This is a genomic window from Bacillus sp. AFS041924, from assembly GCF_002577195.1.
Lineage (GTDB): Bacteria > Bacillota > Bacilli > Bacillales > Bacillaceae_G > Gottfriedia.
This window is the reverse complement of record NZ_NULG01000094.1, coordinates 1-57,671: the sequence shown is the minus strand read 5'-3', so window position 1 is coordinate 57,671 and position 57,671 is coordinate 1. Positions and strand designations below refer to the sequence as shown.

42 protein-coding genes are annotated in these 57,671 nt (G+C 31.9%); 37 read left to right on the top strand and 5 right to left on the bottom strand.

Annotated elements, in window-relative coordinates:
* Positions 1 to 87 precede the first annotated feature (87 nt).
* The 28 genes from COC46_RS16805 (at position 88) to recQ (ending at position 41,026) form a co-directional block, all read left to right on the top strand.
* Complete coding sequence (locus COC46_RS16805) at positions 88 to 951, top strand: AraC family transcriptional regulator (RefSeq protein WP_098811068.1); 864 nt, start codon at positions 88 to 90, stop codon at positions 949 to 951.
* Positions 952 to 1,027: 76 nt separating this feature from the next.
* Positions 1,028 to 2,104 (top strand): Gfo/Idh/MocA family protein, encoded by a 1,077-nt coding sequence (locus tag COC46_RS16800; protein ID WP_098811067.1) that lies wholly within the window; start codon positions 1,028 to 1,030, stop codon positions 2,102 to 2,104.
* A 21-nt stretch (positions 2,105 to 2,125) separates the two neighbouring features.
* A complete protein-coding gene (locus COC46_RS16795) occupies positions 2,126 to 2,872 on the top strand; it encodes a sugar phosphate isomerase/epimerase family protein (RefSeq protein WP_098811066.1) in 747 nt (248 codons plus the stop codon).
* 44 nt (positions 2,873 to 2,916) lie between these two features.
* Positions 2,917 to 3,639 (top strand): ThuA domain-containing protein, encoded by a 723-nt coding sequence (locus tag COC46_RS16790; protein ID WP_098811065.1) that lies wholly within the window; start codon positions 2,917 to 2,919, stop codon positions 3,637 to 3,639.
* A 17-nt stretch (positions 3,640 to 3,656) separates the two neighbouring features.
* Positions 3,657 to 4,625 (top strand): sugar phosphate isomerase/epimerase family protein, encoded by a 969-nt coding sequence (locus COC46_RS16785; RefSeq protein ID WP_098811064.1) that lies wholly within the window; start codon positions 3,657 to 3,659, stop codon positions 4,623 to 4,625.
* 40 nt (positions 4,626 to 4,665) lie between these two features.
* Positions 4,666 to 5,694 carry a Gfo/Idh/MocA family protein gene (locus COC46_RS16780; protein WP_098811090.1) on the top strand — a complete coding sequence of 343 codons (1,029 nt, stop codon included), beginning with the start codon at positions 4,666 to 4,668 and terminating at the stop codon, positions 5,692 to 5,694.
* A 279-nt stretch (positions 5,695 to 5,973) separates the two neighbouring features.
* Positions 5,974 to 8,124: a glycoside hydrolase family 3 N-terminal domain-containing protein gene (locus tag COC46_RS16775; protein WP_098811063.1), complete on the top strand. Its 2,151-nt coding sequence runs from the start codon at positions 5,974 to 5,976 to the stop codon at positions 8,122 to 8,124.
* A 61-nt stretch (positions 8,125 to 8,185) separates the two neighbouring features.
* Positions 8,186 to 11,527 carry a GH36-type glycosyl hydrolase domain-containing protein gene (locus COC46_RS16770; protein WP_098811062.1) on the top strand — a complete coding sequence of 1,114 codons (3,342 nt, stop codon included), beginning with the start codon at positions 8,186 to 8,188 and terminating at the stop codon, positions 11,525 to 11,527.
* Positions 11,528 to 12,470: 943 nt separating this feature from the next.
* Complete coding sequence (locus tag COC46_RS16765; RefSeq protein ID WP_098811061.1) at positions 12,471 to 13,022, top strand: NADPH-dependent FMN reductase; 552 nt, start codon at positions 12,471 to 12,473, stop codon at positions 13,020 to 13,022.
* Positions 13,023 to 13,408: 386 nt separating this feature from the next.
* Positions 13,409 to 14,773 carry an ABC transporter substrate-binding protein gene (locus tag COC46_RS16760; protein WP_176545199.1) on the top strand — a complete coding sequence of 455 codons (1,365 nt, stop codon included), beginning with the start codon at positions 13,409 to 13,411 and terminating at the stop codon, positions 14,771 to 14,773.
* Positions 14,774 to 14,892: 119 nt separating this feature from the next.
* Positions 14,893 to 17,304: a beta-galactosidase gene (locus COC46_RS16755; protein WP_098811059.1), complete on the top strand. Its 2,412-nt coding sequence runs from the start codon at positions 14,893 to 14,895 to the stop codon at positions 17,302 to 17,304.
* Between the two features lie 104 nt (positions 17,305 to 17,408).
* Positions 17,409 to 19,778, top strand: a complete 2,370-nt coding sequence (locus COC46_RS16750) for a beta-galactosidase (protein ID WP_098811058.1) — start codon at positions 17,409 to 17,411, stop codon at positions 19,776 to 19,778.
* 213 nt (positions 19,779 to 19,991) lie between these two features.
* Positions 19,992 to 21,347 carry an ABC transporter substrate-binding protein gene (locus COC46_RS16745; protein ID WP_098811057.1) on the top strand — a complete coding sequence of 452 codons (1,356 nt, stop codon included), beginning with the start codon at positions 19,992 to 19,994 and terminating at the stop codon, positions 21,345 to 21,347.
* 24 nt (positions 21,348 to 21,371) lie between these two features.
* Positions 21,372 to 24,350: an extracellular solute-binding protein gene (locus COC46_RS16740; protein WP_098811056.1), complete on the top strand. Its 2,979-nt coding sequence runs from the start codon at positions 21,372 to 21,374 to the stop codon at positions 24,348 to 24,350.
* The gene (locus COC46_RS16735) at positions 24,343 to 25,233 is read left to right on the top strand and encodes a carbohydrate ABC transporter permease (RefSeq protein ID WP_098811055.1); all 891 of its coding nucleotides are present in this window, start codon (positions 24,343 to 24,345) and stop codon (positions 25,231 to 25,233) included. The genes COC46_RS16740 and COC46_RS16735 overlap by 8 nt, the downstream gene beginning before the upstream one ends.
* Before the next feature lie 28 nt (positions 25,234 to 25,261).
* Complete coding sequence (locus COC46_RS16730; protein ID WP_098811054.1) at positions 25,262 to 26,137, top strand: carbohydrate ABC transporter permease; 876 nt, start codon at positions 25,262 to 25,264, stop codon at positions 26,135 to 26,137.
* Positions 26,138 to 26,158: 21 nt separating this feature from the next.
* On the top strand, positions 26,159 to 28,183 hold the full coding sequence (locus COC46_RS16725; protein ID WP_098811053.1) for a YIP1 family protein: 2,025 nt from the start codon (positions 26,159 to 26,161) through the stop codon (positions 28,181 to 28,183).
* Positions 28,176 to 30,440 (top strand): DUF5696 domain-containing protein, encoded by a 2,265-nt coding sequence (locus COC46_RS16720; protein WP_098811052.1) that lies wholly within the window; start codon positions 28,176 to 28,178, stop codon positions 30,438 to 30,440. The genes COC46_RS16725 and COC46_RS16720 overlap by 8 nt, the downstream gene beginning before the upstream one ends.
* Positions 30,433 to 31,293: a carbohydrate ABC transporter permease gene (locus COC46_RS16715; RefSeq protein ID WP_098811051.1), complete on the top strand. Its 861-nt coding sequence runs from the start codon at positions 30,433 to 30,435 to the stop codon at positions 31,291 to 31,293. Before COC46_RS16720 ends, COC46_RS16715 begins: the two co-directional genes overlap by 8 nt.
* Before the next feature lie 16 nt (positions 31,294 to 31,309).
* Positions 31,310 to 32,251, top strand: a complete 942-nt coding sequence (locus COC46_RS16710; protein ID WP_255294944.1) for a carbohydrate ABC transporter permease — start codon at positions 31,310 to 31,312, stop codon at positions 32,249 to 32,251.
* A 65-nt stretch (positions 32,252 to 32,316) separates the two neighbouring features.
* Positions 32,317 to 33,543, top strand: coding sequence for a glucoamylase family protein (locus COC46_RS16705; protein WP_098811050.1), 1,227 nt, complete (start codon positions 32,317 to 32,319; stop codon positions 33,541 to 33,543).
* Between the two features lie 283 nt (positions 33,544 to 33,826).
* Positions 33,827 to 34,783: a LacI family DNA-binding transcriptional regulator gene (locus COC46_RS16700; protein WP_098811049.1), complete on the top strand. Its 957-nt coding sequence runs from the start codon at positions 33,827 to 33,829 to the stop codon at positions 34,781 to 34,783.
* 201 nt (positions 34,784 to 34,984) lie between these two features.
* Complete coding sequence (locus COC46_RS16695; protein WP_098811048.1) at positions 34,985 to 35,821, top strand: protein-glutamine gamma-glutamyltransferase; 837 nt, start codon at positions 34,985 to 34,987, stop codon at positions 35,819 to 35,821.
* Between the two features lie 468 nt (positions 35,822 to 36,289).
* The gene (locus tag COC46_RS16690) at positions 36,290 to 36,901 is read left to right on the top strand and encodes a pyroglutamyl-peptidase I (protein WP_098811047.1); all 612 of its coding nucleotides are present in this window, start codon (positions 36,290 to 36,292) and stop codon (positions 36,899 to 36,901) included.
* Between the two features lie 242 nt (positions 36,902 to 37,143).
* Positions 37,144 to 37,647: an ankyrin repeat domain-containing protein gene (locus tag COC46_RS16685; protein ID WP_098811046.1), complete on the top strand. Its 504-nt coding sequence runs from the start codon at positions 37,144 to 37,146 to the stop codon at positions 37,645 to 37,647.
* A gap of 84 nt (positions 37,648 to 37,731) precedes the next feature.
* Complete coding sequence (locus COC46_RS16680) at positions 37,732 to 38,448, top strand: pseudouridine synthase (protein WP_098811045.1); 717 nt, start codon at positions 37,732 to 37,734, stop codon at positions 38,446 to 38,448.
* On the top strand, positions 38,432 to 38,872 hold the full coding sequence (locus COC46_RS16675) for a YaiI/YqxD family protein (protein ID WP_098811044.1): 441 nt from the start codon (positions 38,432 to 38,434) through the stop codon (positions 38,870 to 38,872). Before COC46_RS16680 ends, COC46_RS16675 begins: the two co-directional genes overlap by 17 nt.
* 42 nt (positions 38,873 to 38,914) lie before the next feature.
* Complete coding sequence (recQ, locus tag COC46_RS16670; RefSeq protein WP_098811043.1) at positions 38,915 to 41,026, top strand: DNA helicase RecQ; 2,112 nt, start codon at positions 38,915 to 38,917, stop codon at positions 41,024 to 41,026.
* 60 nt (positions 41,027 to 41,086) lie between these two features.
* Here the strand turns inward: recQ and COC46_RS16665 are convergent, their stop codons facing one another.
* Entirely contained in the window at positions 41,087 to 42,688 is a 1,602-nt protein-coding gene (locus COC46_RS16665; protein ID WP_098811042.1) for a glycoside hydrolase family 10-like protein, read from the bottom strand.
* A 316-nt stretch (positions 42,689 to 43,004) separates the two neighbouring features.
* Between COC46_RS16665 and COC46_RS16660 the strand changes: the two genes are divergently transcribed.
* Positions 43,005 to 46,181, top strand: a complete 3,177-nt coding sequence (locus COC46_RS16660) for an ATP-binding cassette domain-containing protein (RefSeq protein ID WP_098811041.1) — start codon at positions 43,005 to 43,007, stop codon at positions 46,179 to 46,181.
* Between the two features lie 867 nt (positions 46,182 to 47,048).
* On the opposite strand, the gene COC46_RS16655 is transcribed toward COC46_RS16660, so the two are convergent.
* Positions 47,049 to 47,963, bottom strand: coding sequence for a DMT family transporter (locus COC46_RS16655; protein ID WP_255294943.1), 915 nt, complete (start codon positions 47,961 to 47,963; stop codon positions 47,049 to 47,051).
* Positions 47,964 to 48,229: 266 nt separating this feature from the next.
* On the opposite strand from COC46_RS16655, the gene COC46_RS16650 reads away from it, so the two are divergent.
* Positions 48,230 to 48,781 carry an NADPH-dependent FMN reductase gene (locus COC46_RS16650; RefSeq protein ID WP_098811040.1) on the top strand — a complete coding sequence of 184 codons (552 nt, stop codon included), beginning with the start codon at positions 48,230 to 48,232 and terminating at the stop codon, positions 48,779 to 48,781.
* Between the two features lie 62 nt (positions 48,782 to 48,843).
* On the opposite strand, the gene COC46_RS16645 is transcribed toward COC46_RS16650, so the two are convergent.
* Positions 48,844 to 49,470 carry a trimeric intracellular cation channel family protein gene (locus COC46_RS16645; RefSeq protein WP_098811039.1) on the bottom strand — a complete coding sequence of 209 codons (627 nt, stop codon included), beginning with the start codon at positions 49,468 to 49,470 and terminating at the stop codon, positions 48,844 to 48,846.
* Between the two features lie 175 nt (positions 49,471 to 49,645).
* On the opposite strand from COC46_RS16645, the gene COC46_RS16640 reads away from it, so the two are divergent.
* The 3 genes from COC46_RS16640 (at position 49,646) to COC46_RS16630 (ending at position 52,832) form a co-directional block, all read left to right on the top strand.
* Positions 49,646 to 50,866, top strand: coding sequence for a serine hydrolase domain-containing protein (locus COC46_RS16640; RefSeq protein ID WP_098811038.1), 1,221 nt, complete (start codon positions 49,646 to 49,648; stop codon positions 50,864 to 50,866).
* An 894-nt stretch (positions 50,867 to 51,760) separates the two neighbouring features.
* Positions 51,761 to 52,348 carry an AAA family ATPase gene (locus COC46_RS16635; RefSeq protein WP_255294942.1) on the top strand — a complete coding sequence of 196 codons (588 nt, stop codon included), beginning with the start codon at positions 51,761 to 51,763 and terminating at the stop codon, positions 52,346 to 52,348.
* Between the two features lie 163 nt (positions 52,349 to 52,511).
* Entirely contained in the window at positions 52,512 to 52,832 is a 321-nt protein-coding gene (locus COC46_RS16630) for a YbjQ family protein (protein ID WP_098811037.1), read from the top strand.
* 323 nt (positions 52,833 to 53,155) lie between these two features.
* Here the strand turns inward: COC46_RS16630 and COC46_RS16620 are convergent, their stop codons facing one another.
* Complete coding sequence (locus tag COC46_RS16620; protein WP_098811035.1) at positions 53,156 to 54,223, bottom strand: pyruvate kinase; 1,068 nt, start codon at positions 54,221 to 54,223, stop codon at positions 53,156 to 53,158.
* A 121-nt stretch (positions 54,224 to 54,344) separates the two neighbouring features.
* On the opposite strand from COC46_RS16620, the gene COC46_RS16615 reads away from it, so the two are divergent.
* Positions 54,345 to 54,905 (top strand): GNAT family N-acetyltransferase, encoded by a 561-nt coding sequence (locus COC46_RS16615; RefSeq protein ID WP_098811034.1) that lies wholly within the window; start codon positions 54,345 to 54,347, stop codon positions 54,903 to 54,905.
* A 107-nt stretch (positions 54,906 to 55,012) separates the two neighbouring features.
* A complete protein-coding gene (locus COC46_RS16610) occupies positions 55,013 to 55,570 on the top strand; it encodes a class I SAM-dependent methyltransferase (RefSeq protein ID WP_369700063.1) in 558 nt (185 codons plus the stop codon).
* 94 nt (positions 55,571 to 55,664) lie between these two features.
* Here the strand turns inward: COC46_RS16610 and COC46_RS16605 are convergent, their stop codons facing one another.
* Positions 55,665 to 56,081: a hypothetical protein gene (locus COC46_RS16605; RefSeq protein ID WP_098811032.1), complete on the bottom strand. Its 417-nt coding sequence runs from the start codon at positions 56,079 to 56,081 to the stop codon at positions 55,665 to 55,667.
* 187 nt (positions 56,082 to 56,268) lie between these two features.
* Here COC46_RS16605 and COC46_RS16600 point away from each other — a divergent pair, with 187 nt between their 5' ends.
* Both COC46_RS16600 and COC46_RS16595 read left to right on the top strand, forming a co-directional pair.
* Positions 56,269 to 56,814 carry a GNAT family N-acetyltransferase gene (locus COC46_RS16600; protein ID WP_098811031.1) on the top strand — a complete coding sequence of 182 codons (546 nt, stop codon included), beginning with the start codon at positions 56,269 to 56,271 and terminating at the stop codon, positions 56,812 to 56,814.
* Between the two features lie 289 nt (positions 56,815 to 57,103).
* On the top strand, positions 57,104 to 57,541 hold the full coding sequence (locus tag COC46_RS16595; protein WP_218012471.1) for a VOC family protein: 438 nt from the start codon (positions 57,104 to 57,106) through the stop codon (positions 57,539 to 57,541).
* The last annotated feature ends 130 nt before the right edge of the window (positions 57,542 to 57,671 follow it).

The following is a 57,671-nucleotide window of genomic DNA, read 5'->3' as shown; positions in this document are numbered from 1 at the left end:
GTAATGATAAATCTATGAAAAAATCTTTGTTTAGTGTTAATGTAAAAGAAAATACAACGAATTAATAGTTTGTCAGGGGGAATTGGAATGGGCGCCACACTTGAAATTAGGAGATTAGATCGAAATTTTCCATTTTGTTTATTTTCAAATGACGGTGCTACTTTAGTAGGGCATCATTGGCATAAAGAGGTAGAAATCATTTACGTGCAGAAAGGTATTTTAAAGATTGGTGTGAATGATGAATTACTTCATTTAGAAGAAGGTGAATTTTATATCATTAATAGTGGTGATATTCATTACTTTTTATCTTCCCCAAATAGTATGAGAATGGTCGTGCAATTTGATTTTACTATTTTCGAAGACGTACAGTTTTTGAAGAAACATGATTTGGAGTTAATTGAATTATTTAATCGTATTCAAAAATATAGTGTACTTTGGAACGAAGAAGTTAAACAAAAAATGATTACATATCTTAAAGAACTTGAAAATGAATTTATCAATAAAAAAGAAGGCTTCGAATTGGCGATCAGAGCTAGATTATACGATATTTTACTATTAATTTTTCGGGATCTACCTCATACAGAAAACCATAAACTTAACTACCCGAATAGAAAGGCTAGTCTTCTAAAATTAGAAAAAATATTTCATTATATAGAAGAAAATTATATGAATGATATTACATTAAATGATGTTGCAAATTACATAGGATTTACAAACTCTTATTTTGCAAAGTTTTTTAAAAAATACACAGGTTCAACATTTTGTCATTTTGTAAACCAATATAGAATTACAAAGGCTCAATGGTATTTATTTAATGAGGATCTACCGATTACAGAAATTGCATATAATGTTGGGTTCATTAATGTGAAGACTTTTAATAGGTTATTTAAAAATGAAGTTGGTTTATCTCCAACCCAATATAAAAAAAAGACAATATTTGAGAAGTTTTAGGCAAGGTACAAGGAAGACTAGAAGGAAATGTTTCTATAAACTGGAGATGTAAATAACATTTCTGGAGGGTTTCATAATGAAATTAAAAGTAGGAATTATCGGTTGTGGCGGTATAGCAAATGGTAAACATATGCCAAGCTTAGCAGCATTAGATAATGTAGAAATGGTAGCATTTTGTGACATTATTGAAGAACGTGCGATTAAAGCGAAAAAACAATTTGGGGCTGAAGAAGCAAAGACATATACAGATTATAAGGAATTATTAGAAGATGCATCCATTGATGTCATACATGTTTGTACGCCAAATAAATCCCATTCATTTATTACAGTTGATTCTTTAGAAGCAGGTAAACACGTAATGTGTGAAAAGCCGATGGCAAAAACATCAGCGGAAGCAATGGAAATGGTAGAAGCTTCTAAACGTACTGGGAAAAAATTAACAATTGGTTATCAAAATCGTTTTCGAAACGATTCACAATATTTAAGTGAAGTTTGTAAAAATAATGAATTAGGTGAAGTTTATTTTGCGAAAGCTCATGCGATTAGAAGACGCGCAGTTCCAACTTGGGGAGTATTTTTAAATGAAGAAGAACAAGGTGGCGGTCCATTAATTGATATTGGTACGCATGCGTTAGATTTAACGTTATGGTTAATGGATAATTATAAACCTAAATTTGTTGTTGGAAACGTTTACCATGAATTATCGCATAAAGAAAATGCTTCAAACGCGTTTGGACCATGGGATCCGAATGAATTTAAAGTAGAAGACTCTGCTTTTGGATTTATTACGATGGAAAATGGTGCAACCGTTATCCTTGAATCAAGCTGGGCATTAAACACACTTGAAGTTGGTGAAGCACAAACTACACTTTGTGGTACTGAAGGTGGAGCTGATATGAGAGATGGGCTTCGAATTAATGGAGAAGCGTATGGACGACTATACGATAAAAAAGTTGATATTCATACGGGTGGCGTAGCCTTTTATGAGGGTGCATCAGATACTGCTGAAGTGCTTGAAGCTAGACAATGGATTGACAGTATTATTAATGATACTGAACCGTTAGTTAAACCAGAGCAAGCATTAGTTGTAACTCAAATTTTAGAAGCAATCTACGAATCTTCAAAATCAAAGAAACCAGTATTCTTTAACTAATTAGCATTGGAGTTGGAATAAATGTCACTACCAATTGCCCTTCAATTATGGAGTGTAAAAGAGGAAGCAGAAATAGACTTTTTCGGTACATTAGAAAAGGTAGCAAAAATGGGATATGACGGTGTTGAGTTCGCAGGTTACTACGGGAAAAGCGCTTCGGAAATCAAGGCTGTTTTAAATCAATTAGGATTAAAGTCTGCAGGAGCTCATGTAAGTGCAGATCAGATAATTCATCATATTGATGATGTAATTGCATTCGAAAAAGAATTAGGAAACAAATATATAGTCTGTCCATGGGCAAGTTTTAATAGTTTAGAAGAATGGAAGGAATTTACAGAACATTTACAACAATCTGGAAAGAAACTATCAGAAGCAGGATTATCTTTAGTGTATCACAATCACGCTCATGAACTAGTTCCTGTAGAGAATGAATATATTCTAGATCGTCTATTAAACGCAGTTCCAGCTAATCTATTAAAAGTAGAACTGGATACTTACTGGTTAGAATTTGCGGGTGTCGATGCCGTTGAATATATGAGTAAATATAAAGGAAGAACTCCATTAATTCATGTGAAGGATATGGCCCAATCCAAAGAGGAAAGTACTGAAGTAGGAAATGGGATTATGAATATTAAAGGCATTGTGAAACAAGCAAAACAAAATTCAATTGAATGGTTAATTGTTGAGCAAGAAGCCTTTACGAAACCGCAATTGGTAAGCGTTGAAATTGGATTGAATAACTTAAAGAAGATTTTAGCTGATACTTAAGTATCTAGTAAAATACTTAAAAATTATCGAGATGGGTGAGTCACATGGTAAAAGTAACGGTTTGGAATGAAAATAGACACGAACAAATTAATCCAGTTGTAAAAAGTGTTTATCCAAGCGGTATACACTCTACAATTGCGAGTTTTTTAGAAGAAGCAGGCTATGATACATTAACAGCTACATTGGAGCAACCTGAACATGGTTTGACAGACGAAGTGTTAGAAAATACCGATGTATTAATTTGGTGGGGGCATATCGCTCATAATGATGTAGAGGATCAAATCGTTCAAAAGGTTTATGAAAAAGTATTGCAAGGCATGGGATTAATTGTTCTTCATTCTGGGCATTTTTCAAAGGTTTTCAAAAAGTTAATGGGAACTAGCTGCGATTTAAAATGGCGTGAAGCAGCTGAAACTGAAAGACTATGGGTTGTTGATCCGTCTCATCCAATAGTAGTTGGTATTGGTGAATATATCGAGATTGATCAAGAAGAAATGTACGGTGAACATTTTGATATACCAACACCAGACGAGCTAGTACTAGTTAGTTGGTTTAAAGGTGGGGAAGTATTTAGAAGTGGATGTACATTTAAAAGAGGAAACGGGAAAATCTTTTATTTCAGACCTGGTCATGAAACCTATCCAACTTATCATCATAAGGATGTCCAAAAAATCATCATTAATGCAGTCAGTTGGGCGAATAAATCGAAAAGAAATTATCCTTCGTATGGACATAAAGAGCCAATTGAGGCATTAACAGATAAATAGATTGGAGCGAATAAACTATGAAATTAGGAGTATTCACCGTATTATTTGCAGAAAAATCGTTTGAAGAAATGCTTGATAAAGTTGCAGACTCCGGATTAAAGGCTATTGAAATTGGGACTGGTTGTTACCCTGGAAACGCTCATTGTCCGTTAGATGATTTACTAGAGAGTGAGCAACTGAGAAAAGAATATATTGAGAAAGTTGAAAAACGCGGATTAATGATTAGTGCGTTTAGTTGTCATGGAAATCCACTTTCACCTGATAAAGAGTTTGCGAAGGAATCTCATGATGTTCTTGCTAAAACAATTAAACTGGCTTCGCTATTAGAAGTTCCAGTTGTAAATTGCTTTTCTGGAACAAGTGGTGACCATGAAGAAGCGAAATTCCCTAGTTGGCCAGTAACTGCTTGGCCAAACGAATATAGAGATGTACTTAACTGGCAATGGGAAGAAAAGCTAATACCTTATTGGAAAGAAATGGGTAAATTTGCTGAAAACCATCAAGTAAAAATTGGGTTAGAGCTACATGGAGGATTTTTAGTTCATACACCATATACTTTATTAAAGCTACGAAAAGAAACAAGTGACGCGATCGGCGCAAACTTAGATCCAAGTCATCTTTGGTGGCAAGGGATTGACCCTGTAGCGGCTATTAAAATTCTAGGTAAAGAAAATGCGATCCATCATTTCCATGCAAAAGATACTTATATCGACCAGGATAATGTAAATATGTATGGATTAACTGATATGCAACCTTATGGTGATGTTCAAACTAGAGCATGGACATTCCGTTCTGTTGGCTGCGGACATGGTTTAAAAGAATGGTCAGATATGATGAGTGCACTACGCACCTTTGGATATGATTATGTCGTTAGTATTGAGCATGAAGATCCAATCATGTCAATTGAAGAAGGATTTTCACGTGCCGTTAAAAATTTGCAGACAGTTTTAATAAATGAAGAACCATCACAAATGTGGTGGACTTGAAAAAAGGTTGCGAACCAATCCAAATAAAGTTGGTGAAAAAATGAGGAAATTAAGAGTTGCGATTATTGGTTGTGGAAATATTTTCTTAATGCATGCCCAACCTGCGTATATAAGAGAAAATGTAGAATTGGTAGCGGTTTGTGATAGTAAGGAAGAACGAGCAAAAGAGAAAGCTGAACAATTCAACTGTGCATATTATACGAATTATCATGAACTGTTTGAGAAAGAAAACTTGGACGTAATTCATATTTGTTTACCCCATTATTTACATGCACCTGTTGCAATCGAAGCGGCGAAACTAAAAATACATGTTCTTACTGAAAAACCAATATCGATCCATTATTCTGATGCACAAGAAATGGTAGAGACGGCTAAAAATAATGGTGTAGCATTAGGTGTTATTTTTCAAAACAGGTATAATCCAGGATCAGTTTTGATTAAAGAAATGTTACGAAATGGTACTTTAGGTAAAATAAAATCCGGAAAACTTTCAGTTACATGGGATCGTTCTGATGATTACTATCTGACTAGTGATTGGAAAGGGACATGGGAAAAAGAAGGTGGCGGTGTAGTCATCGATCAAGCAATTCATACGATGGATTTAATGCGATGGTTTGTCGATGATGAAATTGAATATGTTGACGCAACAATTAGTAATAGAGCACATGAAATCATTGAAGTCGAGGACTGTGCAGAAGGTATTATTAAGTATAGAAGTGGTGTAGTTACTGCATTCCATACAATCAACTATTATTCTTATGATGCACCTGTTACAATTGAGCTTCATTGTGAAAATGGAATGGCTAAAATGATCGCTGACCGTGGAATTGTATCGTTAAATGATGGCAGGGAGTTTATTGCTGATAACAACCCGAATGAAACTTTTGATTACGGAAATGGTGCAAAAGGGTATTGGGGCGTGAGTCACGTTAAACAGATTAATAATTTCTATGAATCATTAGAAAATAAATGCGAGATTCATATTACTGGTGAAGAAGCTATGAAAACTCAAAAAATGATTTGTGCTGTATACGAGTCAGGTAAGAAAAAAGAAAGAATTTATTTATGAACAAACCGATTAAATTATCCCCAATAATTTAATAATTAAACTTTAAAAAAAGTAAATGACGTGGAGCGTAATGTTCCGCGTTGTTTACTTTTTTTATTTTATCTTAAAGTAATCAATGACTATTTTGAAATAGTAGAAGTATTTAATTTTATTAAATAAAATTGGTTGACCCTCATTATGAAAACGCATATAATTTTAAATATAATCAGGTGAAACGTTTCGATAAGTATTTTTATGCTATTTTAATTGACTAAATCGAATTATGGGGAGGAAAAAACAATGGACATTGGTCAGATGAACTCCATCATTGAAGAAATGACTTTAGATGAAAAAATATCACAATTAATGCAATTAGCAGGAAATTTCTATTATGGATTAGCAGGTGAAATTACTGGTCCATTCGCAGAGATGGGTATTAGTGAAAATGTAATTAATAATAGTGGCTCAGTATTAGGTGTATCTGGAGCAGAGGATGTAATTAAAATTCAGAAAGAGTACTTAAAAAACAATCGCCATGGTATTCCTTTAGTTTTTATGGCAGATGTTGTACACGGATATAAAACTATTTTTCCAATTCCATTAGCAATTGGATGCTCATGGGACACAGAATTGGCAGAAAAAAGTGCAGAGGTTGCTGCCAGGGAAGCTTCAGTATCAGGTGTTCATGTTACTTTTGCTCCAATGGTTGATTTAGTTCGCGATCCAAGATGGGGCCGCGTATTAGAAACTACTGGAGAAGATCCACATTTAAATAGTTTATTTGCAAAAGCTTTTGTACGTGGTTTCCAAGGAAAGGACTTAAAGAATGATTTGGAAAGAGTAGCAGCGTGCGTTAAGCATTTTGCAGCATATGGTGCTCCTGAAGGTGGACGTGATTATAACACGGTAAATATGTCTGAACGTCAACTTCGAGAATCTTATCTTCCAGCTTATAAAGCAGCGTTAGATGAAGGCTGTGAGATGGTGATGACGTCCTTTAATACAATTGACGGAATCCCAGCTACAGGGAATAAATGGTTGATGAGAGATGTACTCCGTAACGAATGGGGTTTTGACGGAGTACTAATCTCTGACTGGGGTTCTGTGAAAGAAATGATCCCTCATGGCATTGCTGAAGATGAAGCAGAAGCAGCTTTAAAGGCAATTAATGCTGGAGTAGATTTAGAAATGATGACTCCTTGTTATGTTCATGAATTAAAAAAATTAGTAGAAAATGGAGAAGTAAAGGAAGCTTTAATTGATGAGGCTGTACTTCGAATATTAAATCTAAAATCTAAGCTAGGATTATTTGAAAACCCTTACCGTGGTGCTGATGTTCAAAAAGAGAATGAAATAGTGCTTTCAGAAGAGCATAGGATGGTCTCTAGAAAACTAGCAGAAAAATCTTGCGTTTTACTAAAAAATGAAAATGTCCTACCTCTTGAGCCTAGTCAAAAAATTGCATTAATTGGTCCATTGGCTCAAAGTGGTGATTTGTTGGGTGCTTGGTCATGGAAGGGGCAAGTAGAAAATACAGTGCATTTATACGATGCAATGAAGGTAAAAGCTCCAAATCTAACTGTTGCAAAAGGTAGTGATATTGAAGAAATTACGAAAGAGCAAATTACAGAAGCGATAAAAGTCGCTGAAAACGCCAATGTAGTTGTGTTAGCAGTAGGTGAATACGCTTGGATGAGTGGAGAAGCTTGTTGCCGAGCTGACATTCAATTGCCAAAAGCTCAGTTAGAATTAATTTCGAATATTAAGAAATTAAATAAACCATTAGTAGTTGTTTTATTTAATGGTCGTCCACTAGATTTACATGGGGTGTTAGATGAAGCGGATGCTGTATTAGAAGCATGGTTTCCAGGAACTGAAGGGGCTGCTGCAGTTTCAAATATTCTTTTCGGTGAAGTCAACCCTTCTGGCAAACTGACAATGTCTTTCCCGTATTCAGTCGGTCAAATTCCAATCTATTACAATTCATTCAATACAGGACGCCCATTTAATGAATTTAGTCCTGACCATTATGTTTCAAAGTATTTGGATATTCCGAATGAACCGCTCTTACCTTTTGGCTTTGGTTTAAGCTATACAAATTTTTCCTATAGCGAGATGAACCTATCATCCGAAAGAATGACGACAACAAATCCAATAGAAATTTCTATCAATGTAAAGAACACAGGAAAATATACAGGTGATGAGACTGTACAACTATATGTTCGTGATCTTTCTGGTGATGTTGTTCGACCTGTCAAAGAATTAAAAGACTTCCAGAAAGTAAGCTTGGAACCAGGCGAAACAAAGAAAGTCACTTTTATTTTAAAGGAAGAACAATTACGTTATTATCATTCAAATTTAGAATTTGAAAGTGATAAAGGTATGTTCGAAATATATGTTGGAACAAACAGTGTAGATGTATCTAAAGCAAAATTTCAATTAATTAAATAAGAAACGACAATCTAAGTACTAATAATATGAGTGATAAGCTCTAAATAGAGGAGGATCCAGCATGCTTAATTTGAAAAATAAAGAAAAATATCATTTGAATTGTGGACAAACGACAGCGTCTTTTTTAAACTCAGGTGATTTGTATGAACTGACAAATGGCACAACGATGATTAATCAACTTCGAGCAAACCCAATTGATGGAGCAATTAGTAATTTATATTTGCGACTTTATACGCAAGAAGGTATAAAAGCATATCCATTATTAGGAATTCAATCGGAAAGTACAGTTAAATTTTCCAAAACCCAAGTTATTTGGGAAGGAAAAGTAGCAAATATTGACTATACAGTTACTTTCACATTAACAGATCAATCAATTTGGTTTTGGGATTTATCCTTTGAAGGACCACAAGTTGAGTTTGATGTTATTTATGGTCAAGATGTTGGCCTTGCTAATCGAGGAATGATTCAATCGAATGAAGCTTACGTCAGTCAGTATATAGACCACACAGTATTTGAGAATGAAGATAAGGGTTATGTTGTATGTTCAAGGCAAAACCAGCCACAAGATGGTCAGTTCCCATACTTGCAATTGGGCTCACTCTCTAAAGTTAGTAGTTTCTCTACTGATGGATATCAATTTTTTGGATTATCATATAAGGAAACTGACTTACCTGAAGTTTTATTTAAAGAAACACTTGCAAATGAAGTATATCAATATGAATTCGCTTATATTGCATTGCAATCTGAGAAAATGCTATTAAATAAAAAAGAGAATATAGTATTTTATGGATTATCAAAGGAAAATCATGAATCTTCTATTACAAAACTAGAATATGAGACTGAAATCAATAAGGCTTGGAATCAAGTTGAAAATTCGATTGAATTCGAAGAAGTTGAGAAATTAAGGAAGAATCCAAAGCTAGGTACTCCACTTCAAACATTATCAATGAAAAAAGAAGAGATAGATCAATACTTTCCAGACCGATTTCATGAAGAATTAGATGGTGAAACATTATTATCGTTTTTTACAGGTACTCATGAGCACGTCGTATTAAAGGAAAAAGAAAGATTAGTTGAAAGATCACATGGTCATATCATTTTAAGTGGTGAAAATTTAAAAATTAATGAAGAAATTATCACATCAACTTCCTATATGTATGGATTATTTAATGCGCAAGTTGTAGTAGGTAATACATCAATGAATAAAATGATGTCAAATGCGAGAAATAGTTTAAATGTAATGAAAACGTCTGGACAACGTATTTATGTTGAAATTGATCATAAATACCATCTACTTACAATGCCATCAATGTATGAAATGGGTTTTAATTATGCACGTTGGTACTATAAAACGGATGATGAGTTATTTATTATCTCAAACTTCACTACAACAGACCTGCCCGAAATTCGTTTACATATACAAGCTACAAGTGGAAAGAAATATCGATTTATTGTAACAAATCAAATACTAATGAACGGAAATGAATATGAAGTCCCATTTGAAATGAAACAAGAAGGGCAATTATTATCGTTTTATACAGACGAATCTTGTTTTGTAGCGAATACTTATCCAAATCTTTGTTACCATATGGATCTTAAAGGTGCAAAAATGGTAGTAACTGATGAAAGCAGCCTAATCAATGGTGCAGCGCCATTATCAGCTTCATTAGTTGTACTAGATTTGGAAGAGTCGAACGAATTTACGATAACAATTCAAGGTCATATAAATGGTGGAGAATTTATTCAAGCTGATCGAAAACTAGAAGCGGAGATTAGTAAGTACCGAAATTTCTATCAAAATGTAATGAATGGCTTTAAACTTACTTTAAACAACAATATTCCATCAGAATTAGGAAAATTAAACACATTAACTTGGTGGTATACTCACAATATGCTTATTCACTATCTAGTACCACATGGCCTAGAACAATATGGTGGTGCTGCCTGGGGGACCAGAGATGTTTGTCAAGGTCCTACAGAATTTTTTATGGCAACAGGTAAATATGAAATAGTAAGAAATATCTTACTGACTGTATTCTCTCATCAATATGAAGACGATGGAAATTGGCCACAATGGTTTATGTTTGATAAATATTTCAGTATTCAAGCTGGTGAAAGCCACGGGGATATTATCGTTTGGCCATTAAAAGCATTGAGTGATTATCTACTAACTACGAAGGATTTTAGTATTTTAGAAGAAGAAATTTCATTTACCGAAAGGGATACATTTAAGTTAACTGAAAGAAAAAGTAGCTTACTAAAACATGTTAGGAAAGAAATAAATTATATAAAAGATAATTTCCTACATGATACCTTCCTATCCTCATACGGGGATGGAGATTGGGATGATACGCTACAACCATCAAATGCCCAATTAAAAAAATATATGGTAAGTAGTTGGACTGTCGCACTTACGTACCAAACATTAAAACAATTTGCATCTGTTATAAAAGAGATTGATGAAATAGAGTTTGAAGAGATTACTCATTTAGTAAATGGAATCGCATCAGACTTCAAAAAGTATATTTTAAATACTGATGTGACTCCAGGTTTTATTTATTTAGAGGATCCAAATTTAGCAGAGATGATGATTCATCCATCAGATCAAAAAACTGGCATCCAATATCGATTATTACCAATGACGCGCAGTATGATTGCAGAATTATTTACATTAGAAGAAGCAAATTATCATTATGAAATCATTAAGGAACATTTACAGCATCCTGATGGTGTCCGACTTATGAATAAACCTGCAACTTATACAGGTGGTGTGAGTAAAAACTTTAAACGTGCCGAGCAAGCATCAAACTTCGGACGAGAAATTGGATTACAATATGTTCATGCTCACATCCGATTCATCGAGGCCATGGCAAAATTGGGAAAAGAAAATGAAGTATGGCATGCGCTTTCTGTTATCAATCCTATTAATCTTAAAGACGTAGTTCCGAATGCTGAGTACCGTCAAAGTAATACTTATTTTAGTAGCTCAGATGGTAAATTTAATAATCGTTATGAAGCCCAAGAACAATTTACTAGATTAAAAAATGGTAAAGTCGCTGTAAAAGGTGGATGGAGAATTTATTCAAGCGGACCTGGAATCTATTTAAATCAACTAATATCTAATAGTTTAGGTATTCGCCTTTTTGAAAAAAATTTAGTGATTGATCCAGTTCTTCCTAAGGAATTAAATGGTTTGCATTTTGAATTTGTAATAGATGACTATAAAATTACATTTATATATCATCTAAAGGGTCATGTTGAGAAGAAGGTATTAGTAAATAGTAAGTTAGTAGATTTTGAAAGAAAGGGAAATCGATACCGAGAAGGTGGATTTGTCATTCAGGTGGATGATATAATTCACAATTTACATGATGGTATCAACATTATCGATATTTATATGTAATTTAAATCGGATAATAGACAGCGTGTACAGTTGTCAATTATCCGATTTTTTTGAGCTCAGGCTTAAAGGAAGAAAATACAATATCCACTTAGAATTGGAACATAAACAATTGTTATTAGAAACTGCTGAAGCAAAACAACCCAAATAGCCCTGGTCGTAAAAAATAAAAAGCCCTAATCTGTGCGCAGATTAGGGCTTGCTCTTTTTCTTTTGCTCAAGAAAAAGGAAAAGGATTGTTAAATTTTCCTTTTCCTTCCGCTCAAAAGCGGAGGTGAAAAAAGTGCAAGATACAAAATGGTTTATAAAGAGATTCTAGCATAATAAGAAACCGTTCGTTAATTGTAAGTAGTGGTAAAGGGGACTTAAATTGAACTTACTAGAAGGAATTTTAGAGGAAACGAAGAAGCTCTTTGAAATCTAATAGATCATTAAAGAGAAAAGGCGGACTAACACTTTTTTAAACAAAAAATGGAACGTTTTTGTATCGCTCAGTCATACCTCACGCAGTTGGATTTGCATTAATTTGAATAATTTGATGTGAAAATAAATGATTCCTGGGGGGTGGCTTTTTTTATTTATGTAATAGTGTTTTCAATAAAGATTTTGAATATAAAGGGATATTTCCATATTATGGAGAAATCTATATTTTGTGGTAAAATTATCCAACAAAGAAACTTGCTCGTAGATAAGTTAGAAAAGATAGGTCATTTAGAAAGATAACCAAACCCAAATAATAGAAGGGTTTCTTTTGACATGCTGACAAAAGAAGGAAGAGCATTTATAAGCAGATTTTTCCCAAACACGTTCCAACCATTTCTCCAAATTTATCATTTATCTCCAATGACGAAAAAGAACAGCTAATTGATTTATTTAAGAGAATTGGAATTTGGTGCACAAAATTTGGTGAAAATAAATTTTATAAGCTAAAAAGGAGGAAAAAGTGATGACAACTGAAAGTTTAAATGTAGGAATTATTTTAGGTAGTACAAGAGAGGGACGAGTTAGCCCACAAGTGGGAGAATGGGTTAAAGGAATTGCTGACAAACGTGGAGATGTAAACTATGAAATTGTAGATATTGCAGATTATCATTTACCTTTTTTAGGAACAACTGATGGGTCTGAACCTGGAATTGCAGCTTGGAACGAAAAACTTAACAGCTTGGATGGATTCGTCTTTATCGTTCAGGAATATAATCACAGTATAACAGGAGCATTAAAAAATGCACTTGATTTAGCTCGTGAAGCTTGGAATAACAAAGCAGCAGGTATAGTAAGTTATGGTTCAACTGGTGGTGCCCGTGCAGCTGAACATTTACGAGGAATAATGGGTGAGCTAATGATAGCAGATGTTCGTGTTCACCCTACACTATCTTTATTTACTGATTTTGAAAACTATACTACATTCAAGCCGGCTGAATTACACCTTAATAACGTAAATGCAATGCTTGACCAAGTTGCTGCTTGGAGTGGAGCATTAAAAACTTTGAGAAAATAGTTATTATTAAGTGATCTTTGATAAGAATATCAGACGTTAAAGTAAGCGTCTGATATTCTTTTTTACTTATATTTAGAGGAATGCTTTCTACAATAAAATAGTTTGTTAGAGTTCCTATAGGAGTCTAAAAAGCAGCCCGTTATTAGTTGAAAAATGAAGATTTAAATTTGCAGTGAACTAATCTAAGTGACTTTTTAGTTTCTTTAATTTAAATTCATCAAAACTCGTCAAAAAAGATATTAAATACTTTCTTAAAAAGTGTTGTAAACGCATACAAAAATGTGTACAATTTTATTTATAAAAACGTTTCGATAAAGATGAACTTATATTTTTTTACTCAGTGAAACGTTTCGAAAAAGTAATTAATATTATGAGGAGGTAGAATGATGAGCAAGTTTATGAAAGTTGCAATGGCTACAACCCTAGTTTTTACTTTAGCTGCATGTGGGAAAGAAAAATCATCTGGTACAGCAGAAAACAAAGAAAAGATAATTATTAAATACGCGAACTGGAATAACGGGCCAGAAAATGAAAAAAATCTCGAACGGATGATGATTAGTGCATACGAGAAAAAACATAAGAATGTTGATATTCAAGTTGATGTATTAGATGGTGATTGGAATCAAGCGTTAGGTACATTAGCAAGTGCTGGAAAATTACCTGATGTATTCATGCAAAATAATATTCCAACTGGTTTAGCAAATAACTGGCTATTAGATCTTTCTAAATACGCTAATGAAGACGAAGAATTTTCTAAGATTACTGATACAGTAAGAAATGCTTCCACAGTAGAGGGAAAAGTATTTGGAATACCTTTTGCTCAATTTTTTATGGGTTACTTTGTGAATAAGAATATCCTCGATAGCTTAAATTTAGACATTCCAAAAAGCGGTTATTCAATTGATGACTTTTTAACAATCGCAAAAAAGGCAACGAATCTTGAAAACAAAACAGTAGGTATTGATAGTACTCAAGGTTTAGTAGAATGGTATCCTGGTGCTGCAAATCCAAAACTAGGATGGTATACTTATGCAGATGATTCATTTCATTTAGATTCAAAAGAAATGATTGATGGTATGAATAAAATGAAAGAATTAGCATCAAATGGATATGCATACTCTCAATTAAAAAAGGAACAACAAGAAAAACTGAGTGGAGAAGATGCAGGATTAGCATTTGAATCTGGACAGATTGCACTTTACTATAGTAGTACATACAATATTCCCAGTTTTATGAAAAAATTAAACTTTGACTGGGATTATATTGGAATCCCTGGAGGTAGAGCAGCAATTGTTAACGACTATTTAGGGATTTCTAAAAATACGAAGCATCCTAAAGAAGCATATGAATTTGCAAAATTTATGTCATTTGGTAAAGAAGGCTTCAAAGAACGAATGAATTTAAGTGTAAAAAATGGTCAAGATTTAACAACATTACCTATTTCTACAGACAATGAATTATTAGATAAGTATTGGGAAATTTATAGTATTCCTGGAATTCAAGATACTTACAATAATTTAAATAATGCCTTGGTAGATCCAATGAAAACTTTACCTGGATATATTCCGGCTCGTTGGGAAGCTAAAATTGGAGTGAAAATCGGTGATAAAGACGATCCAAACGTCTGGGACTTATTCAATTTTGCATCTCAAGGTGTAGTACAATATCAAGATTATGCAAAGCAATTAAATGAACTAGCTAATAAAAGCCATAAAGATGCAGTAGACGTGATTTCGAAAGCTATTAAATAATTTCACAAAGTGCTAGTAATCTAATTTTCTACTAATTTAATCAAAAAATTTTATTAAAAATCGAAACGTTTCTAATAAGCTATTTATATGCTTTTTTAGAATTTTTAAGGAGTGATTAGATGGTTGATGTAAAAAATAAGCAAATTCTAATTGATGGAAAGCCGGTCATTATATCTTGTGGGGAAATACATTATTATCGATTGGAAAAAGAAGATTGGCAGGACCGAATTGATAAGTTAAAGCAATCTGGTTGTAATGCGGTAGCATCATATGTACCTTGGATTTGTCATGAACCCATTGAGGGAGAATTCGATGTTGATGGGAGAACTCGCCCTGAGTTGAATATAGGAGCATTCATTGATTTATGTCAGGAAAATGATTTGTATTTTTTTGTTCGTCCAGGTCCATTCATCATGGCGGAAATGAAAAATGAAGGAATTCCTTTTTGGGTGTACGAAAAATATCCTGAAGTTATACCTATTGGATGGGACAATAATCCGGCAGAAACGAAAACGTTAGATTATCTAGCTCCAAACTTCCTTCATGCAACAAAGAAATGGTATGAAGTGATTATGGAAGTAATTAAGCCGCGATTACAAACAAATGGGGGAAATATTATTGGTGTCCAACTTGATAATGAAATTGGTATGTTGTCATGGGTATCAAATACGCCAGATTTAACTGAGAGTTTAATAGAAGATTTAGTGAAATGGTTAAAAGAAAAATACGATGAAAAAACATTAACTAGTCGTTATCCGTTTGATCTTGAAGATCTTCAAAATCGATCTCAGTTTATTCGTTCTCCAAAAGAAGAATACACTAGTGAACTGCACTTTGATTTAGGCTATTATATGAGACATCGTTTTGCAAGATATGTCCATGAGTTACGTAGTTATTGTGAAGAATTCGGAGTTAAGGATATTCCATTTGTAGTAAATATACATGGTACTGGTGGCGGTCGTGGATTTACTTATCCAATCGGTATTAGTCAATTATATGAAACTTATACACAAGCACCAGGATATATCTCTGGATCAGATATCTATTTTGGTAATTTAAATATGGATAGTTTTCAAGATTTATATATAATTAATGGGTTTATGGATGCTGTCCATAATGAAGACCAACCACTTACATCAGTTGAATTTGCATGTGGTGACGCAAACTATGGTGAAACATTTGCAGGACGATTAGATGTTTCAGCTGTGGACTTTAAACATAGAATGTGCATCGCTCAGGGGAATAGACTTATCAATTATTACTTAATGACAGGTGGTAGAAATTATCGATTAGATCAAAAAGTTAATGATGGAAACGATCGAGTAGCATTTACAGGTGAAAGACATGGATTTGCTGCACCAATTAGCCCTGAAGGTGTATTAAATTATACGTACCCACGAATGACTAGAGGAATCAAGACTGTAATGGCAGTCGCAGATAAAGTATCAACAATGGATGAGGAACTAGATAATGTAGCTTTTGCTTTCATTCCAGATTATTACATGACAGAATCTCGCTATCCAAAAAGTGAAAAGATGAAAGAAATTTATTCAAATATTGAAATGAATCGATCATATGGTGCATGGGAAATAATGGGTAGGGCAATGTTATTAGCTGGTTATCGATTTAGTTCAATTGACATTCAAAATAGATCAATAAATCCAAAAGATAATAATGTAATTGTTCTACCATCAGCTAAATATTTACACAAACATATTCAACAGAAATTAGCAGATTTTGTAAAGGAAGGTGGATCATTACTTATTTATGGCCAACTTCCTTTATTCGATATTGAAGGAAATGAATGTACGATTTTAATCGATGCTTTAGGAGTAAAGCATACTGGCGATATTTATGAAGACCGATATCATTATCTATCAATCTATCCGAATAATTGGGCAAAGCCTCGACCTGAAGTCCGTTCAAATAGAGCTCAAACTTTTGAACTTACTAAAGGACAACCAGTGTTTCATGTATACGGATCAGATGCAGTCTGTGGTTTTGACATCAATGTCGGAAAAGGTAGAGTAATAGCATTTACAATGTCATATCGATGTGACATCGACCTCTTTAAAACTGCCCTTGAAAAACTAGGGTCGTCACCAAAATTAACGCACGACTTTGTATATCATGGAATTTTTATGACATCGACGATTAATAAAGTAAATGAAAGATTTATTCATATTTTAAACTTGGATGATTTTGATAAACAATTCCATATAAACGATAATGGAACACAACTATTTGAAGGTCGAATTTTTACTCTAAATAGTAAAGACGGTGTGATGCTTCCGGTTAATGTAAATATAAATGGAGTATTTATTGAATATTCAACTGCAGAAATTCAAAGTATTGAAGAACATTCAATTTTATTCCGATTAACGCAATCGGAAGATGTAATTAAACTTCAAACACAAAAAGAAATTCTACCAAGTTTTGAATATGAATTAGAAAAACTAGGGGACTCAATTCTAATTAAATCTAAAAAACATGGTAAGTTAGATGATCAATTAAAAATCTATTTTAAGTAAGATCAAATGAAACAGGACTTCTTTAGAATCTCCTGTTTCTTCTTTTATATAGGACTAAAATTCATGTAACAATCTAACCTATTAAAATGGAGCTGATTTATAAAATGATACAAATTAAAAATGAAAAAGTCATTATAAATGGAAAAGAAATCATATTATTTGGAGGAGAATTACATTATTTTCGACTACAACAATATGAATGGAAAAATCGAATTAAACAAATAAAAGCCGCCGGAGCAAACATGGTTAGTACTTATATTCCATGGCAGTTTCATGAAAAAACAGAAGGAGAAATTGATTTAACTGGAAAATCAAGGCCTGAAAAAGATTTAAGAGCATTTATTCAAATGATTCAAGATGAAAATATGTACTGTTTAGTTCGCCCAGGTCCATATGTAATGGCGGAAATAGTTGATCATGGTGTTCCATCATGGCTGATTGACAATTATGAAGAAGCATTAGCTAAAAATGAAAAAGGAGAAAGCCATCCAGTACGTTTAGTCAGCTACATGCATCCTATTTATTTAGAGAAAACGGAAAAATGGTATAAGCATGTGTGTGACATTATAGCCCCACTCCAAGTAACGAATGGTGGTCCTGTTATCATGTTCCAACTTGATAATGAAGTAGGTATGTTCCACTGGGTTACAAATCAAGGTGACTATAACGATGTAACACTTAAATACTTTCAAGCGCATTTAGAACAAAAATATACTTTAAAAGAGTTTCACACAGTATTTACGGATGAAGTGTCAAGTATAGAAGAATTTGTCCAAAAAAATGTTAAAAAAGTTGAGGAAGGTTTTTCATTCGCTTTACAAAATGAATATAGCTTATTTATGCGCGAACATTATCGTACATACATTGAAAAATTAAAGGAATTTGCTGAGAAAAATCATATTTCTGTTCCATTTGTTGTTAATATTCATGGATTTGATACAGTTGGCGGCATTTTAAAGCGCGGAATGAAATATCCAATTGGCATATCACAATTAATTGAAACGACAAAAATAGAAAATGTAATGATTGCCGGAGATTACTACATTGGTAACTTAGAATACGATAATTATTCAGATGTTATAATAGCAAATGCATTTACTAGATCAGTTCAATCTAAAGATCAGCCATTATTTTCAGCGGAGTTCCAAGGTGGATGTATTACTGATAAACCTAGGCTACAACCATCAGCCTTTGATTTAATTACAAGACTAAGTTTTGCCAATGGTATGAATGCTGTTAATTATTATATGTTTGTAAGTGGTGAAAATTATGAAGATATCGGTTTGTTTGGAAAAAGGCATGAATGGCAGGCACCACTTTCAGCAAATGGTAAAGAAAGAGCACATTACAAGCCTATTCAACATTTAGGGAAAATGTTCCAAGTATACAATGATGAACTTTTGAAGACAAAACCTGAATATAATACCCATTTAGCATTTTATCCGGATTATTTTATGACAGAATTCCATAATGAGTATACACAAGGAATGATGAGAGAAATAGAGCAATGGAGAGAAGCCTTTTTATTTAATGGAATTGCTAAAGGTTTTACGATAAACAACATTGCATATGATGGGTACAATCTACTTGAATCTAGTGAAATTGATGTAAAAAGGATCCCATCATTGTGGGTATTTTCTACAAAATGGATGGATGAAACTATCCAGGAAAAACTAGTAAACTATGTTAAAAATGGTGGGAATCTGATTATTTTCCCAACATTACCGACTGAAACGATGAAACGGATACCATGTACGATTTTGAAGGATTTTATAGAAGTAGAACAAAAAGAAATCAAACATGGTTTTGCTATTGTTGAAGATATGGAAAACATTGCAGCAATGATGCAAACATATGGTCAAATAGAGGGAGCGTTTGCTTGGACAGAGGATGATGAAAAAGATGTAGTTGCCTTCGAAAAAAATTGTGGTGATGGTAAAGTTGTAATAATTGGTTTAGGAATGGAAGTACAGTTTGATTACCAATTAGAAGCTCTCAAAAAGATAACGGATAAGTTAGGAATTTATAGTAGCTTTTCATTCGATGATCATATAGAAGCCTTAGACGCTTTTTCTCGTATTTCGGAAAAAAATGGCAAATTCTTGTTCTTACACAACTTTGATGAATATGAAAAAGAGACAACTATTACATTTGCTGGTAAGCAGTTATTCAGAGGTAAAAAGATTACGATCCCGTCTAGAAGTGGGTTAATGCTACCAATTCAAGTCAATCTTACAGAAGATATTTTTATAGAGTACGGATCTGGAGAAATCTTTGAAATCGAGAGAAAAGATGATGAGCTTAAAGTAAATGTGAAAATTATGCAAGATGAGGAATTTTTATTTATTTCGTCTAAATGGATTCCACAAGAAAGTAATTGGATCCAAGTAGAACAAATTGAAAGTAATCAATACATTGTAAAGATCTGCACCACGGAAAAAGTTGCAGAATTAAAATTCGTTAAAAGTATTTAATATAAAGAAACCACTTGAGAAAGACAGTTCAAGTGGTTTCTTTTTTTAAACATATAGGTTTTAATAAATTGTTAAAAAAATTCGACAATATAATAATTTATTTTCAAAAAATATAAAAATTCGATTGAAAGCGATTACTGTATTATGTATAATAATTTCATAGAAACGTTTCGATAACCCTGATTAATGACTAGATATAGGAGGAAATAGAATATGAAAAAAATTCTGAAAGTTGTTGCCGCTACGTCAGTCGCATTAACGATGGCCGCATGTAACAAAGAAACTTCTTCAACTTCAGCTGATAAAAAAGTAGTATTAAATTATGCTAACTGGAATCTTGGTACAGAATCTGAAAAAAATCTAGAGCGTTTAATGATCGAAGCTTATGAAAAATCACACAAAAACATCGATATAAAAATTGATGAAAATATTACAAACGATGATTGGAAGGGTTCACTATCAACAGCAGCTAGCGCTGGTAAACTTCCGGATGTGTTTATGTTAACGGATATTCCATCAGGTGTAACAAATGATTGGTTACTTGATCTATCTGGTTTAGTAAACGAAGATAAAGACTTTACTAGTTTACCTGAATCTATTAAAGAGTCAACGAAAAATAGTGACAAAACATTTGCAATCCCATTTGCACAACATTTTATGGGGTATTACGTAAACAAAGATATTTTTAATAATGCAAACATAGATACACCTGAATATGGGCTTACTTTACCTGATTTTATTAATGGAGTAAAAGAAACAACGGACTTAGGTAAAGGAATTGTGGGGATCAACTCAACGACAGACTTTATTGATTGGTATTCAGGTGCAAAAAATCAAAACGTAAATTGGTTTACATATGGAAGTGGCAAATATCACTTAGACTCACCTGAAATGTTCGAAGGTGTTAAATTGGCAAAAGATTTAGGTACAAATGGTTATGCATATGAAGGACTAAATAAAGAACAAAAAGATAAATTAAGTGGCGATGACATGGGAGCTGCTTTTAAAGCAGGGCAGCTTGCTTATTTCTGGAATGGCACATGGATGAATAGTGATTTTGCGAAAAATGTAGATTTTGATTGGGATTTTGTTGGAATTCCAGAAGGAAGAAGTGCGATTGCTGTCGACTACTTAGGTGTAGCTAAGAGTACAAAACATAAAAAAGAAGCTTATGACTTTGCCAAGTTTATGTCGTTTGGAAAAGAAGGTTTCTTAAAAAGAATGGACCTTAGTATTAATAGTGGTACAGAGATTAATACATTACCAATTACTACTGACTCAGAAGTTTTAGCAAAATATTGGGAGATTATTAGTGTACCGGGAGTTCAAAAAGCATATGAAAATTTAGACAAAGCAATGATTGACCCAATTAAAATCGTACCAGGCTATGCTGCATCACGTTGGGAAGCAGCAACTGGCATAAAAATTGGAGACAATGAAAATGCAAAAATTGTTGATCTGTTAAAAGATAGTGTTTACGGTTCAGTTAATTATCAAGACTATGCAAAACAATTAAATGATTTAGCACAACAACAATACGATAATGCAGTTAATGCAATGAAAAAATAATTGCACAACAGCCTGGAAGGATCGATGACATTGGTATCTAAACTAAGTAAATGGTTATCAGTTGTATTATTAGTTAGTAGTATCAATATTTTAACTGTTTCAGCTGTTAGTGCAGAAGGAACAAAAAAGACCAATTCTGCTACTGATCTAAAATCAAGTGAACAGACTTTAGTAGAAAAACAATTTCATCAAGTCCTGAAAGAATGGGAGAAAAAAGTTAAAAACAGCACTTCATTTGAAAGTGCTGTTTCTCCTAATTTATTTAAAAATGTAAATGAAAGAGATTACATTTCTGCAAATAACAGTAAGGACTATAATGAAAGCGTAATAAATTTTACAAATAATAAATCAGTCAATATCGAACTAAATATCCCTGAAGATGCTCTTTATGAAGTTGGGTTTGATTATTATGGTTTGAGTAAAGAAATTGCGAATCCAGAACTTTCTATTAAAATAAATGGACAATATCAATTTTACGAGAGTCGAAGAATAGTAGCCCCAATTAATTGGAAAGATAAAGCTAAAAAATTTGAAAAAAATAACTATGGTAATGAACTGATTCCAGAGCAAGTACAAATTAAGGAATGGAATCATGTAATGGCTCAAGATCCTAGTAATTTACAACCAGAACCATTACGTTTTCATTTGAAAAAGGGAAAAAATATTATTACATTAACAAATACTAGTGGCAGTATGCTTCTCGGGAGATTTTACGTCCAATCTCCAAAAAAGTTATTTTCATACGAGGATTATAAAGAAAAATATTTTAATGAAAAAGTGCAATCTGATTTGATAACAATAGAAGCAGAGCATCCCTATCTTAAAAACACTTCAAGAATTCGTCCTATTACAATCAAAAGTCCGGATGTAATCCCATATAAAAGTAATGAATTATTACTGAATTCCCTATATGGAGGAGAATCTGCTGGAGAAAGTGTTACATGGAAAGTAAATGTGAAAAAAGCTGGAAAATATGAGCTTGCTTTCAAAATGTTACAAAATGAAAAATCCGGTTCCCCGGTGTTTAGAAGGGTATTAATAGATGGAAAGATTCCATTTAAAGAAGTAGAACATTACAAATTTGATTTTTCAGAAAAGTGGCAAAACAAAACCCTAACCGATGAAAAAAGTAAACCATATTACTTCTATTTAGATAAAGGTGAACATGAAGTCACATTAGTAGCTGACGCATCTCCTGTTGAACCAGTAATTCATAATTTAAAAGACATTATGGATGAAATAAATGATTTAAGTTTATCAATTAAAAAATTAACGGGTAATTCAACTGATACTAATCGCGATTGGAAAATTACTGAATACTTACCAGATATAAAAAATCAATTAACTTCATGGATTGAAAGGCTAAAAGAAAATAAAACAGATTTGCAAGAAATATACGGTAATACAAATGATACAAAATCATTAGAAGAAGTTGATTTATCTTTAATTATTACAAAATTAAATAAGCTAAAGAATGATCCTGATAAAATTCCAAAGCGCTTAACGGACCTTTCAGACGGATCTAATTCAGCTTCACAAATTTTGGGAAATATTCAAAGTTCGCTTCAAACTCAACCATTACTTTTTGATCGAGTTTATGTTTACGGTAATACAAAACTACCAAAAGCTACTTCAGGTTTTTTCAATAAATTTACAAGCAAAGTAAAGGAATTCTATTATTCATTTACAAAAAAAACATACGACACTTCTTCAGTAGATAAAGACACTGTAGAGGTTTGGGTAAACCGTAATCAACAATATGTTGAATTAATGCAAAACATGGCGGATAGTACATTTACTGCAGAGACAGGAATCAAAGTAAAGTTTTCCGTTATGCCAAATGAACAAAAATTAATACTTGCAAATGCCGGAAATCAACAGCCCGATGTTGCTTTAGGTATTAGTGTTGGTACTCCATATGAGTTAGCGATGCGCGGTGCAGCGGCTGATTTAAGTAAATTCAAAGATTTTAAAGAGTATATACATAAGTTTTCTCCAGGTGCATTTATGCCTATGATGGTTGATAACAAAGTATATGCTTTACCAGAAACACAAGATTTTTACGTACTATATTATCGTAAAGACATATTAAATAAACTAAATATACCAATTCCAAATACGTGGACCGATGTAAAAGAAATGCTACCAGAATTACAAAGGTATGGACTTAATTTCTTTGTTCCATTATCAGGTACTTCCGCTAATAAAGCATTTATGTTTACGGCACCATTTATTTTTCAGCATGGTGGAGATCTATATGCTAAAGATGGAATGAGTACAGCAATTGATTCGGAGCAATCGATTGAAGGTATGAAATTAATGACCGATTTGTACACAATGTATAGTTTACCGCTACAAGTTCCTAATTTTTATAATTCATTCCGTTATGGTTCCATATCAATTGGCATTTCAAATTTTGAGACTTATATAAAATTAACATCTGCTGCACCAGAAATTGCAGGCTCTTGGGATATTGCATTATATCCAGGTGTTGAGCAAAAAGATGGTTCGGTTTCAAGATGGGCAACTGGTTCAGCACAATCAGCAATGATGTTTGAAAAAAGTACAAAACAAGAGCAATCTTGGAAACTATTAAAATGGTGGATGTCTACAAAGACTCAAACCGATTTTGCAACGAACCTTCAAACGATTTATGGAACAGAATACATGTGGAATTCTGCTAATCTGGAAGCTTTTAAAAATGCGCCTCTACCAGTTGGACACAAAAAAGTCATTTTAGAGCAGTGGAAATACTTAATGGAAGTTCCAAAAACACCAGGAGCCTATATGATTGAACGCGAGATTAGTAATTCTTGGAATAAAGTGGTGTTTAATGGTGCAAATTTACGAGCTTCTATAGATGATTCTACCATCATCGTTGATCGGGAAATTAGAAGGAAAATGGAGGAGTTTGGCTATATGAAAGATGGTAAAGTTGTCAAACCATATATTCTTCCAAGATTAGAAACTGTCAAAAAATGGGTAGGTACGAATAATGAATAAGAAAAAATTTGATTATAACCCTTGGATCTTCCTTGGTCCGTATATTCTTCTATTTTTAATTTTTATTATTGTGCCTGTTTTAATTGCAGTAGGTTTATCTTTTACTTACTTTAACTCGATTGAATTTCCAAAGTTTATCGGTTTAAAGAATTATGTAAGCTTATTAACGCAAGATTCGGTTTTTATGCAAAATGTTGTACCGAATACGCTTAAATTTTCATTAATTGTTGGGCCAGGTGGATATATTCTATCGTTTTTAATGGCATGGTTGCTAGCACAAATTCCACATAAGCCTAGAACAGTTTTGGCGCTAATTCTCTATTCACCCTCCATGACTGCCGGTGTTGCGATGACAGTTTTGTGGACAGTCATTTTTAGTGGAGATGCGTCAGGTTATTTAAATGGATTACTTTTAAACTTAAATTTAATAACTGAACCAATTCAATGGTTACAATCTCCAAAGTATTTAATGACAATCATGATTATTGTAACGCTATGGACAAGTATGGGTGTAGGATTCTTAGCGATGTTATCAGGGATCTTGAATATTAATGCTGAAATTTATGAGGCTGGTTATATTGATGGGATCAAAAATCGATTTCAAGAAATAATTTACATTACGATTCCATCTATGAAACCTCAAATGCTATTTGGTGCAGTAATGGCAGTGGTAAATACATTTCAAGCTGGTGCAATTGGTGTAGCACTTTCTGGCACAAATCCTACGCCTCAAAATGCAGGACAATTGATGGTCAATCACATTGATGATTATGGATTTATTCGTTATGAAATGGGTTATGCTGCAGCAATTTCAGTCGTTTTATTATTAGTAGTTTACATGTTTTCAAAAGTAGCTAGAAAATTATTTGAGGAGAGAGATTAACTAAACTTCATAGATAAGGAGGGATAAGATGGCTTCATTTCAAGGGACACAAATAAATCCTAAAAAATTTCATAAAAGTCAATTAAAGTTCTATCTCATTTTAATTCCGATGGCAATTTTAATGGGTTCTCCAATTATTTATATATTTAATCATGCGTTTAAACCAATTGATGAGTTATTTGCTTTCCCGCCACGTTTTTTCGTACAAAAGCCTACAATGCAAAACTTCCTTAATTTATTAGATAGTGGGAATGTAGGTGGAACACCAATAACTAGATACTTATTTAATAGTATCGTATTAACGATTGTAGTTGTATTATTAATTATTCTTATTAGTACAATGGCTGGGTATGCATTGTCAAAGAAACAATTCAAGTTGAAGAATACAATTTTTGAGGTTAATACTTTAGCTCTAATGTTCGTTCCAGCAGCGGTGGCAATACCTCGATACATTATTATTGAAAAGTTACATCTAATTAATACTTTTACAGTTCATATTCTACCATTATTAGCTCTTCCTGTAGGATTGTTTCTTGTTAAGCAATTTATTGATCAAATTCCAAATGAATTACTTGAAGCAGCAAGAATAGACGGAGCATCAGATTTTCAAATATTTTTTCGAATTATTATTCCAAACATTAAACCCGCAATAGCTACTGTTGCAATATTAGCATTCCAAGTAGTGTGGAATAACATTGAGACGTCAGATTTATATGTAAACAATGAAGGTATTAAAACATTTGCATTTTATATGAGTACGTTATCAACAGCTAACGGGAATACTGTTGCCGGAACAGGTTTAAATGCAGCAGCGTCTTTAATCATGTTTATACCCAATTTAATTATCTTTATATTTATGCAGAAGCAAGTAATGGATACGATGGCTCATTCAGGTATTAAGTAAATGCTAGGGGCGAGATAGTAAATGAATAAATACAAAAATCATTTTAAATTACTATTAATTATGATAACGATGATCATGATGTTTCCAGCAAATACTTATGCAGCTGATGCTTATAAAACATATACAATCTCGATTGATGGTGAAGAAATTAAGACACAAACTGCGTATGAGGCTGTTGGAATCCTTTCGAATGATCAAATGATTAAACCCGAGAATATATTTATTGATCAAAATGACAATATATATGTTGCAGATTCAGGAAGTAAAGAGATTATTATTTTTGACCAATTTGGAAAATTAATTAGAACGATTGGAAAAGGGATCTTAGAAAAGCCTGTTGGTATTTCAGTTGGAGTTGGCAATAAACTTTATGTTGCCGATGTAGTGAAAGAAAAGGTTTATTCTTTCTCTTCAGACGGTAAATTGCTTGCAGAGTATGGAAAGCCTGATTCACCACTATTCGGAAAAGGCCAACCTTTTAAACCACTTAAACTGTCCGTGGATGTTAGAGGTAATATGTATATTATTGGCGAAGGAGCAGCCAATGGTATTATTCAGCTCAATAAAGACGGAGAATTTCTAGGATATTTTGGTGCAAATAGAGCTTTGACTTCTTTTTATCAAACTTTTAAAAATTACGTTATGTCTAAAACTGGTGTAAGAAAAGGCTTTATGAACGTACCAATTGCTTCTACAGGTATTGACATTGATTCAAGAGGAATTGTTTATACCGTTACAAATGGTTTAGATAGTGGGGCAATAAAAAAGCTAAATGTAGCAGGTACGAATATGCTTTCAGATGGAGTTTATGCATCAAATACTGCAATTGATATTGTTGTAGGAAATCAAGGGAATTTTTACGTTTTAAGTTCGGATGGTTATGTTTACGAATATGACAGCACAGGAAACTTGTTATTTAAATTCGGAAGCAAGGAATCCAACGCACAACGTCAAGGGATTTTCAAGCAACCATCAGGTATTGGCGTAGATACGGAAGGGGATCTATATGTTGCAGATGCCGAACAAGGGATTATTCAAATCTTTGAACCTACCGAATTTACAAATAAATTACACCAAGGTTTATCATATTTTGAAGAAGGTTTATATGTAAAAAGTCAAAATTATTGGCAAGATGTACTTCAATTAAATTCTTCATTTTCATTAGCTCATATAGCTATGGGACAAGCTTATTATAAACAGCAAGAATATAATGAAGCATTAAATGAGTTTAAATTAGCAAAAAATAAAGAAGGTTATTCACAGTCATTCTGGGAGATTCGCCATAATCTTATGGAGAAATATACCGCAAAAGTTTTAACTTTCTTCATTTTAGGTATATTCGTATATTACATAGTTCGATATTTAAATCGGAAAAAAGACTATTTTAAAGGAATAAAGGTCACATTTAAAAGATTTAAGAATATCAAACTAGTAAGTGAATTATTACTCTTATTTAAACTATTTAGACATCCTATCGACACATTTTATGAAATTAAAAAATTGAAAAAAGCTTCTGTATTGTCAGCCACAATTTTTTATTTACTATTTTTTATTGAGTATTTAATTTCGCTAAACTTTACTGGTTTCATTTTTAATTCCGAACTATTAGAGCGCTTTAGTTTATTTTTAATCATCTCGATCTTTTTCGGGGCGTTGACGCTATTTGTCATTATGAACTATTTAATTAGTACGATCAATGATGGTGAAGGTAGTTTCAAAAATGTATATATTGGGACAATCTATTCACTGGCTCCTTATTTAGTGTTAAGTATTCCAGTTACACTTTTATCGAGAATTATTACAATAAATGAATCTTTTCTATTTACGTTTACAACACAAATTATGATTGGATGGTCACTTCTAATCTTGTTTATTATGATCAAAGAAATCCATAATTTTACAATAAGAGAAACAATAAAGAATATCCTACTTACTTTATTTAGTTGTGTCATTACAATTGTCGTGCTATTTGTACTTTATATTTTGTTAAATCAAGTGATCGACTTCGTTTATTCTGTAATCCAGGAGGTAATGGTTCGTGTATAAGAAAATTATACTGTGTAGTTCATTGTTACTGTTATTAATACAACCAAATGTATATGCCAAAAAAAGTAATGACCTTATTACATCTGTCAACGAAAATACGCAGAAGTATGCCTCCAATCAGTTTACACATATGGAAATACATAATAATAAAGTTAAAAGTCTAAATGCTTCATTAATAGATTTTGAAAAGATAGCGGAAAATGAAAAACTAGAATTATACGTTAATAGTCAATCTCTAGCTATTAAAGTAAAGAATAAATCGAATGGTTATATATGGAGTTCTTCACTAGATCACATGGAAAAATATAAGTTAAATAGTACTTGGAAACAATTTGTAGAATCTGCAATTACGATTGAATACTTAAATTTGCAAGGGAAATTAAGGAAAGAAAGTATTACAACGAATTCCGCAAATATAAATCTTAAAAAGAAAGCAAACGGTTTTGATGCAAACATCACATTTAGAGAAGCAAAAATAAAAATGAAACTTTCTGTACAGTTAACTGAGAATGATATCGAAGTTAGTATACCGGAAACAAGTATTATCGAAATGGGTAAAGTGAAAATTGTATCAGCAAATGTTTATCCGTTTTTGGGAGCGTCAAAAGAGAACGATATTCCTGGCTATCTGTTTGTACCTGATGGCTCTGGAGCCCTAATACGATATGAAAAGAATGGTGTGAAAATGGAGTCACCTTATAGTGCAACTGTATATGGTGATGATAAGGGCATCACATCTACCATTCCATCAGAGGATACAAATGAAAGTTATAAAGCAAGCATACCGGTATTTGGAATGGTTCATGGAGATAATCAAAATGCTCTACTCGGAATCATCGAGAATGGAGATAACTATGCGAGGATAGATGCATATAAAGCAGGGTTATCCACAGAGTTTAATTGGGTTACTTCCCATTTCACTTACCGTTATGCTTATAAGCAACCGACTAGTAAAAATCAAAAAAGTGGTAAAGCGATGGATTTATACCAAAAGAAACGTAACAAATTCAATATTAAATTACATTATAGAATACTAACTAACGAAAATGCTAATTACGTAGGAATGGCTAAAAACTATCAATCTTACTTAGTAAAAAAAGGGATTTTGAAGGGAAAGTCATTTAATCATCCGATGCTACGCTTAGAATTTTTAGGCGGTGAGAAAAAAGAAGGATTATTTTGGGATTCAGTTGTACCAATGACACCAATTAGTGATCTTCCAAAATATGTAAATGAATTAGAGGCTATGGGCGTAGATGATTTCTTTATCGTCTATAAAGGCTGGAATAAAAACGGACTTACTGGTTCATTTCCGAAAAAATTTCCATTTGAACGAAAACTAGGTAGTAAAAGCAATGTGAAAGATACTGTTAAAGAGCTTAAGCAAAAGGATGTACCTTTATATTTTTATACAGATTACGTCAAAGCATATGAAGGCTCTTCAAGTCTTTTTGGTGGAAAGAATGTAGCTAAACAAGTAAATACAAAAGCGATCTTGAATGAAGAGAATGGGTACAACTACTATTATTTACATCCTGAAAAAGCAATTGACTATGCAAAAAAAGATAAAAAGAAATACAAGAAATACAATATGGAAAACGTAGCAGTAGATTCAGTAGGAAGCGAGCTATATTCAGCATTTAATGATCGACACTCATCAACAAGAGAAAGTAGTAAAAAATCGTTAAAAGAAGTACTTAGCGTATTAATTAGTGGTGATGTAGACAAGACAGCACTTTATCAACCGAATGCCTATGCTTGGGGCATGACCGATAAATATTTGGATATTCCGATGGGATCCTCAAACTATTTGTATGTGTCAGATACTGTTCCATTTTTGCAAATCGTATTAAAAGGATATGTTGACTACTATGCTCCGTTTTCTAATTTTTGGTCAAATCAAGAGGAAGAGCTTTTGAAATTAATCGATTATGGTGCATATCCATCTTTTTACTTAACTGGAAAAGAATCGTATTTACTTTCTGAAACACCATCAAGAGATTTATACACGTCTGAATTTAAAACTTGGAAAAGTGAAGTCATTAAACAATATGAAGTTATTCAAAAAAGTTTGAAGTTAGTAAAAGACGATTCAATTGTGGATAGAGTTGTTCTTAGTGAAGGTGTTGTAAAAGTAACTTATTCCAATCATACAAGTTTTATCATTAATTATACAAATACGCCTTTTAAAAAAGGTAGCCTTACAGTTGCAGCGAAGGAGTTTGCTGTAATGAAGGGGGAAAATAGCAATGAATAACATTTTCACAAAAATAAACAATAAAAAGACGGTTGGCTACATCTTTATTTTGCCTTGGGTGATTGGATTTGCTGTTTTTACGGCTTATCCAATCTTGTACTCACTTTATTTAAGTTTTTTTAACGTCATCATAACTACTGATGGTATTCAAACAAAATTTGCCAAATGGTCAAATTACCAGGATGCATTTACAACGGATGTCGAGTTCTTAAAGGAAATAGGTGACTTTGCAGCACATGTTGTCGTCTCAGTTCCAATTATAGTTATTATTGCATTAATAATCGCGATTCTACTAAATCAGCCGATTAAATTTCGTGGATTCTTTCGAACAATCTTTTTCTTGCCAGTTATTATTAGTAGTGGTCCTGTTTTAACTAAGTTGACAGAACAAGGAGTAACTGCAATTCCTGAAATAAACCAATATGCTTTTTATAAATTAGCTGCTGAAAATCCTAATTTTTTTAGTAATTTATTTTTATATATTATGGATAATATGGTGTTGTTATTGTGGTTTACTGGTGTTCAAATTTTAATTTTTATTGCGGCTCTACAAAAAGTTGATACCCAAGTATACGAAGCTGCAAAAATTGATGGTGCATCTACATGGGAAATCTTTTGGAAAATTACTTTACCAACTTTATTCCCTATGATTCTAGTAAATATTATTTATACGACCGTTATGTACTCAATTTCCACAATGAATCCGATCATAGACCATATTAAAAAAAATATGTTTAAAATTGAAACTGGATTTGGTTATGCTTCAGCACTTTCATGGGTTTATTTTGTAATCATTACTATCATATTATTAATCTTGGTATGGATTGTGGTTTTACTAGAAAGAAAAAAATAATATAGGGGGGAGTACTTTGAAGCAACGAATTAAAAAAGACATTTCAACGAAAGTAAGAAGAATCTTACTAGGCATGAAGGGTAATGATGGATTACTTGTAAAAATTCTAATGTACGCTTTGTTGATTGGAATAGGTTTTGTATTTTTATACCCTATATTATATATGCTTTCGTATAGCTTTAAAGATATTAATGATTTACTGAATTCGCTAGTGAACTGGATCCCAACAAAGTTGTATACAGATAATTATAAGCGAGCTTTAGATGTGCTAGATTATTGGCCAACTTTACTAAAGACAATCTATGTAACTGTGTTACCATCAATTTTACAAGCATTTGTTGCATCAATAATTGGTTATGGATTTGCTAGATTTCAATTTAAAGGTAAAAACATTTTATTTATATTAGTTCTTGCAACCTTTGTTATTCCGCCACAGGTTACAGTCATACCTAGATATATTTTGTTTAATAAAATTCATATTTTAGATAGTATTACTGCCTATGTATTACCAGCAATATTTGGCCAAGGTTTAAATAGCGCGATTTTTATTTTGATCTTTTATCAAATTTTTAGATCAATTCCTACATCTTTAGAAGAAGCTGCTCAACTTGATGGAGCAGGACATTTCAAGATATTCTTTAAAATTGCAGTGCCAATGGCGTCTGCTGGTTATATTATTTCTTTTTTATTTTCACTTGTATGGTATTGGAACGAAACCTACTTAGCATCAATCTATTTTGGAGAAAATTTGTCAACTTTACCACTTCAGCTACAAAAGTTCGTAGCAACTTATAGCAAATTATTCCCAACTCAAGGTGGCGCAAGTGGTACAAGTATTAATGAAGGAATTGAATTAGCTGGAACGTTACTAACAATTATTCCGTTACTAGTTATTTACTTCATTACGCAAAGATGGTTTGTTGAAAGTGTTGATCGTTCAGGTATTACAGGAGAATAAGGATTTAAAATTTTTATTGGATTTAATACTATTTTAATAAAAAATCAGATTCAGAGGTGTAGAGGATGGATAAAAGAATTTTAGACTTAGAAGCTAAAGGATGTTTTGATTTTTTCTGGAACGAAGCAAATACTGATAAAAACAGTCCAGGATATGGGTTAATTCGAGATAACAATGCTGAATCAAATAAAGATATGGCTAGCATCGCCTCAGTTGGTTTTGGGTTAAGCGCTATCATTATCGGGGTTGAGAAGAATTGGATTACATATGAGGAAGGTTATGAAAGAACGTTAGGTACATTAAAAACATTTTTAAATAATGTAGAGGAATCTGAAGGGTTTTTCTTTCACTTTCTTCATATGGAAACAGCTAAAAAGTTTGAAGCATTTTATGATTGTGCATCGATTATTGATACATCTCTTTTTCTGAATGGTGCTGTAACATCTGCAGAATACTTTGGTGGAGAAATCAAAGAAATTTTTGAAAAAATCTTTAAACGTGTTAATTGGCAAAAGTATTACGATCAAGAACATAATATGTATTTTATGGGCTATCATCCTGAAACAGGTGGATTTGGTCATTGGGATATGTATGCGGAGCAGTTAATGCAGTACATTTTTGGAGTTGCTTCTCCAACTCACCCTGTTCCAAAGGAAATATACAAAGGTTTTAGAAGAGATTTAGTCAAATATGGTGAGCATGAATTTTATCATTCACCTGGTGGAGCACTTTTTACACATCAATACTCTCATGCTTGGTTTAATTTTGAAAATGTTGTTGATGAAGATGGTATAAATTGGTTTGATAACTCTGTAAAGGCGTCTTTAGCAGCGAAGCAGTATTGTAATGATAATGCACAAGGTTTTAAAACTTTTGCAGAGAGTGAACATGCATGGGGATTAACTGCTTGTGATGGTCCTCACGGATATAAAGCATATGGTGCTGGCCCATTTCATCCAAACTGTGACCAATTTATGAATGATGGTACGATTGCACCTGCAGCGGCTGCTGGATCTATTGTTTTTACACCAAAAGAATCAATTGATGCCCTAAATTATTTCTATGAAAACGTACCAGAGTTATGGAGTAAATATGGTTTTCTAGATTCATATAATCGCGATGTTGCTACAAATTGGATATCAGATCGTGTAATTGGAATTGATAAAGGTGCGACGTTACTAATGATTGAAAATTATGAAACAGGATTAATTTGGGATTTATATATGAAAAACGAATACGTAAAGAACGGGTCTAATATTTTAGGCTGGAAACGTAATAAAGTAATAAAGTAATAAAATCATAAAATCATAAAATCATGAACTTTATTTTATTGCTGATTGGTACAGTGGTGGGCAATTGGAAGTCAAAAAGGCTTCTTTGCTCACCTTTTCTAAGTAATCTGAGTACTTTATTTGATTAGGTACAAAGAATGAAAAAAATGTAGGAAAATTTTACTTAATTTTGATAAGATGAATGTATGTATTATGGTGTAATCTACATTTAAATTAAAGGTAATAAAAGTAAATTTATCGAGAAAATTGGCATTTGGGGTATACATAGAATGGAGGATATGGGATGGCGGGAATTAAAGATATTGCAAAAGAAGCTGGAGTTTCCATTTCGACAGTGTCATATGCGTTAAATGGAAGCCCAAAGGTAACAGAAGAAACACGAAGTAGAATATTAAAGATTGCAAATAGATTAGGATATGTTCCAAATGCAGCAGCAAGAATGTTAAAGGTAAAAGAAACGAAAATTATTGGTGTATTCTTAGCTGACTATGGTGGTTATTTCTACGGACCATTGTTAAGAGGAATGAGACAAGCATTAAACGACAGCGGGTATGAATTAATTGCTTGTTCTGGCGAGCAATCTCATCGCTTATTACTAGAAAAAGTAATAGATGGAGGGATTATACTAGATCAGGCATTTTCAGATAAAGAACTTTTAGATTACGCTGAAAAAAATTATAAAATGGTCGTGTTAGATCGAGAATTACGACACAAAAATATTAAAGGTGTTCTATTAAATAATAAAAGTGGAGCACAATTAGCTATAAAGGAACTTCTTAAAAATGATGTGAAAAAAATATACACATTAACAGGTCCTGAAGGTTCATACGATTCAATTAAACGTATGGAAGGTGTTAGAGAAGAATTATCAAACTATCCAGATATTGAGTTGATTGAAATCGGTGGAAATTTCATGAAGGATTCAGGCGAACAAGCAGCGAAACAAATTTTTTCAAATTATAATGAGCCAAGTGCAATCTTTTGTTTAAACGACGAAATGGCAGTTGGAATCTATAACTATCTTCAAGATACAGATTTCCAAGTAGGCAAAGATGTATTTATCGTAGGATTTGATAATATTGAATTAGCGAAATATGTATCACCAAGATTAAGTACTATTTCTTATTCAACATTTGATTGGGGTTCAATAGCAGCTACAAATTTATTAAAGTTAATTTCTAATGAAGTGGTTGAGAATGAAATAATCGAAGTTTCATTAACTGTTGGTGGTTCTTCGTAAGGTATAAGTTAAATTAGAGTCTTAGGTTTCTCATTAAATAAAGAGAGACTTAAGCTCTTTTTTTGTCAGTAAATTAAATTTAAGGCTAAGTTAAAGTTGATTTTCATATGCGACTAAATAGCATTTATACACTTCAAAACGATTTTTGAATATGATGAGTATACATGAGAATTAATACTTGATGTTGAAAAGAGGTATATTATGAATCAATTTTCGGGGATGCCAATTCAACAAAATAATCCGGGGCCATCAGACAGTTTTGTAAATTTAATAATTCAACAGATGAATGAAAAGCCAACCGAATATGAATATCGATCTATTAATGAGTTTGAAAGTATGTTGCGAAAAAATATCATTTTAAGTGCAAGAGCTATGTATAAAAGTAGATTGCGTTTTGCAATTTTTCAAAGGTCTAGATGTAATCCAATGTACTGGCAATTAATGAGAACAGGAGGATTCCTATTGAGGCAAGGTGTAAAACCTTCCGACGCGATTAAAGATATTTACTATAACAGTTCATATTATGCTTTTGAATGTGCAACGGCTATGGTCATTATCTATTACCATGCACTTCTAAATCTTATAGGTGAAAACTTATTTAATCAGATTTTTCAACGCATTTATTTATACGGCTGGCATGCTGATCCCGACTTAGGTATCAATGCATATTCAGACATCTTTTACCCCGGTGATGTCGTATATTTTCAAAATCCAGATTTTAATCCACTAACCCCTGAGTGGAGAGGAGAAAATGCCGTTGTTCTAGGAGATGGGACGTATTTTGGACATGGTTTAGGAATATTCACAGCCGAACAAATGATTTATGCCCTTAATCAAAGGAGAAGACCAGGATCATTCAGGTCAGCCTACATGAGTAATTTAGTTACAAGACCGAATTTTAAACATTTGGCCCAATTATCGAATTGGCAACGAGACCATGTAGTTAATAAAAAGAAGAGTATAATCGTCCATCATAATGAAAGTTCGATTTCATTTGATTATCATCAGTACTTGTTAAATTTGTTCACTTATTTTTAAAAAAAGTTAAGGCAATTAAAATAATTGTGAAGAAGAAAATTAATAAAAAACTACAACAACTTATTTCAACTAACGGTATTAGATAGTGAAATTAAGATGGAGGGATTGCGAATAAGCGATCCCTTCTATTTGTTTATAGTTATTTAATTAGAGAAATGCATAAGAAACAAATAGTAAAAGAACACATTAAAAAAATAATAATAAAATTTCACGTACCGTACTAAATCTAAAATAATGAATTATTTAGTTATTAATAGTAAAACAGTTACCCAAAACCCTATTTTAGTAGAAGAACAAACTTAAATATAGGCAATTTTAAATTAAGAAAGTAGCTCCATTTTTGAAAGAGAAGAATATCATACATAGCAACTTATTATGTCATACCTAAACTTTTTAATTTGAAAGGAAATCAAAATGATTTTGTAGAAGTATTCTACTATATAAATTTTACCAAAGGACTGAGATCTCTTGAATACATTATTGTTAACAGGTTTTGAACCTTTTTTGAACTTTTCAATTAATCCTACTGAAGAAATAGTGAAAGAATTAAATGGTCAGGTCGTCGGTTCTTATCAAATAATCGGCAAAGTTTTACCTGTAGATTTTAATACAGCTGGTAATGAGTTACTAAATTTATTCCATACTTATAATCCTTCTGCAGTCATTTCATTAGGTTTAGCCGGTGGAAGATATAAAATAACGCCAGAGCGAATTGCGATTAATTGTAATGATGGTGCTGCAGATAACAAGGGAAATAAATATGTAGGTTCAAAAATTGATCCAGAAGGACAAGATGGATTATTTACAACACTTCCAATTCAGATCATTGTTGATGAATTAAACGAACGTAATTTACCTGCAGAAATTTCAAATACTGCCGGGACTTATTTGTGTAATAACGTTATGTATCAAATGCTAAATGAACTACAGAAATTAGGAAAACAAATTCCAAGTGGTTTTATCCATATACCTGCTTCTCATGAGCTAGCAGTAATTGACCGAAAGTTACCAAGTTGGTCACAGAGTGATTTGACGAATGCAATTAGGCTTGTAATAGAAGTTATTAGTAGAAATGACTAAACCAAAAATGACTATTTCTTCCAATAGGTTGACAACCAATAATCTTACTAGAAGACTCTCAAACTACTGGAGGCTAAGAAACATCCGTTATATTTTCAGAGCTTTGGAAAATTGTACATTTACAACAAGGAAATACAATTCAATTAATACCAATTGAACTAGATGAGGCGAGAATTTTAAATAAAAAGCTTCATATATTTTGAAATGTTTACAAATTAAATGTAGAAATAAGGAGGGTTAAGATGGAAGATTTACTGACTAAGTTATTTGATGCAACAGAAAAAGGAGAAATTAACAAGGTTAAGGAAATATTGCACAAACAGCAAGGTTTAATTGATAAAGAAAATGAGCATGGACTAACATTACTTGGTATTGCGGCACATTTTGGTCAGTTTGAAGTAGTGAAATCCTTAGTAAAACACGGTGCGAAAATTAACGCTATATCACATTCTAAGCTTTCATTTATACCGAAAAATACTGCTCTACATGCAGCAATTGCAGGTGCTAAATCGAAAGAAGTTATTGAATTTCTATTAACTAATGGTGCAGATCCGAATATTACTGATAGTGAAGGTCATACGGCTTTACATATTGCAGCATTTGAAGGGAATATTGCAATTGCTAAGCTTTTGATAATGAACGGAGCTAAAATTAAAAATAACAATTCTGGTAAAACTCCTCTCGAAATTGCTGAAGAACGTGGGAATTCAGAATTTATTAGTTTCATTAAAGAAGTGACAATTTAAGTTGATAGAAGTGTTGTGAATGCTGTTTTATCACAACACTTTTTGTTATGATAAAGAAAAAGTCTAGAAAAAGAGGAATACGTATTGAGAATCAATGTTTTTATTAGCGCTTCAGGATATTGTTCTAGAAGAGCTGCAGAACGACTAGTTGCATTGGGACAAGTAAAAATTAATGGTCTAATTGCTGAAAAAAACAGCTTAGTTGAAGAAAATGATATTGTACAAGTAAATGATGAAGTGATTCAATTAACAAGTGAAAAAGACTATATCATTTTAAATAAACCTGTAGGTATTACTTGTACTGGTTTACGTACTGTTGAAGGGAATATTATCGATTTTGTAAATTATCCAAAGAGACTTTTTCCAATTGGAAGGCTAGATAAAGATTCTGAGGGACTAATTATCCTTACAAATGATGGTCCTATTGCGCATAAAATTTTACATAGTGAACATGGTCACGAAAAAGAGTATATTGTCACTGTCGATCATCCAATTGACGAAGAATTTATTAATGGCATGTCAAATGGCGTTCTCGTTGGGAATGTAGTAACAAAAAGATGTAAAGTTTCGATGATTGATGAATATACATTTCGAATTATTTTAACACAAGGTTTAAATAGACAAATTCGAAAGATGGCAAAAAGCTTTGGTTTTAAAGTCGTTAAATTACAGAGAATTCGAATTATGAATATCCAATTGGAAAATCTAGAAATAGGCAAATGGAGGAATTTAACGGAAAAAGAGTTAATTCATTTAAAAGACCAATTGAAAGAGGAAGAGTCAAATGAAAATTTTAATTGATGCAGATGGCTGTCCAGTCGTTACAGAAACAATAAACATTGCAGCTGAATTTAATATAGATGTCCTTTTATTATGTGATACTGCTCATATTATGCAAAGAGAAGGTGCAAAAACAATTGTCATTTCACAAGGCGCAGACGCTGTTGACTTTGCGTTAGTCAACCGAGTTTCAAAAGGAGATGTCATTATTACACAGGATTATGGACTTGCTGCCATGGTCTTATCAAAACAGGCATATGTACTAAATCAGAATGGCTTTCAATATACAAATGAAAATATCGATTCGTTACTACATACCCGATATGTTTCTAAGAAAATTAGAAATGCTGGTGGAAGAGTGAAGGGACCAAAAAAACGTCAAAAAGAAGATAATGCAAATTTTGAAAAAGGCTTAAGAAGTCTACTTAGTTCCATTACTTTATAGTAAAATAGTGTAGTAATTATAAAAAGTAAAAAGGAGGTAAGCATGTTATCACTAGCAAGAGAAAATCTAAAAAAGTATTTTGGTTATGAAAACTTTAGAACCGGACAAGAGCAAATTATTGAACGAGTTTTATCTGGTAAACATACCGCGGGCATTATGCCAACTGGTGGTGGAAAGTCGATCTGTTATCAAATTCCAGCGACAATTCTTCAAGGAGTAACCCTCGTCATTTCTCCTTTAATCTCTTTAATGAAAGACCAGGTAGATGCATTGCAACAAGTAGGTATACCTTCCACATTTATTAATAGTTCACTATCATATCATGAAGTAAATGAGAGAATGATGGATTTAAGTTATGGTGAATACAAAATTCTATATGTAGCTCCTGAAAGATTAGAGTCAGAGAGCTTTATAAATGAATTAAAAAAATTACCGATTTTACTTGTAGCAGTTGATGAAGCTCACTGTATTTCTTCATGGGGACATGATTTTAGACCAAGTTACTTGCGTATAAAAAACTTGATTCAAGAGCTACCAACTAATCCAACAATATTAGCTCTTACTGCCACTGCAACACCTCAAGTTAAATCAGATATTTGTAATCAATTAGGAATTAACGAGGAAACTACAATCATCACAGGTTTTGAAAGAGAAAATTTGTCATTCAAAGTCATTAGGGGACAAAATCGATTAGACTATATTTCGAATTACATAAAGCAAAATAAAAACGAATCTGGCATTATTTACGCTGCTACTAGGAAAGAAGTAGATAATGTAACAAATAAACTTTTAAAACTCGGTATTTCAGTTGGTAAATATCATGCAGGATTAAGCGATGCAGAGCGGTCAAAACAACAGGATGCATTTTTACAAGATAATATCAATGTTATGGTTGCAACAAATGCCTTTGGTATGGGAATTGATAAAAGTAATGTGCGATTTGTCATCCATTATCAAATGTCTAAAAATATGGAAAGCTATTATCAAGAAGCTGGAAGAGCGGGCAGAGATGGATTAGAAAGTGAATGCATTTTACTTTTTAATGCACAAGATGTACAAATACAAAGATTTTTAATTGAGCAATCAACCTTTGATCAATCAAGACTAAAACAAGAAATTTCGAAGCTACAATCTATGAAGGATTATAGTTATTGTGAAACCTGCTTACAGGCATTTATATTAAGATATTTTGGTGATGAAAATGATCACACCTGTGGTAAATGTAGTAATTGTATTGATCAACGAACTTCAATTGATATTACAATCGATGCCCAAATTGTTTTATCATGTATTATCCGAATGGGAGAAAGATTCGGTAAAACGATGGTTGCATCAGTTTTAACCGGTTCAACGAATAAAAAATTACTAGACTTTAATTTTAATACATTAACCACATACGGATTATTCAGAGATCGAACGCTTAAAAATGTGGGAGATTTAATTGATTATTTAACATCTGAACAATATATTGGTGTTACAAGTGGTAAATTCCCGTTATTAACAGTAACAAATAGTGGAAGGGAAGTACTATTAAATAAAGTTAAAGTAATGAAAAAAGAAGAGATTAAAGTTACTGAAACATCAACCGTAGATAATGATTTATTTAATCAATTACGTAGTTTGCGTAAAGAAATTGCTACTGAGCTTGGTGTACCACCATTTGTCGTTTTTTCTGATAGTACTTTAAGAGATTTATGTAATTTACTTCCTACAACTGAGGATGAGTTCCTAAAAGCAAAAGGTGTTGGATTACAAAAACAGCAAAAATTTGGTAAGCAATTTATAGAAGTGATTAAGAACTATAAAGAAGAAAATCAGATTGAAGAAGGGACAACAATACCAAAAGCTTCAGCAATAAAAAAAGTACCTTCTCACACAATATCCTATGAATCTTATCAAAACGGACTTACAATTTCTGAAATTGCAAAAGAAAGAGGATTAAATACAACTACAGTAGAAAATCATATTCTGCAAGGTGCAATGGAGGATCATCATTTTGATTGGGATGAAATCGTTCCATATGATATTGAAAAACAAATCAAAGAAGTAATCAATACAGTTGGAAGTGAAAAATTAAGACCAATAAAGGATGAATTACCTGCAGAGATTAGTTATTTTATGATAAAAGCAGTGCTTATGAAATCTGTAACTTAATAAAAAATTCATTAATGAGAAGAGCTTCCATGTAGAATTGGAAGCTCTTTAACTTTTAGATTATTTCTTAATAGCATTTACTTTAATTTGTTTACTTTCCTTACTTTCATTATGAAGACGATCAACTGCAGTTATTTCATAAGTATAATCTTGATCTTTAATGGCTGTTGTATCGATATATGATGTTTTCCCGTTGTCTGATTTGCGAACAGTCGTTAAGATATTTCTTGGATCATTAATGTTACCACTATGAGATCCATCAAAACGGTAAACAACATAATAGGAAACATCTTTATCGTTTGGATGAGTATTTAAAGTAAGCTGAATGCCATCATTTGTTCGAACAGCTTTATCAAATTTTGGTTTCTTTGGTGCTTGATCATCTAACCAAGGCATTGAAGGAATTAACGCTTTAGTTTTATATACATCCCCACTTAATCGATCTTTAATTCCAAGTGGATTTCGATTCAAGTCTTTAATTGAAAAATGCATACTTCCTTTTATTTCAGGAATTGTACGATTTAAAGCAATTTGATTTGGTAATTCGTCAGGCTTTGCCCACGCTTCATTGTTAGCATTAATTTTGTAATCAGCTTGTCCAATATATAAATCTACATTCTTGCCTTTAACTTCATTGGACCACCAATTTGCAAGAGTATCGTAAGCGGCTGCATCAAATCCGATATTCCAGTAAATTTGAGGTGTAATATAATCTAGATAATCTTTATTAATCCATTCTCTCGTATCTGCGAAAAGATCATCATAATTTGTTTGACCAGCTGTTGTATTTGAACCAGTAGGATCTTTTGCTATATTTCGCCAAACTCCAAATGGACTAATTCCAAATTTTACATAAGATTTCTCATTTTTAATAGAAGTATGAAGAAGTTTTACGAATTGATTAACATTGTCACGACGCCAATCATCTATATTAGCAAATTTTTCTTTACCGTATTTTTCATATGAAACTCGATCAGGGAATTCTTGACCCGCAATACGATATGGATAAAAATAATCGTCTAAATGTACTGCATCGATATCATATTTTTTTACAACTTCCATCATTCCATCAATAATAAATTGACGAGTATCAGGATTACCTGGATCAAAATATAATTGCTTTCCGTATGGAATTACCCAATCAGGATGTTTTCTTGCAGGATGATTTTCGGCTAAAGTATTTAAGTCGTCTAATGTCGCATCACCTGGTGTAGTACGTGGCATTGTAATACGATATGGATTAAACCAAGCGTGAAATTCAATATTACGTTTATGTGCTTCTTCAACCATAAATGCAAGGGGATCATAACCTGGATCTTTACCTTGTGTACCAGTTAAGAATTTAGACCAAGGACCATATTCAGAAGGATAAAAGGCATCAGCCGTCGGTTTAATTTGTACAACGACTGAATTCATCCCCATTTTTTCTACATCGTTTAATAGTTTAATAAACTCCGACTTTTGTTGCATTTCAGACAATCCAGTTGCTGATGGCCAATCAATATTTGTAACTGATGCAATCCAAGCTGCTCGTAGTTCATGCTTTGGAGGGACTGAATACTGTGAAGTAGATTCAGCTTGAACAATTTGAATTTGTTGAAATAATAGAGATGCACCTACAGTTGCAGCAATCGCATATTTTCCAAGTTTTCTTTTCTTCATAAGTGTTCCACCTTACTTTCTATTATATTAGTAGCGCTTACATACTATTAAACTACCAAAGTTGGAAAGTATTGTCTATAAAAAATGAAATAAAATTTCAAAATAATCTTAAAAATTAAGAAATTAAATTTCGGTTTATTGAAATTTTAGTGAAATCTTACCTCTATAAAACATTTTATTATTAACCGAATATAGATTGAATTGTCTAAAATTGTTAAAATAAATAAAGTAAGTATATTTGTATCTATTAAAGGTCATATAAGGAATGAACATACATAATTAATCTAAATATTATGAGACAAGAGAGGATCTAAATTTGAAAATAAGTCAATTAATTGCAAATAATATTAATAAATTAGATGCAATTTTACCCGAGAATCACTCGTTAGGAATTGCAGGATTATCTGGTTCTGGTAAAACAACTTTTTGTCAAACAATTGGTGAGGAATCAAAGAAGAGACTAGTTTCTTTATTACCAAAGGCAGAATATCAATATTTATTTCCAAACATTATGGAAACAAACTTTAGTGCGATTAAAATGGAAGAAGTGCCATTAGTACTTTTTCTTGGTAAATCTTCTATTTCTACTAATCCACGTTCTACACTTGGAACTCATACTGGTGTTTTTAAAGACATCCGTGTAAGGCTTGCAGAAATATTTAATCAATCTCCTGAAGTTTTTTCATTCAATAATGAATTAGGCTGGTGTCCTGATTGTAAAGGTCGCGGCATTACGAAAAATGTAGAATGTAAAAAATGTAAAGGAAATCGTTATAATCAAAAAGTTGAGGAATATAAAATTGAGGTATTTGAGCGACCACATTCTATTTCAGATATTAATAACTTAAGTGTAGAAACAATCTTATCTCTTGCAGATGAATTACATATTAGCGAAGCAAAACGGCACTTACTTAATAATATAATTAAAATGAATATTGGTTATTTATCATTAAATCGAATTACCGGAACTTTATCTGGTGGAGAATTAACTCGACTTTACTTAGCCGAATTTATGGCAACTAGTGAAAATACAACTATTATTATTGATGAAATTTCGGTTGGTCTTGATCATGAAACTTTAAATAGAATTTTAGATGAGATAAAAGAATTAGGATTTAAAAACCAAATATGGTTAATTGACCATTCCGATACAGTGCTAAACGCGACAGATGATCAAGTATTTTTCGGACCTGGAAGTGGTAAATATGGAGGGAAAATAGTAGAGGAATCTCCGCGACCAAAGCCTATTTATTGGGAACGAAATCAGGATATGCCAAGTGAGTATTATGAATTTAAAGATTTACATTGTCGTAATATCCAAATTCCAGAAATTCAAATCCCTAAAAATAGACTAATAACATTTACCGGTGAGTCTGGATGTGGTAAATCAACTCTTGTAAATGAGTGTATGTCTAGAGATTTTTTTAAGCGATATCCAAAAGATAAATTAGTGATGGTTGGACAGGATCGCAACCAATCAATTACGAGTCGTTCAACAGTTGCTACATTTTTAGATATAAAAAGAAAGCTAACAAAATATAGTGATGAAATTGATGATATTTTCCAACGCTCAATCGAAGATATTATTGAGGAACTTCCGAACGAAGATATCGCACATAAGCGATTAAGCTTACTAATCAAACTCGGTCTTGGCTATCTTACCTTAGAAAGAAAAACACAAACACTATCAACTGGTGAATTTCAATGTGTCCATTTAGTTTCTGAATTATTTTCGAATTCAAGAAATCCACATACACTATTCATTTTTGATGAACCGTCAAAAGGTTTATCACAAAATATTTTAAATCAATTCATCGATAGTGTTCGAGAAATTCTAAAAGATGAATCGATCACCATAATGATGATTGAACATAATGCATATATGTTAGAAAGCTCAGATTATATAGTAGATTTTGGCAAAAGAAAGATCACTCCTGTTGAACAACTAGATGTTGTCAGTCATGATGACTATTTTAATCATAAAAAAACAAATAAAGCAAAGCGTCAAACGCATATTCCATCAGCCCTTAAGGTACAAAATGGAGTTCGTTATATACAAGAAAATCATATAAATTATTTTAAAAATGCAGAAAACATCTATAAAGGTGGAATTTTAAAAAGTCTTTCATCAATGGCAAGACTTATTTATGGAGAATATGAATCTGATGCGATTGTTCCAGTTATCGCAATTGATTTAGAAAGACACTTATATAGTCAATATACATTTTTATATGAAATTGGCGGACTAATTAATCAGATTGTAGCCTCACATCCGACTAACAAAGATACAAGAAGTTTTGACTTTTATACCCAAGAAAATCATTGTCCATCCTGCTCTGGTCGTCGAGTAATAGAAAAGTTTGATATTGATGTTGTCATTCAAGACAAAAAGGTTCCATTTTGGGAAGGTTTATTACATCCTGATGTAATGGAAGTTTTAAAATATTACCAATATCCTAAATTACAATTCCTTTTTGATGAAATTAAAAAGGAACTTGGACAGGATATTAGTAAAAGCTATAATGAGATGTCTGAAGCAGAGAAACATACTTTTTTATATGGTTACTGGGATAAAACGTTTTACGACAAAGCAGGTAAGACGCAAAGATTATGGGAAGGCTTTAATATTATTATTGGAAGATATATGTCTATTTCCAAATCATCTATTAAAGAGAGTATGAAAACTTCAAAAGAACAAGTCTTATGTCCAATTTGTGATGGTACAGTATTAAACCACCGCAAAAAATTAATGTTCGGTGAATGTGATATTCGTGAAATAATAAATCAACCTGTAGATCAAGTAATTAAAACAGTTGGCCAGCTGCCAGTCTTAGAAAAAATAAAATCGATTGTAGGTGGAGACACTAACACTAATTTGACAGTAGACGCTTCATTACTTACTCGAGAGCAACAAGTTGCTTTAAAAATGCTTGAAATACAACAAGCAAGTTTTGTTGGATATGAAATAGTCTTACAAAATGCATTGCCATTTTGGGATCGTTTGAAAGCGAATATTGAAGAAATAAGCAGTAAAAACTTAGTAACAATCACTGATTTTAAAGATATATTTGAAACTAGAGAAGATATTATTGACAAATATTTCACAAATGGTAAATTCAAAAAATTAACATATGTTTATGAAGCATTTGGATATAAAAAAATTGTTACACTAATTAATAAAGTAAAAGCAAGTAATCCTTGTCCTTTCTGTAAAGGGAAAAAAGTGATCTCTGAAGATAATCTTCATGATGGGATACATAAATTAACTATTCCATGTGTTAGCTGTTTAGCTAGTGGGATTAATGAGAATGGACGTCAACAGCTTGTTGAAGGAGTAGACGTTCAAACATGGCTTACTGGTAAAGTATGTGATATTGTTCCAGATCACTTATCATCAGAAGATGTTAAAGATATTCCAATTTTTAATCGCATAAGGGAATTAAATAAAAAAGATATGATGGCAGTATATCAATGTTTGATTCAAAATAATTAACGACAAAAAAGCTCATTTCAACGAAAATTCGAAATGAGTTTTTTTGTTTTAAATATAACTTTTAATGATTAAATAAATATGTCAATATAACGGTTGGAATTGTTGGAAAACTTACATAGAATATAGTTCACAATTTATACATGGTAATAAAACAGAATATTTAGTACTATAGATTTGTAGCAAAAAGGTTTTTCTAAAAATTATTAAAAATAATAGAAGAATAATAAATCAAAAAACAATATATAAAATGAAAGTAGGAGATATGGTGAATCATTTAAATTTAGGTAGGAACTTAAAAATATCAGCGGGTTTAACAGTATTTGTAATTTTCTTGATGACATATCTTTTAAATTAATAATTGTTAATATAATAAATTAATCTATAAGCTCATTTGTAAATTACAAGTGAGTTTTTTATATTACTTTTATAACTAAAAAATTCTCTATATCATTTCATTTGTATACTAAAAAAACAGAACATACATTCTGGTGCTTTGGATATACTTATGGTAAAATTAGGTAGAGTAGAGTTGTGGTAGGTGCCTTTCTTCGCTAAGAAGGGAGGTGGTAAGGTGACTGGTTATGAGATTGCAAATTTAATTATTCAATGTGTTGGAATAACTGCAACTGTAATCTTGAGTATAATCGGTATTATCATTTCTATTAGCAAAAAAAAATAACCACCCTACCCCTCGAATGGTTGTGGTGATTATTTCTTCACTGGGATCCGAGGAAAGCAACTTTACAATTACTACTCGGAAGGGGTGTGTTCACAGCACATCCCTTTTTAGTATATTCTTTATGATTTCATTATAGTCCTTTTAGAATAATTTGACAATGAAGTTACAGTTCTTTTCGCGGTGTTTAACTAGTTTGCAATTTTTTCATTTGAATTTTGTGATACTTTTTTTGGCGAATTCAATAACAAAATTAAAGCAATACCAATAAATGTCATGAAAATTCCAATTACTTGTGTTGTTGTTGGCTTAAATCCAGTAATTACTGTGTCTAATACAATCGCAACTGCAGGATCTAAGAATGTTAAAACAGCAATCATATTAGAAGGTAAAAATCGAATATTACCAAAAAATAATGCATAAATGATGCCCGTATGTACAAATCCAATAATTAAAATAAAACTCCAGTTTTCAAGATTCAAATGCTGAAAAGAACCAAATTTTACAAAAGGGATTAATAATAGAAAGCCTAATGTTGTCTGAAGTAGTGTAGTAAAGTACGAGCTTGTTTGTGTAATTCCTTTATTTACAATCATTAAAAATCCATAAAAGATTGCAGCAAGAAATGCCCAAATTACACCAGAAGAAAGGAATTTATCAATTGTAAAATCAGAATTAATACCGGATAAAAGGATTGATCCTATAAAACTACTTAATACTCCTAGTAAAGGAACGAGTGTAATTTTTTCCTTATAAATTAAACTTCCTAATAAGAATAAAATAACTGGAGCTAAGTAATAGATTGAAATTGAGATTGTAACTGATAGATTTTCGAATGATTTAAATAAAAATACCCAGTTTAAAACTAATAAGATCCCACTAAATAACGAAAGTGTTATATCTTTCTTATTAAATGATTCTTTTTTTGCTAATCCTGAAAAATACCAGACAGAAATTAAAAATATGCTTGCAAACGCACATCTAATAAAAACTAAATCTATAGCTTTCAAACCAGTTTTAGGTGCGACGAAACCTACTGTTCCGAATGTAGCCATTGCAAAAATGATACTAATTGTCGCCTTTTTATTTACAGTCAATTTCCCCAATATGTATCACATCCGTTTCATTTGTAATCTCAATATTCTGTCAAATAAGTATATACTAAACATAACTATTATTTCAATGATATAAAATTCCTTTAACGTCTACACTAACTCAAAATTATTGACTAAGTTTTCTTTAAATTCAGTATGAAATATTAGGCAAATATTTTGTTTTCATTTATACTATAATTTGTAGTTTTAAAGAGTTTTTGGTAAAAGATTTTCAAAATACAGAGACAATAAATTTAAAATGTGTGAGGGGAATTTAAATGAATATCGTCGTAGTAAATGGTTCACCAAGAGCAAATGGTAGAACTAGATTCTTAGCAAAACAAATTGCAGAGTCTAATAATTATTCAATTTTAGATTTAGCATTTGAACAAGTTCCTCTATATAACGGAGAAGCTGAACAAAAAGAATTAGAATCAGTTAAAGCGATTAAAGAATTACTAGTTAAAGCAGATGGAATCGTGCTTTGTACGCCAGAGTACAATAATGCAATGAGTGGAGCATTAAAAAACTTAGTTGAACTTTTAGGCTCAGAGCCCTTTAAGAAAAAACCAATTTCTTTATTAGCAGTAGCTGGTGGTGGAAAAGGCGGAATTAACGCTTTAAATAATATGAGAACAGTTATTCGTGGTGTATATGGAAATGCATTACCGAAACAATTAGTCTTAGATCCAGTTGATTTCGTAAATGATACAGTTGTAAAACCAGAAGCATTTGCAAAAGTTGCTGATGTAATGGATGAATTAAAAGAATATGTACAAAAAGAAATTTTATATAAAGAATACTTAGAATCAAAATGTGCTTCTAAGTAATATATGAATGGTCCTAATCATTTGGTTAGGACCATTAAAAATAGCTTAACATTATGTTAAGCTTAGAGTAAAAATGATTTGTCATTTACATTTCGAATAGGGAAATTAACTTTATATCGTACTGCAATAATTCGAATAGCAGTTGTAATTAAAAAACAAATGTACAATGAATGTAGTTTTGAAAATTCACCATGTGTAAACAAAATTGATACCGATCCAATTATTGCTGCTATTGCATAAATTTCTTTTTGGAATACAAATGGAATTTCTCTTGCGAAAACATCACGCATGATTCCACCACCAATTCCAGTGATTAATCCCATTGAAATAATTAAAAATGAACCTTTTAAACCATAATCAATTGCTGAATACGAACCAACTGCTGTAAAAACACCAAGACCAATCGCATCAGTTATTATTAAAGTTGATTGGAACTGCAATGTACGTTGATAAAATAACCAAGTTACAATTGAAACTACTGTACTTACAATAAAATATTGAGGTTTTGCAAAAGCATTCGGTACCGTTTGACCTAAAATAATATCACGAATTAATCCCCCGCCTAACGCTGTACATGCAGCTAAAAAAACAACACCGAATAAATCTAATTTCTTTTGAATACCGACCAAAGTACCTGAAATGCTTGCAGCTATAATACCTGCATAAACAAAAACCTCGATTAATATCATTGTTTCTATCCCCTTAATTCCATTTTCATAAGATTCATTTTAGCAACAGGTAAGGCCTATTACAATATTAAAATAATTTTGTAAACGCTTCATTTAAAAAAATTTTTTCTACATAGAAAATTTACAGTTTTTTGCGTTGTTTTGACTCAAATAAATCAGTTTTGGAGGCGCTAAATTGAAAAATATTATCGAATTACAAGACGAAAAAGCATTTGTTTCAGAAATCCATGCAATAATGGTCAAATATAATATTGTCGGCTGTCAAGCAGCTGCTGTTTTTAAAGATAAACTACTTTGGTCTAATGCATTTGGTTATCGTAATTTAGCAACAAAAGAACCTGTTACAGAAAATACAATGTTTCGAATTGCTTCTATAACAAAACTATTTACAGCAACTGCAATCATGCAATTAGTTGAAAGGAATTTAATCGATTTAGATGAAGACATTAGTGTTTATCTAGGATTTAAAGTAAGAAACCCTAATTTTCCAAACAAATGCATTTCATTGAGACAAATTTTAACTCATACGTCTTCACTTAACTCAGATGATGAGTCAAGCAGTGTTTATGCAAAGTATATAAGAGAAGGACATTCAAACTTTTCGTTACATCTAACAGATTTACTTAATGAAAATGGAGAATATTATACAAAGGAAATTTGGGGGAATTGGAAACCAGGAGATAAAACTCAATGGGTGTATTCAAACATTGGTGCCATCATATGTGGAGCAATTATAGAAAAAGTTACTAGAAAGCGATTTGACCAATATATTGAATTAAATATATTTGAACCTTTAAAGATGAAAAATGTAGCTTTCTCATATTCAAATATTAATAAAAACCATGAACTGGCAAATCTTTATGAAATAAATAAAGATACACAGGATTATAAAATTACGATCAATGATGTAAATCAAAAAGAATATGAGAAAACCCACTGGGATCAATATAGTATAGGTAATCACGGAGGTTTATTTGAACCACAAGGGGGACTTAGGACAACAGCGGTTGAATTAAGTAAATTTTTAAGAGCACATATGTTGGATGGGAGTCTAAATGGAAAACAAATTCTAGAACCAAAAACATCAAAATTAATGAAATTAATTCAATGGTCTAGAGTAGAAAAAAATCATTTTTTTCATAAAATGGGGCTTGGTTTTCATATTAGTCACGATTTCTTACCAAATTATGATGAGATGATCGGTCATGCAGGTGAAGCATACGGATTAATCAGCAATTTATATTGGCATGACGAAAAACAATTTGGGATCATATTTATTTTGAATGGATGTCAGTTTGATTTAAACCCGAATACTAGACTTGAAGTAGAGAAAGAATTAGCAGAAGTTATCTATAAACATGTTATCGAAAGTTATATAGAAAATCAGATTTATTAATTACAAAGCCTGGCGGAATCACATTATCAGAAAGTATTGCTTGTAGTTTACCGACGATTCTATATAAACCAACACCTGGTCAAGAGAAAGAGAATTCACGAATATTTGAAAATGCGGGCGCTTCTGTTACAGTAAAATCAATTCAAGAGTTGACATTTTATCTTAATCGAATTCATTTTAAGGCAAATTGTTTGGAACAAATGAAATCTTCATTAACTCGATTAAATAAAGGTTTTAGCGTACAGTTAATTGTTAATGATATTTTTAGTTCAATTTCTAATAATTTTAATAGAGGCTGCCCTAAAAGTCTTATAAAATGACTTTTGGTCAGTCTTTTTTGTTTGTATATGAGGCAATTTCACAAAATGTTCAATCGAGTAAAAATAAAAGATCGATTTAAATGATAAAATTTCCTTGCAGGTACAACAAATAAATTAGTCATTTAAACAGATTAAAAAGAGAGAGCGGATCCACTCACCCTGGATGTATAGACTATTCATCAAGCATGACAAATTGATATTGCTTTGTTAAACAGTGTAATATATAGCTTTCTAACGCTTTAATTGTATGTCTAGGTGCTTCCTCATCTGCACCAACTGTATCCCCATTGTCATGTAATAAAATAATCGAACCTGGTCTTGTTTTGTAATTTAAGCGGTTTAATTCCCTTTACTTCCATGCTTACTACTCCAATCATTTGCCATGACAAACCATAAAATAATCCGGTTTTTTTTTTTGAAATAGGAGCGGTAGTGAAACAAGCCCCCATGATGGACGATAATATAGTGGATCATAATTTATTAATTGTAGGTAATTAATAGAAGGTAATATTATGATGAAATAAGATTAATCTAACTTTTTTTACTAAATAAAGGATAGAAGGATGGTGATAAATTGAGAAAGATTATTTCAATACAGGGTGGAATGGCTGGAGGAAAAACGACTTTAGCGAAAGCATTAGAAAATCAACTTAAAAATTTTAAAGTAAAATATGAAAACCCTTATCCAATTGTTAATAACAGGAATAATTTAAAGCTTGATCTACATACACTAGAGGGGTTTGTTAAAAATCAGCGAATGTTTATCGAGGCAGAAATTAAGCGTTACATTCATTTAAGCAACGATCATATCATTTTAGATCGAGGTCCTGAAGATATCGAATTCTACACACTCTTTTTTCCGATCGCGAACGGTTATTCATGGGATATAGAAAATTTGTTAAAAGATGAATTAACTCAGCTAAGAAAGTGCAGGTCTGATTTGATTATTTACTTAGATGCTGAAATCAAAACGCTTGAAACAAGAAGAGAAAATGATTGGTCAAAACGAAGAAATTCATTTGAACAAAATATGAAATTATATAAATATGAAAAGAATTGGTATAAACAATTTAATACAAAGTTGATAGATGTAAATGAAAAAGATGTTATTGAAGTAGAAAAAACGGTTATACAATTTTTATCGGAGAATGATCTTATATAATAAATACATATGATTGCCACATTAGCAAAAAGGGATTAACCTATAAGTATAGAATATTTACTCTATACGAATCTTATAATCCATTTTTTACTAGTATAGTTTAACAAACAAAGTTGAAAACAAAATATTTTTTGTTTTAATAAAAATTTTTGAGGTGAATAAAATGATCGTAGTTACAACTGAAAAGATTGAAGGATATAAATTAGTTGAGGTAAAGGGACCAGTATTTGGCGTAATTGTTCGTAGTAGAGGATTAGGTGGCGATATTCTTGCTGGTCTAAAAAGTCTTGTCGGTGGAGAAATCAAACAATACACTGCAATGCTTGAGGATGCTAGAAAAGAAGCGATGGATCGAATGACTAAAAACGCTAGTGAAATGGATGCAAATGCAATTATTATGATGCGCTTTGATTCAGGTGAAATTGGTCAAAACATGAGTGAAATTGTCGCTTATGGAACAGCAGTAGTGATAGAGAAAATATAGTGGAAACATTTATTTTCGGATTTTATGGAATTCAGATTTTATTTCTTATTATTTGTTTATTGCTGGGTTATTTTATCTACGATAAACGATCCAATCGTAATCATGGAAATCAAATTCCAGACGGCTTTCAACGAACTAACGAAGTTAACATTGATCCCGTAACAGGCGAGAAAACAAGAGTTTACTATAATCCAGATTCAGGTGAACGTTTTTATAAAAGAGAAAAGTAAATGCAACTATAAAAAACGCCCTTCTTTGGGCGTTTCAGTATGTAGACTAAGTTTCAAGTGTTTGGTTTTTTATTCTGCAATTAAACTTTAAACCTATTTCATTGTTGAACCGATTAATTCAAGCATATCAGCAAAATCAAAAGGTGATTTTGATTTTACTGTTTCGGCAAATTGTGATACAAGTTTTAATGTTTCTATGCTTTCAACGGGATGATGGCCTGCAGCACTTTCAGCTGATAACATGACTGCATTCGTTCCATCCATCACAGCTTGAAATACATCAGTTACTTCAGCTCTCGTAGGTAATGAATGATCAACCATTGATTGTAGCATTTGAGTTGCGGTAATTACATAAGTCCCCGATGAATTACATTCATGAATCATTGCTCCTTGTAATAGAGGAATCCATTGATAAGGAAGTTCAACACCTAAATCGCCACGAGCAATCATAATTGCATCAGTTTCTTTAATAATTTCTTGGAAATTTTTTATAGCTTCGATAGTTTCTATTTTTGCTATTAATCGCGGTTTTTTCTCACTTTTTGATTGCATAAAGCTTCTTATTTCTTGTAAATGCGATGCTCGTCGAATAAACGAGCAAGCAATAAAGTCTAAACCTTCTTGCAAAATAAATTCAATGTCATTAAGGTCTTTATCAGTAATAGCGGGTAAACTTGTCACAACACCTGGCAAATTAACTCCTTTATGCGAAGAAATTTCCCCGCCATTTTTGACAGATGTGACGATCTTATTTTGCTCGACATTTTCAACTAATAATTCAACTCCGCCATCATTAATTAAAATTCGATTTCCTTTTTTTATATCGTTTATTAAGCCTTTATAATCAACACTCGCTTGATTTTGATCACCTGTCATTTCATCGATTAAGAGTGTAAAGGTTTGATTAGTTTCCAGAATAATTTTTTCACCTTCAATTTTTCCTAATCGAATTTTTGGACCTTGGAGGTCTCCTAAAATTTTGATTTCTTTTCCTGTTTCTAAACTGATTGCTCTTATTAAATCAATCACATTTTTATGACTTTCATGCGTTCCATGCGAAAAGTTCAACCTAGCAATCGTCATACCATGCTCAATCAATTCAGACAGTACTTTTTTATCAAAACTAGCTGGCCCAATCGTACAAATTCGATCAATTGTCATATCTATCGCCTCCATTTACTGGAATTATTATGCCCAAGAAATAGTAGAAGAATCTGATTGTTTTTCTGAAGTGTACTTTAGATGTTTTATCTTTTAAAAGATTATTTGAGAGGACGAGAAAATGATTAACTATTCAGGAACACCTATACTAGAAACAGAACGATTAATTCTTAGAAAAGTAGAGCATAAAGATTCACAAAGTATATTTAACAACTGGCTTTCTGATGATCGGGTGATGGATAATTTAATAAAGGGAGCACATAAATCCATTGAAGAAACGATTGAAAGAGTTAATGAAATAGTAAAAAATTATACCTCAAAGGAGTTTTGTTATTGGGGCATCGAATTGAAATCGACGAGTGAACTAATAGGCGCAATCGATTTTTATAATTTTGATAATGCTACTGAAAATTGTGAAGTTGGTTATTGCCTTGGATACAATTGGTGGAATCAAGGCTATGGGACTGAAGCTTTAAAGGCAGTTCTAGAATATGGGTTTAGACAGATGAATATTCACAAAATTTCTGCGGCACATAATACTGATAATCCTGCTTCAGGTAAAATTTTGGAAAAGGTTCGTATGAATAAAGAAGGAATCATCCGACATATGATTCGTAATTCTAAAAATCAATATAAAGATTGTGCTATATATGGAATGCTCCAGGATGATTATCTAAATTAATCATAATTTCTATATTTTGACATTTTTCTACTTTGAATAAAGGAATTCAAATAACAAATAAAGAATAATACTAATTGATTAAAATCTAGTGTGAGGTGAATCTAACGGTGATTAAACAAAAAGAATTAAAAGTTGTAATTGGAGCAGGGGAATATAACAATAATCCAAATTGGATTCAAACTCAAGAAGAAGAGCTTAACTTATTAGATCAGTCTACTTGGGAAAGTAAATTTGAAAAAAATTCAATCACAGCTATTTTAGCTGAACATGTTTGGGAACATCTTACATATGAAGAAGGCATAGAGTCTGCTAAAATTTGTTATGAATATTTAAAACCATCAGGCTATATTCGCTGTGCGGTACCAGATGGATTTTTTAATGATGAAACGTATCAAAATATCGTTAAAGTTGGTGGACCAGGTCCAAAAGATCATCCTGCTGCAAGCCATAAAATAGTCTATAACTTTAAAACACTAGTTAACATGTTTGAAACAGCGGGTTTTGAAGTTAATCTACTAGAATATTGTGATGAAGAAGGCAATTTTCAAGCGAACGATTGGGAAGGTAAAGATGGTGTTATTTTCCGTTCAAAAAAATATGATCCAAGAAATCATGGAGAGAAAGTCTTATTCCCTTCAATAATAGTAGACGCAGTAAAACTTTAATTTAATAATCATTCCAATAAGTATCAAATTTTTAGGACTTTGTCAACACACTAAAAGAACTGAAGCTCCACTTCAGTTCTTTTAGTCATTTTTACTAATATATCATAATATCCCTAATTGCTTTTGTAATACGATCGATTTGACCTTGAAACATCATTGAGGGAATAAAAATTGATTCTTCGGGATGGTTAATGACAATAAAAGCACTATGCGAAGGAGTTTCCTTATAACGATATTGTAAATTTACTCGTGTAATATGATGAGCTGGAATCGTCCGCTTAAAGCCCCAATGTTCGTATGTCACGCCATTTTCGTTAATCCTAATCACCATACTATGAATATAACCGATATAAACTAAGAAGATTAACCCAACAGTAGCCATTATAATATATGACTTTATCGTATTAGGAAATCCATGTTCATTTACATAAAAAAGTAAAGAGCCCATACAAATCATAAACAAGATTGAAACTAAAAAATTGGAAAGTCTACCACTGCTACGAAATTCCATTTTTGATACACCTCTTTCATATTAATATAGTTTAAGCAAAAACTTTTAATATTAAAGGTAAGATGATATCTTTCATATGATTTGTATTTAGAATTTCCATTAATGTGGCATTGCCACAATCAGAAACTTAACATGAAATACAATTTATCCAAATTTGAAAATTGATATAAAAGGTAGGGGTTAAAATATGAAAATACAACCTCAAAATTTTAAGATTAATGGTCTTCAATATGTTATTAGACCTGCATTAATTCATGATGCAAAACAATTATCTAGTTTGAGAGTACAAATTGATGGTGAAACAGAAAATTTAGACAGAGAAGCAGGAGAGGCATTTATTGACATTAAAGGCTTTGAAGAACTAATTATTTCAGATAAGGAAAGTGTAAAAAATTTATTTCTAGTTGCTGAGGCTCAAGATAAAATAGTAGGCTTTTCTAGATGTGAAGGTAATCAATTAAAGAGACTTTCGCATAAAGTAGAATTTGGTGTGTGTGTCTTAAAAGATTATTGGGGACACGGAATCGGAAAGAATTTATTAAAAGCATCGATTTCCTTTGCAGACACTAATGAAATTCATAAAATTAGTTTAAGTGTTTTAGAAACAAATGAAACAGCAATTAATCTTTATGAAAAGCTAGGCTTTGAAATTGAAGGGGTATTAAAAAACGATAAGTTACTTTCTGATGGGAATTTTTACAACACGATCTTAATGGGAAGGTTTAAAAAATAAATTTCTAAAAGTCAATAAGCTGAATGGTTCCTATTTATTTGATATTGAATTTAATAGGAACAATCTATCAAAAGTTACATTTTAACTATTATAAAATGAATTTTCAGAAAAATCTAGAGTGCAATTTTTTCATAGCATAAATATTCGAATTAATTGATTAAAAGATACTTTATGAGTCTTTGTATAAAGTTGATTCTCGAGTTCAGTATGAGATAGCGCACTATGTACTTTTACAAAAGAAAATAAAGTTCTATAATTAAATCATTAAAAATTGTTTGGAGGGTTTAAATTGACATCAGAACAAGTCATACCGTTTATATCAGAGCAAAGGATTACTCCATTTCTTACTTTTCGCGGCAATGCTGAAGAAGCAATGAATTATTATGTTCGTACTTTTCCTAATTCAAAAATTGTATCACTTAGAAGAATTACAAATAATGACAGAGGTGTAGAAGGAAAAATCCTGAATGGCATCATTGAAATTTTAGGTCAGAATTTTATGGTTTTAGATATGGAACAAGAATCTTGTCCAAAATTTACTTGGGCTGTTTCATTTTACATAGAATGCAATGACGATGCGGAGTTCGATCTAATTTTTAATGGGTTGAAGAGTGAGGGGCAAGTGCTCATGGGACCAGTAGAAATGTATGATTTTAGTAAAGCAACCTGGGTTACTGATTGTTTTGGTGTTACTTGGCAACTAGTGTTAAGAAAAAGAAAATCTTAAATCTTCAGAAATTAGTTTTGAACTATTCAATCATCTGTAATTAAATTTCAGTTTAATGTAGAAGCAGTCGCTTTAGATTCAGGTTATCTTACAAGTCCAATCTGTAAAGGATTAACTGAGAGAAAAATAT

Excerpts from the sequence above, each read along its gene's own strand:
- COC46_RS16805 (WP_098811068.1), top strand. The coding sequence starts at position 88 with ATGGGCGCCACACTTGAAATTAGGAGATTAGATCGAAATTTTCCATTT.
- COC46_RS16800 (WP_098811067.1), top strand. The coding sequence starts at position 1,028 with ATGAAATTAAAAGTAGGAATTATCGGTTGTGGCGGTATAGCAAATGGT.
- COC46_RS16795 (WP_098811066.1), top strand. The coding sequence starts at position 2,126 with ATGTCACTACCAATTGCCCTTCAATTATGGAGTGTAAAAGAGGAAGCA.
- COC46_RS16790 (WP_098811065.1), top strand. The coding sequence starts at position 2,917 with ATGGTAAAAGTAACGGTTTGGAATGAAAATAGACACGAACAAATTAAT.
- COC46_RS16785 (WP_098811064.1), top strand. The coding sequence starts at position 3,657 with ATGAAATTAGGAGTATTCACCGTATTATTTGCAGAAAAATCGTTTGAA.
- COC46_RS16780 (WP_098811090.1), top strand. The coding sequence starts at position 4,666 with ATGAGGAAATTAAGAGTTGCGATTATTGGTTGTGGAAATATTTTCTTA.
- COC46_RS16775 (WP_098811063.1), top strand. The coding sequence starts at position 5,974 with ATGGACATTGGTCAGATGAACTCCATCATTGAAGAAATGACTTTAGAT.
- COC46_RS16770 (WP_098811062.1), top strand. The coding sequence starts at position 8,186 with ATGCTTAATTTGAAAAATAAAGAAAAATATCATTTGAATTGTGGACAA.
- COC46_RS16765 (WP_098811061.1), top strand. The coding sequence starts at position 12,471 with ATGACAACTGAAAGTTTAAATGTAGGAATTATTTTAGGTAGTACAAGA.
- COC46_RS16760 (WP_176545199.1), top strand. The coding sequence starts at position 13,409 with ATGAGCAAGTTTATGAAAGTTGCAATGGCTACAACCCTAGTTTTTACT.
- COC46_RS16755 (WP_098811059.1), top strand. The coding sequence starts at position 14,893 with ATGGTTGATGTAAAAAATAAGCAAATTCTAATTGATGGAAAGCCGGTC.
- COC46_RS16750 (WP_098811058.1), top strand. The coding sequence starts at position 17,409 with ATGATACAAATTAAAAATGAAAAAGTCATTATAAATGGAAAAGAAATC.
- COC46_RS16745 (WP_098811057.1), top strand. The coding sequence starts at position 19,992 with ATGAAAAAAATTCTGAAAGTTGTTGCCGCTACGTCAGTCGCATTAACG.
- COC46_RS16740 (WP_098811056.1), top strand. The coding sequence starts at position 21,372 with ATGACATTGGTATCTAAACTAAGTAAATGGTTATCAGTTGTATTATTA.
- COC46_RS16735 (WP_098811055.1), top strand. The coding sequence starts at position 24,343 with ATGAATAAGAAAAAATTTGATTATAACCCTTGGATCTTCCTTGGTCCG.
- COC46_RS16730 (WP_098811054.1), top strand. The coding sequence starts at position 25,262 with ATGGCTTCATTTCAAGGGACACAAATAAATCCTAAAAAATTTCATAAA.
- COC46_RS16725 (WP_098811053.1), top strand. The coding sequence starts at position 26,159 with ATGAATAAATACAAAAATCATTTTAAATTACTATTAATTATGATAACG.
- COC46_RS16715 (WP_098811051.1), top strand. The coding sequence starts at position 30,433 with ATGAATAACATTTTCACAAAAATAAACAATAAAAAGACGGTTGGCTAC.
- COC46_RS16705 (WP_098811050.1), top strand. The coding sequence starts at position 32,317 with ATGGATAAAAGAATTTTAGACTTAGAAGCTAAAGGATGTTTTGATTTT.
- COC46_RS16700 (WP_098811049.1), top strand. The coding sequence starts at position 33,827 with ATGGCGGGAATTAAAGATATTGCAAAAGAAGCTGGAGTTTCCATTTCG.
- COC46_RS16695 (WP_098811048.1), top strand. The coding sequence starts at position 34,985 with ATGAATCAATTTTCGGGGATGCCAATTCAACAAAATAATCCGGGGCCA.
- COC46_RS16685 (WP_098811046.1), top strand. The coding sequence starts at position 37,144 with ATGGAAGATTTACTGACTAAGTTATTTGATGCAACAGAAAAAGGAGAA.
- COC46_RS16675 (WP_098811044.1), top strand. The coding sequence starts at position 38,432 with ATGAAAATTTTAATTGATGCAGATGGCTGTCCAGTCGTTACAGAAACA.
- recQ (WP_098811043.1), top strand. The coding sequence starts at position 38,915 with ATGTTATCACTAGCAAGAGAAAATCTAAAAAAGTATTTTGGTTATGAA.
- COC46_RS16665 (WP_098811042.1), bottom strand. The coding sequence starts at position 42,688 with ATGAAGAAAAGAAAACTTGGAAAATATGCGATTGCTGCAACTGTAGGT.
- COC46_RS16650 (WP_098811040.1), top strand. The coding sequence starts at position 48,230 with ATGAATATCGTCGTAGTAAATGGTTCACCAAGAGCAAATGGTAGAACT.
- COC46_RS16645 (WP_098811039.1), bottom strand. The coding sequence starts at position 49,470 with ATGATATTAATCGAGGTTTTTGTTTATGCAGGTATTATAGCTGCAAGC.
- COC46_RS16630 (WP_098811037.1), top strand. The coding sequence starts at position 52,512 with ATGATCGTAGTTACAACTGAAAAGATTGAAGGATATAAATTAGTTGAG.
- COC46_RS16620 (WP_098811035.1), bottom strand. The coding sequence starts at position 54,223 with ATGACAATTGATCGAATTTGTACGATTGGGCCAGCTAGTTTTGATAAA.
- COC46_RS16615 (WP_098811034.1), top strand. The coding sequence starts at position 54,345 with ATGATTAACTATTCAGGAACACCTATACTAGAAACAGAACGATTAATT.
- COC46_RS16605 (WP_098811032.1), bottom strand. The coding sequence starts at position 56,081 with ATGGAATTTCGTAGCAGTGGTAGACTTTCCAATTTTTTAGTTTCAATC.
- COC46_RS16600 (WP_098811031.1), top strand. The coding sequence starts at position 56,269 with ATGAAAATACAACCTCAAAATTTTAAGATTAATGGTCTTCAATATGTT.